This is a genomic window from Mesobacillus sp. LC4 (assembly GCF_053543455.1).
In genome coordinates, this window is record NZ_JBGCUB010000002.1 from 861589 (window position 1) to 918706 (window position 57118).

Here is a 57118-nt window from a genome sequence, read left to right on the forward strand (position 1 = left end):
TCTCAATGACCAGCTGAGTCAATGCCAGGTCAGGCGCCCTGAACAGGACGAAGAATAGTGCGACCGTATAGCCAACTGCGCCAAGCAGGATGATGGAAGTCAGCCTTGATTTGGCAAACAGGATGGTAATCGCTGAAATCGCCATGATCAGCACGAGCACCACTTCAAAGAAACGAATCGGCGCCACATCGATCATGTCCAATTTAAAGGCGTTCTTAAAAATCAATGTCGAAGCGAGTGCAAGAATAAAGAATGTAAAGATATAAACAAGATACGTCCGGATGAATCCGGTCATATAAGACCTTGTGATATTTTTTGACGTCAGCTCCATGAGTTCCAGGCCTCGGTCATAAAAACGATTGAATGACATGCGTGATGGAAGCTTGCTATAAATTCCTGCCCATTTTGGCATGAATTTGTAGAGTAATATTCCAATCGTGATCACACCAATTGTCATGAACAATTCAGCAGTCGGCCCGTGCCAATGTGAAATATGGACATCAAATCCTTCACCATTTTCAAGCAGTGATGGAAGGATGGACCCCATTGCTGGAGAAATGATGCTATGTGACAGTACATTCGGGAAAATACCGAATATGATTACAAGTGATGCAAGGATCACCGGCGAAATCAGCATGCCGATCGGCGCTTCATGTGGCTTCGTTTCCAATTTCTCAGGCTTGTACTTCCCCATGAAGGTCTTGAAAACATACATCATGCTGTACAGGAAAGTGAAAACACTAGCCGTCCAGGCAATGATTGGGAACAGAATGCCCCATGTGTCCATATTGAAAATATCCATTTCGGCAATGCGCAGCATGCCGGTGAAGAACATTTCCTTACTCAGGAATCCGTTGAACGGAGGAATGCCGGCCATGGAAAAAGTCCCGATGATCGCAAGCGTGAAGGTGATTGGCATGAAATTCATCAAACCGCCAAGCTTGCGGATATCCCTTGTCCCAGTTTCATGATCAATGATTCCTGTCACCATGAACAGGCTGCCCTTGAATGTAGCATGGTTGATCAAGTGGAAGACGGCGGCAGTGACCGCAACGATATAATAGCCATCTTCAATCGTGCCATAATGAAGCGCAGCAGCACCGGCACCTAGAAGGGACATGATCATGCCGAGCTGGCTGACGGTTGAAAAAGCAAGAATCGCTTTTAAATCCGTTTGTTTTACCGCAGAGAACGAGCCCCAGAATAAGGTGATGACCCCAACTCCGGCAACGAGCCAAACCCAAGTGCCTGAATGGGCGAACACAGGAGTCATGCGGGCGACAAGATAAATTCCCGCTTTGACCATTGTTGCAGAGTGCAAGTACGCACTGACAGGCGTTGGTGCTTCCATTGCATCAGGAAGCCAGATATGGAATGGGAATTGAGCTGATTTTGTAAAAGCTCCCAGCAAGAACAGAATCAGTGTCGCAGTAAATAATGGGTGGTTCACAACTTCATTGGACATTTGAATTGTTTCAGAAATGCTGAAGGTTCCGGTAATGATATAGAGCATCAAGATGCCCCCAAGCATCGATAATCCCCCGAAAACAGTGATCAGCATTGACTTTTGCGCGCCGTAACGGGAGCGCTCACGATGGTTCCAGTATCCAATCAGCAAGAAAGAAGAGAAGCTTGTCAATTCCCAGAATGTGTAGAGAACAATCAGATTGTCTGACAAAACGACTCCGAGCATCGCGCCCATGAACAATAGCAGGTAGACATAGAAAGTATTCAGCTTTTCTTTGTCCGGGTTTAAATAGTAAATCGAATACAGCACAACTAATGCACCGATTCCGGTGATCAGCAGGGCGAACAATAGCCCAAGGCCGTCCACTTTTAACGTGAAATCAATTCCAAGCGAGGAAATCCAGGGTACGGTCTCCATAACCGTGCCTCCATGGCTAGTTGTGCTGATGAATTGCAGGAAATAAGCAAACAGCACGGCCGGAAGCGGCAGCAGGAACCAGCCCGTATGAATACTCTTGAAATACTTATGTAAAAATGGAATTAAGATCGCGAGTAAAAGCGGTGATAAAACTGCAAGGTGAAGTAAAGACAAATGATAATACCTCCTTATTTAATTCCATATTCAATGGCTTAACATTATATTTTTTGCCAATTTAACCAAGTTCATGCCTCCAACCCACTGATGTGAAAATTATATCGTAAAAAAGGTGGGGATGCATGTCATCGACCTTGAAGCAACAGGGTTTTATCTCACCATTGAATAAAACCTTGTTTCTTTTTGCATACTAACAGTGAATAGGGGGGATAAGCCATGGCCCGAAAGCTGATTGTATGCGTTGGGATATTCCTGAGTTTGTTCACGGGGTTTATGTTTCTTGATCAAATGGATGACGAAGAATTGTCAAATAAAGGTCCTGGAGTGCTGAAAATCCAGCAATCAGATTTGGACGAGGTTGAAACAGCCACTTATGTACCATTCGGTTCAAGAGAATACGTCCGTATTGTTCCAAAGTAACACCAACCTTTTTATACGGACGAGAAGCAAAAAGGTTTCAAAAAATTGAAGTTCCTGCAAAGGGGCTTTTTTCTTTTAGGAATTTTTCTGGTTGAGGGGTTCTTGCAGATTTTTGAGTTATAGATTATGGTTGCCGGTCTTCCTCTTTTCTTTCATAATGATAAACAGGAAATGAAGGAATTGAGTGGATTTTTTTATGAGAAACCCTTACTTAACAAGTTACTTCCCATTGCTATCAATCATTATGTTCAGTCTGGCCCTGTCACTAAGGACGGAGATCGAGTTAGTCTCCATTCTGAAAAATGCCGGGATTTATGACGGGATGCTGGAATTCTTTTCAGATACAGGTATCAAGCTATCACTGCTGGCTTTACTCATGGTGGTGTATTTCATGGTGTTCGCAGCTCTGAAGCTGATTGCCGATACAATCAATGAGGTCAGCCTCCTATTATTTTCTGGTGACCATGAAGGGGAAAGCCTGAAGTTGATCCGCAAAGGAGCGGTTATTTACTTTGTTGGCGGGATTGCAGCACTGGCCAGTTTCTTCAGTTTCATCGGAATCGGTGCAATATTATTATTGGCAACGATGGTCTATTTCATTTATTTTGTCTATAAAATCAGCCCTAATCTAACACTTGCCGGTGTTATCGGAACGGTATTCTTCCAGGTCATCCTCTGGAGTACGCTCGTGCTGGGCGTAGTGTATCTCGCAGTAAAAGTATATAACAGCCTGATCGCAAGCCTGCCGCTTTAAAACTCCGATTTTGGTTCTTTATTTCGGGCTAGTCTGTCCAAAGGAAGCTTACGGACAGAAATAGTTGGGCGAAAGAAAAAAGTGTCCGTCATGGACGAGATGACGGACAGAAATAGGCGAGCGAAAGGAAAAAGTGTCCGTCATGGACGAGATGACGGACAGAAATAGGTAAGCGAAAGAAAAAAGTGTCCGTCATGAACGTGATGACGGACAGAAATGAATGAGAGTAAGAAAAAAAGTGTCCATTATAAACATGATGAGTGATGATTTAAGAGAGCCGGGCGGGTAATTTCCTGCCCGGTTTACTTTTGTTTCATGATCTCTCGCCATATCAATAGATGCGGTGATTGATGGTTGATATATTCCATGCTTTGCGGCTTGTCTTTGCCGACCCAAACTCCTGCTGTAAAAGACCCGTTGAAGCCGATGAACCAGAAATCCTTAAAATCATTAGTTGTGCCTGTCTTGCCGCCAGCGCCAGATCCAGCACCAGCTGCTTTTCTTGCGGTCCCTGAGGCTACCGTCTTTTGCATCAGGCTGCGGACTTTTTCAGCGGTGCTCGGATTCCACACCTGTTCAGGCTCGTCATTCCAGCTATATAGGACCTCTCCGTCCGCTCCTGTTACCTTCGAGATTGCCCTTGGCTTAAGGTATAGGCCTTTATTGCTGAACACTGTATAAGCTGAGGTCATTTCAAGGGGACTGACCCCGGTCGTGAATCCGCCAACTGCCGAGGCCAACACATGGTCCTGTGCTGTCACTTTTTCAAATTTGAAAGGTGCCAGGTCATTGAAGGCTTCATCTGCGCCAACTTGCTGGAAAATCCGTACTGCCGGTGTATTGTAGGAGTGGATGAATGCCTTTTCCAGCGTGACCATCCCGTAGTTCGATCCTCCGTAGTTCTTTGGACAATAACCCTTGATGCAAAGGGGACCGGCGTTTATTGAAGAATTCTTGTTTGCGTCGAATCTTTCTAAATAAGGGGCATAAACAAGCAATGGTTTGATTGAAGAACCTGGCTGGCGAAAGGCCTGATAAGCGCGATGGAAGTCACCGCTATGATAACCCTTTCCTCCTGAGATGGCGACAATCTGGCCCGTTTCATGGTTGATCACCGCCGCGGCACCCTGAACCGATGCATCCTTGAGATGAGCCTCAAAAGCTTGGACTGCCCGTTTTTGCAATACAATATCCAGGTTTGTATGGATCGTGACCCCTGAACGGAGCAATTCCTCCACCCTTGCAGTTAGTTCCTCGGTGTCAGCAAAATTCTCCTGTTCGGAAATCAGCTCCCTCAGCTCGTGTAGAGCATAGGAAGAATAATCTGGGTATGAATTTTTCCTGGAATCAACTTTCAGTGTGATAGCTTCTATCTTTAGCTTTTCAGCTGTTTCAGGTTTGATTTTACCGTGTTGTGCAAGCTGGTCAAGAAGCCGTTCCTGGCGTTTTTTCGTCCGGTCGAAATGTTCAATCGGATCATAGAAGGTCGGATTATTAGGAATCGCAGCAAGGAAAGCCTGTTCCGCCTGTGACAGTTCCAATGGGGCTTTTTTAAAATAAAACTGCGCCGCAGCCTTTATTCCATACGCATTATTGTGAAAATAGATTGCATTCATGTACTGTTCAAGGATTTCCTGCTTGGAAAAGGTTTTCTCAAGCTGGTATGCATATAAAACTTCACTCAGCTTGCGGTTATAGGATTGGTGATGGTTCAGGTATTGGTTCCGCGCTAGCTGCTGGGTAATGGTGCTCGCGCCTTGTTCGATGTCGTCTGAGTGAATGTTGATCGCCAGCGCACGGCCAATAGCCGGCAAGTCAAAACCGGGATGCTTTTCAAAATTCCGGTCCTCAGAGACAATGAACACCTCTTTTATAAAATCAGGGATTTCATGCCCGGCAGCATAACTCCTGTTCATTGGGCGATGAATTTCTGTAAAGACTTCACCATTATTGGCAAGAATCAAACTCGTCTGGGAAAGCTTCGTCTCCGTTAAATCGATTTTTTCATTAAGAGTTTTACTGAGGCTTACGGAATTTCCTGCTTCAGTATAGGTTAAAATCACAACTGCAATAAACGCAGGAATCAATAGTAGTATCAAAAGATAGCCTGTTATAATCCTCACGGTAATTCCTTTCTGCATTCAATTCGTTTTTTTTGTCACTCATCATAATATCGGAGCGAATGCGTTGAGATTTACATTCTTTTTCAAGTTGAAAAAATGCTGGCTTTAAATTGCAGAAAATTTAAAAATTTATTAAAAAACATGCTATAATAGATAAAATAATCGACCGAAAAGCATATACTGGTTACATACAACTACTGGCTTTTCAGAAAGTTGGGGAAGCATGAGCGAAAAAGAAAGGACAACATTATTTATTGATTTTGAGTTTACGATGCCTGATCGGAACAGCAGAAGAAGGGGCTTTTACCCGGAAATCATTGAAGCTGGTGCTGTCCTCGTCGAAAATGGCAAAATGGTTGAGCAATTTTCATCTTATGTTCGGCCGCTGCGTTTTCCGATTTTGACAGAACGCTGCCGCTCCTTCCTGAACATCACTCAGGAGCAGGTCAATTCAGGCATCACTTTCAAGGCTTTGGTTGATAAGCTTAGGTCAATGGGCGGGAACAAGAATTGCCAGATTGTCACTTGGGGCAATATGGATATGAAGGTATTGCAGCAAAATTGCCAGCAGGCGTCAGTCGGTTTTCCGCTGCCGGGAAAGCAAATCGATCTTTCGATGGAATACAAACGTTTCTTCGGCGACCAGAATCAAACAGGTCTATGGAAGGCCGTCCAGGAGTATGGAAGGGAAGGTACAGGCAAACATCACCGCGCTCTTGATGATGCGTTGACGACTTACCACATTTACAAGCTCGTCGAAAAAGACAAACAATATCTTCAGAGGCCGGAGCCAGCAACAATCGGGGATATGGTCGACTTTTCCAAACTGCTCAATAAATTCGCATAGAAAAGCCAGATTGGAAAAAACAATCTGGCTTTTTGCGTCTGGGCTTTTTTGGGTTGAATTAACCTTATTTAAAATAATCTTTTTCCAAAGACTCAAGGTTTCTCAGGCTTTGCTGTGCCCAGGCAGAATCATCACCTTCGAGTTCGGCACGCAGCTTGTTCGTCGCTTCTTTTAAGGATTCAAGATAATCAGGGATTTTGCCCTCGAATGGCTTGACCATTTTCTCCGGGATATTGGCCTGTTCGCGGAAGGAAAGTGCTTTTCTTTCATGGAAAAAGCCAACACCTGCGTCCTTTGGATTATGGAGGTCGCCCTGCATCGGGTGCTTTGCGACAGCCAATACGCGGACAAGATAGTGCTGTGGGCGGCGTTCCGTGATTTCGCCTATGTATTTGCCGGTTTTATAAATGGCGGTCACTTGATCGCCAATGTTCAATTCAGCCATGTTGAAGCTCCTTTCGCAATACTGATCATTTCTTTTATTATAACAAAAACAAAGATGCAAAACATTTTGTAATCGTTTAAAGTGTCTATAGGAGGGATACATACAATGACTAAAAAAATATTGGCCGTACTTTTTGCAATGATGGTTGTACTCGCTGGCTGCGGGACTGCTGACGAAAAGCAGGAAGCAGACAAGCAGAATGAAGACAGGCAGAACGAAGACAAGACGAATGCTGGACAAGCAGTTGAGGAAGATCTTGATTACCCTCAAGCCACAGCAGAGGTCCAGGAAAATGAAAGGCTTGTGGAAATGGTCACGTCCATGGGAACTGTTAAAATCAAGCTTTTCCCTGAGCAGGCTCCAAAAGCGGTAGAGAATTTTATTAAGCATAGCGAAGAGGGCTACTATGAAGGAGTCACCTTCCACCGTGTTATTGACGGGTTCATGATTCAGGGGGGAGATCCTGATGGAACTGGTATGGGTGGCGAAAGCATTTACGGCGGCCCGTTCGAAGATGAATTCTCAAAACAGCTCTTTAACATTCGCGGAGCTTTATCAATGGCCAACTCCGGCCCGAACACGAATGGCAGCCAATTTTTCATCGTCCAGAACATGCAACTGGATGCTAGTTTACCAGAGAAGATGAAGCAGGCTGGTTACCCAGAAGAAGTCCTGAAGATGTATGAAAATGGCGGCACTCCTCACCTTGATGGTAGGCACACAGTATTCGGCCAGGTAGTCGAGGGAATGGATGTTGTTGATAAGATTGCTGCTGCGCCTACAGGTGCTGGGGACAAGCCAGAGGAAGACATCGTCATCGAAAAAATCAATGTCCTGAAATAGGAAGTTGTTTGCGGTTGGACGTACATGCAAACCTTGATATAATGTTTGGAGAGCTGATGAAAGGAAGATGAGAATGAGTAAGTGGTTTGTCATCTCATTATTTTTATATTTTCCGGAAGACAAGACAGAATATATCCCCGCCGCGATCACGTCACTCGTTTTCCTGATCGGAGCGGTCCTGACAATGAGATACATCATCAAGGTTTCCAAAAGGGAAGCACAGAAAGCAAAGGAACACGAGCAGGCAATCATGAAGCAAATGAATGATACAAAGGAGAACAGCTGATTTAATTGGCTGTTCTTTTTTATAGCCGATTTTTGGTTTATCCAAGCTGAATCCAGGGTAAAAGTCATGTTTTCATTATTTTAGTAAAACGTTATAATACAATTTATATTCTAAATTCAAGAGTAGGGGTATAAATTGAAGAACTTACAGATAGAGAAGATTGTCGAGGAGATTCTTGTCCAATCTGGCAGCAGTGTGAAAGTAGAGCTTGAGGATTTTTTCCCGGGAGACCGCTTTGCGGGCGGGAAATATAATTTTGGAAGTCATACGATTACTTTATATATTGAAGAGATCAAGGCGCAATGCCTGCAGGTCTTTTCGTCTACGGAACAATTTGAAGATTATTTGGCCATTGTGTTTGCTCATGAGATTGGGCACGCCGAGGACTGCGAACTTGCGGAGCTGATCCAGAAGATGGAGGAAGCAGGCAACGATGGGCTGCAGAAGGGGATTGCGCTCCAGATCGAGAGGAATGCTTGGGACTACGCACGCCTGCTGATTCCACAAGAATTGCACCCTTTCATGGACAAGATCATAAGCCATTCCTTAGAGCCATATTACGAGGCTCTGGAAGTAAGCGCATAGAAAATGGAGCCTGCCCTAATCGGACGGCTCCATTTTTGCTTTCCATAAGCTTTTAGCTGAATGCCTTTTTAAGCCTTTCTAGTCCTTCATTCAAGGTTTCACGCGGGCAGGCAAGATTCATCCTGACGAAACCTTCGCCGCCTTCACCATACTTCATTCCTGGCTCCAGACCGAGTTTTCCTTTTTCCAGCAGCTGCTCCTTGATTTCCTCATCGCTCAAGCCAAGTTCACGGCAGTCGATCCAGAGGAGGTAGGTGGCATCTGCTTTCATCGGTTTTAATGATGGCAGGTGTTCGGCCATGAAATCGGTCGCGATCCTCATGTTCTCATCCAAGTAGTCAAGCAGCTGCTCCAGCCATTCTTCGCCTTCTCGGTATGCAGCTTCCATCCCGGCAATCGCAAAGGCATTCAATGTAAAGAATCCTTGCTGCTCCTGGACTTTCTTGAATTTTACCTTCAGCTCCTTGTTCGGAATCAGAGCGGCGGAAGCCTGGAGCCCGGCTAGGTTGAAGGTTTTGCTTGGCGCGACGAAAGTGGTCGTAATCTCCCTGTACTCTTCCTTGATTGAAGCGATTGGAATATGGACATTTGGCTTGAACACGAGGTCTGAATGGATTTCATCGGAAACAATCAGAACATCATGCTTTACGCACAGGTCACCAATCTTTTCCAGCTCATCCTGCGTCCAGACTCTGCCCCCAGGATTATGCGGGTTACAGAGAATGAACATTTTCACGCCATCCTGAAGCTTGGCTTCAAAGTCTGCAAAATCTATTTCGAATCGTTCGTTTTCAATCAATAAATTGGAAGTCACCAGGGTGCGGTCATTATTTTTGACCATGTTGAAAAATGGTGGATACACTGGAGAATGAACAAGTACCTTATCCCCTTTTTCCGTAAAGGCGCGGATAGCCGTGCTGATTGATGGAACGACGCCTTCGCTGAAAACGATGGATGATTTTTTGAATTCACAATCATGGCGCTTCTTCATCCAGTCCTTTATGGCTTCTGTCACAGACATTGGTACAAAGGTATAGCCAAATACACCGTGTTCAATCCGCTCCTTCAGCGCATCGGTAACTGCCTTTGGAGGATGGAAATCCATATCCGCGACCCACATTGGGAGGACGTCATCCTTGCCAAAAACCTTATCAATCGCATCCCACTTCACTGAATGCGAATTGTTCCTGTCCACTACCTTGTCAAAGTTTATTCTTTCCACTATGTACGCACCGCCTTCTCCTTGAAAAATTTATCTGACTCTTACTTTATGATAAAATATTTTTAAAAAATAATCAGGTGATTGAATTGGAATCGAAAGAACTTAGCTATAAACTAATAGATGTTTTGAATAAATGGGACCCCTTCAAGGTCGGCGAAGGCCAGTTCGACCCGGAAATCGCCGATATCCTTCAGGCTGTCCATGATTATGACGAAGCCGATAAAATTGCACGCAAGATCCAATCTGTTTTCGAGTTTTCATTCGAACAGGTCCTGCCATATGAGCAATGCCTTTCAGTCGCAAACACTCTGCTGGCGATCAAGAATGAGGATGCTTGCTCCTTATAAACTTATCAATTTCGAACAGAAACGGCAGCCATCAGCGGCTGCCGTTTGCTGTTGCTTCAGCTATTTCCTCTGCTGCCATGAACCCGTTAATCAGCTGGTGGACATCTTCCGGGCGTTCCTCTGGTACGAGATGACCGGTCTCTTTTAAAATGACGAGCTCTGAATTCTTCAAATCCTTATTCAGCTTCCTCCCGATCCGGACGGGAACGACTTTATCGTGTTCACCCCAAATCAGCAGGCAAGGTGCATTGATTTTACGTAAATCTTCTGCAGATAAGTCGCCCTCCCGGTGGCGGATCATCATCGTCAACGCTTTGAAAATATCATCCTCCAGGAAAGGAGAGAGGTAGCCATACAGCATTTCATCATTGATCATCGAATGGTCATACACGACGTTCTGCAAGTTTTGTTTTACACCCGAACGTGCCAGGTGGAACTTGACATACAGATGGAAGTACGGGATGTAGCTTGAAAGGACAAGCGGCAGCTTTGCCTTTTTCAAGTATCCCGAACTGCAAAGCAAGATTCCTTTTTTCGCATATTGAGGATAATGCAATAGAATATTCATGGCAATTTGGCCTCCCATTGAATGCCCTACGACATTGAATTCGCGGACGCCAAGGGATTTCATCAGCTCAACGACTGTTGTGGCCAGATTCTCATAGGAATATTTGAAGCTGGAGACCTTGCCGCTTTTTCCAAAAGGGGGGAGGTCCACCGAAATGACGTTATAATCCTCTTTTAAAAGGGGGATTAAATGCCTGAAGCTGAAAGTAGAGGAAAGAAAACCATGCAGCAGAACCAGAGTTTCCTTTGCGTCTGGGTTCTGGTAGTGCTCATAGTAAAGGTCGATTCCTCTTACAGTTTTATTCCTGGCGAATTCCATCGGCTTTCACTCCTGACATGATTAGCGAATTAGGTAAGGTATGCCATTTATTTTCCCCGCAAAATGCCACTTCACACAAAAAAATGTCATTAAACCCAAAAAAATATGGACACCAATTCTGGTGCCCATTAAAAAAGGGGGGAATACTAGAAAGCCTTATGGGATTAGGATAGCCAGATTGGCAGAATAGTATACATTTATTTTTAGGGTTTTTTTACTAACTTCTAAAAAAAATAGAGCAGGCAGAGATTTCTGCCTGCTAAGATGTCTTATGAAATTGCAGGTTACAAGCTGCTTGGTCTTTGGTCGAGTTCTGGCGGTGCAGCGTAATAAACCTCTCCCATTAACTCTGAGGCAGGGACATCAAGGGCTGTTGAGATCTTTAGAATCGTCTGCAATTTAGGTGTCTGCTCGCCGCTTTCATATCTTTGGATCGTTCGCGTACCTACCCTGATTTTTAAAGCGAGCTCCTCCTGGGAAATTCCGACTCGTTCACGGCACATCTTGATATTCTGGCCAATTGCAGTCATCGCTCATCACCTCCAAAAATAAAATATCTCTTACTATAAGTTTATCATTAAATTTTTGAAAATATCGACAATAATGTGAACGTTTTCTTAACTTTAGATTATACCAATCGATTGTAAAAACACAATGCCAATACCTATTGGTACGATGTAGCGGATGGAAAAGTACCAGATGTTGAATAGCAACGAATGACTTCCAGTGCCTTCCTCCAATTCGCGTCTGACCATTTTTCGAGGCAGCACATACCCGACGAATATGGCAATAAAGAAGGCTCCCAGCGGCAAGGCGATATTGCTCGTAAGGAAGTCGGCGAGATCAAAAAAGGTTTTCCCGAAAAATTTCACATCAGATAAAACACCGAATGATAGGGCATTCGGAATTCCTGCAGCAAAAACAAGCAAACCAGCGATCCAGGAGAACTTTTTACGCTTATGGTTGTCTCCTTTGGATAGTACGGCAACGATGATCTCGAGAATCGAAAATGCGGATGTCAAGGTCGCGAAAAGCAGCAAAACCAAGAAAATCGTCAGGAATAACCCGCCAAATGCCAGTTCATTAAAAACGGCCGGCAGGACAACGAAGACGAGACCTGGACCAGCTTCCGGTTCAAACCCGAATGCGAATACAGCCGGGAAAATGACAAGTCCTGCGAGCAGCGATATAAGAATATTCAACCCGACTACTGAAAAAGCGGATTTAGCCAGGCTCTCACCCTTGGACAAATAGGAAGCGTATGTCACCATGACAGAAAGTCCGACACTTAATGCGAAAAAAGACTGGCCCAGTGCCATCAAAATGGTTTGGCCCGTTACCGCTGACCAATCAGGCTTCAGGAAAAATTCTACCCCAGCCATTGCTCCATCCAATGTCAGCGACCTGATTACCAGGATGATAAAAAGAATGAACAGAGCGGGCATCATGTATGTGCTCGCTTTTTCAATGCCCTGCTGGACGCCCCCCTGGACGACCCATATGGTCAGGACCAGGAAGAGGAGCTGAACAGCAACAGCTTCAACAGGATTGGATATGATGCTTTCGAATGTTGCTCCGTATTGAGCCTGTGTCAATCCTGAAAGTGAGCCAGTGAGGCTCCTTCCTAAATAGGAAAGAATCCAACCGCCCACTGCACTGTAGAATGAAAGGATCAGAAAGGAGGCAATGACTCCGCCATACCCTAGCAAAGGCCATGCGCTTTTCGGAGCCAGGTGTTTATAAGACATAACGGCGTCCTTTTGGGTGTTCCGGCCAATGATGAATTCAGCCAGCAAAATAGGTGCGCCTATAAATATAGTCATCAGCAAGAAGAAAACCAGAAAGATCCCGCCGCCATTTGTACCTGCCATGTAGGGGAATTTCCAAATCGCCCCAAGACCAATGGCCGATCCCGCGGCAGCCAGAATGAATCCCAGCTTTGAAGTCCATTGTTCGTGCTTGTTCATAGAGAAAACTCCTTTTAAAAAAATCTGAATATTTATATTATCTGACAAAATAAAAAAATACCTTTTCATGTTACTATTTTTTCAGGAAAAAGCATAGCATTTTCAGGCTTTAAACAATTATTGAGCTATTTGTTATTTTTTTGAAACAAAAAACAAAACACGCCGTTTTATAGATAAAGTGAGTTTCACTTGATGGGACGGAACCGCAAGCGGCCGCAGCCGTCTCCGTAAAAACAAAATAAAGATAGTTATCAGTTTGGGGGATCCAAAATGAATGATGATGAATTAGTATTCCGGGCCCGGAATGGCAATATGCAGGCTTTCGCGGAGTTAATTGATATCCATACTCCAACCGTCAAACGCTTTGCCTTCCAGCTTGGGAACAAATATGACGACATAGATGATATCACCCAGGAAGTGTTCGTCAGGGTTTACCGCTTCATCGACCAATTCTCACATGCGAAATTCACGACCTGGCTCTATAAAATCACCTTGAATGTGACAAGGGATTTTGCGCGCAGTAAACAAAGGCAGCTCAAGAAAGTACTGAAAATCGGCAAGGAACGCTCCTATGACGGGAAGACAGCAGAGGAAAGCATCCTTCGGTATGAGGAAGACAGGACCCTGCATGAGTGCATTCAAAAAATGGATGAGAAATATCGCATCCCGATTGTCCTCTTTTATTTTCACGATAAAAGCTATGAAGAAATCGCGGAGATTACCGGTGCATCCTTGGCAAATGTAAAGACAAGGATGTCAAGAGGGAAAGACCACTTGAAGAAGCTGCTCACTCTAGCCGAAAAGAAGGAGGGTGCAAACCATGGATGATCAGTTATTGGAGAAACGAATGGAGAACTTGAAAAAAGCCTACGATGAGATGCCGGATGATGAAAATCGTTCAGCGATCCTTGCGGCGATCAAAAAAGACCAAAAGAAGCAGCAACAAAATAAGTGGTTTCATTTGCCATATGCCGCAAGTTTTATCGGTGCCGGGATGATTGCCGGTGTACTGATGATGCAATATATAGGAGACCGTGCACCTTCTGAAGAGAAAACAGAACAGCACCAAGCAGCTCCGGGTGAAAAAAGTTCCGGTGAGTTGAAAAAATCAGATGTAAAAGCGGTATTTGATGATTTGGAAAAGTATTATCAGGATCGGGAATTACAGACTAAAGAAAAGCTGGGCTTTTTATCCGGATTTGAAAATTATCTATATCGAAATATCCCAATGGAACTTAATGATGAGGAGGCCGCCTTCCTTTCAAACCTTGAAGCTTATGAACAAACTGATTTGGAGGATACGAGGAAAAAGCTTACTAGTGACATTAATCAAGCTTTCACCATGCCATCGGAGATCATTGATAAGCTCATGCAGCGAAAAAATGACGAGGTTACCTTAGACGGCCCTGAGTTCACTCTCCTTAACCAACTGGAGTCCTTTTTGGGGGCCTATTATCTATCGATGACCTATTACGAAGATGACATAAATAAAGCCATTGAAAATGAAAATGCCGTTGAGGTTGTCAAAAAGATGAATGCTGGCGGAGCAGGGCTTTCTTCCACAGCTCTAAAAGAGATGTCAACAAAGGCTGTTGTAAATGGGTATGCTTTTAGGGAAGAGGAAGGCAGCATTGTTCCGTATGTGAATTTCAGCGGCCTTGCAGACCGCCTTCGCGGATCGGTGAATGAAGATTTTATTAAGTATTTGGAACTTAGAAGCAACCGAGTCCAGGATCGTAACGGAGAGGTCATTTCTTTTGAGGGCCTGGCAGATTTGCTGGTAAAGCTCGAAACATCGATTGCAACGGTGAAGGATGAGACCATCAAAGAAACTATGAATAATGACGTAAAGTCGCTATTTGCTCTCTTCCTTGTGAGTGAGCATATTTATAACAAGAATAACGAGTTAAAAGATGAAGTGAAGAAAGCATACTTGTATTTGATGGAAACCTATCCTGATACCCAGACAGCTGCAACGGTGCAAAACATGTATAAAAAAATGGAAAGCAATAACTTTTTAAAACCGGATGATGTGGAAAGGCTTGATCCGAGTTATTTGGAGTTTCCAACCCATTTGAAACGAGAAGATATCATTGGCAGGAAAGTGCTTCCGCTACCGGATTCACTGCTTTCGAGCTATAAAGAATTCGCCGCCAAGAAGAACTTCAATATCCTAAGAGATTACGGGCCGTTTGAAATAATGCAGATGTACTTCCATGCAGATCAAACGGGGGATTACGAAACCAAATATGCCCTGTACAGCAAGAATGGCGGCCAGCCTCCAAAAGATCAGTATATTGAGGAGATGAAGGCTGCAGAGATGGACATTAGCATCATTTTAGAAGGATATAAGTATGCTACGCTTTACTACACAAACGAAGATCCGGAAAAAGTCATCGGGGTTCAGCTCCATTTCAATGACCGTAGTGATGCACCAGTTTTCCAGATGGTTCAGGAGGACGGATTCTGGAAAGTCCAGTTTTTGCCATTACAATAATGGAAACACTCATATAGAATTATCTTATTCCTTTTGATAAATGCTACAGAATATGATATAATTTTTAATTGCGTATTAATGGGATAAAATAAAACAATATTTAGGAGTGTTTCCATGTCAGAAAATATTCAAGTAGGCAGCGTTTTAACAGGTAAAGTAACAGGAATCCAGCCATACGGCGCTTTCGTAGCATTAGATGAAAATACACAAGGTCTTGTGCATATTTCAGAAATCACACACGGTTATGTTAAGGACGTGAACGAGCACCTTACAGTTGGCGATGAAGTGAAAGTGAAAGTTTTGTCAATTGATGAAGCTGCTGGAAAAATCGGCTTATCAATCCGTGCAACTGAAGAAGCACCAGAACAACCACAACGCGCTAAAAAGCCACGCAGCAAGCGTCCAGCAGCTGTAGTTCAGCACCAGGACGACTCAGCTCAAGGTTTCAACACTTTGAAGGATAAGCTTCAAGAGTGGATTAACCAGTCAGATATGGCTAAAAAATAAGCTTTACAGGCGAAACCGGACAATTTTGTCCGGTTTTTTTATTTTAGTCTGACAGACACCAATGGTTGAGACGGACAGAAATCATTGATGAAACGAAGAAAGTGGGAGCCGATTGGAGCACCAAAACACCAGTAACTGGGAAAACAGAGCACCAATAAAGCCGATTGGAGCACCGGAAAACCAGTAACTGGGAAAACAGTGCACCAATAAAGTCGATTGGAGCACCGAAACACCAGTAACTGGGAAAACAGAGCACCAATAAAGCCGATTGGAGCACCAAAACACCAGTAACTGGGAAAACAGAGCACCAATAAAGTGGATTGGAGCACCGAAACACCAGTAACTGGGAAAACAGAGCACCAATAAAGCCGATTGGAGCACCGGAACACCAGTAACTGGGAAAACAGTGCACCAATAAAGCCGATTGGAGCACCAAAACACCAGTAACTGGGAAAACAGAGCACCAATAAAGTCGATTGGAGCACCGAAACACCAGTAACTGGGAAAACAGAGCACCAATAAAGCCGATTGGGGCATCAAAACACCAGTAATTGGGAAAACAGTGCACCAATAAAGCCGATTGGAGCACCGGAACACCAGTAACTGGGAAAACAGAGCACCAATAAAGCCGATTGGAGCTCCGAAACACCAGCGACTGAGAAAACAAAGCATCAAAAAAGCTTATTGATGCCATGACGGATAGAAATCGTTTATGAAAGGGAAAAAGTGTCCATCATTGGATTTACATACTGGGAAAATCAAGGAAACTTTCTAGCATTCTTTTTTAGGGGGTTAAAATGAAAGAGCTTACAGGTTACAATATGATTGTCTAACCAATTTTTTCATTGGAACGGAGGAAGGTTCATGACAACAACAAAAACTAGCTCGCTGATCGAGCAGACTCAAAAGTATGGTGCGAATAACTATCATCCGCTGCCAATCGTCATTTCAAAGGCAGAAGGAGTTTGGGTAGAGGATCCTGAAGGCAACAAATATATGGACATGCTGAGTGCGTATTCAGCTGTCAATCAGGGGCACCGCCATCCGAAGGTCATCCAGGCGCTTAAAGACCAGGCTGACCGTGTTACGCTAACTTCAAGAGCATTCCACAATGACCAGCTTGGACCATGGTATGAAAAGATTTGCAAGTTAACGAATAAAGAAATGGCCTTGCCGATGAACACGGGTGCTGAAGCGGTTGAAACGGCTATTAAAACAGCTCGCCGCTGGGCTTATGATGTCAAAGGCGTTGCGGACAATCAGGCTGAAATCATCGCATGTATCGGGAACTTCCATGGCCGCACAATGACGGCGGTCTCCTTATCATCTGAAGAAGAATACAAACGAGGCTTCGGCCCGATGCTTCCAGGGATCAAACTGATTCCTTATGGTGACCTTGTGGCACTGAAAGAAGCGATCACTCCTAACACTGCAGCGTTTCTGATTGAACCGATTCAAGGTGAAGCAGGAATCGTCATTCCGCCAGAGGGTTTCATGAAAGCTGCGTTCGAGGCATGTAAAGAAAACAATGTCCTGTTCATTGCAGATGAAATCCAGGCTGGTCTTGCGAGGTCCGGAAAAATGTTCGCATGTGAATGGGAGGGTATCGAGCCTGATATGTACATCCTTGGAAAGGCACTTGGCGGTGGGGTGTTCCCGATCTCATGTGTCGTTGCCGACAATGATGTACTGGGAGTATTCAACCCAGGCTCCCACGGATCCACTTTCGGCGGCAATCCAATGGCCTGCGCAGTTTCCATCGCGTCCCTTGATGTTTTGATCGATGAGAAGCTTGCTGATCGTTCCCTTGAACTGGGTGACTATTTCATTAGCAAGCTCCGTGAAATCGACAATCCTATCATCAAGGATATCCGCGGCCGCGGCTTGTTCATTGGTGTCGAGTTAACAGAACCTGCACGCAAGTATTGTGAAGAGCTGAAAGAGGAAGGGCTGCTCTGCAAAGAAACGCATGATACGGTCATCCGTTTCGCTCCGCCGCTTGTCATCAGCCAGGAAGAACTGGATTGGGCCATACAAAGAATCAAGAAAGTATTATCATAAGCATGAGAAAAACCCGCCTTCCTTGGCGGGTTTTCTTGTGAAGTTCAATTATCGAGTAGCTCTTGGTTCTGCTGCTCTTTCTTCTCTTTCGCTTGGTGCGAATAGAAGTCCGATGTTTATAAGACCGGCAAGACCGACTAATCCATAGATGATTCGAGCCAATGCTGAATCCTGTCCGCCGAAAATAGCTGCAACAAGGTCAAATTGGAAGAATCCTACTAAGCCCCAGTTGATGGCCCCGATAATGGTAAGTACTAGTGCTGCACGTTGAATACCGCTCATGGATGTTTCCTCCCTTAAAATTAAATTTGTTCTTTTATAGATTGTTTCAGCACGAAATGAATTATTCATTCGTCATCTATTTATTACCTACCCTCGAGAAAAAGTTTGTAACATTTCGCAGCATATTGGAGCACATTAAGAAGTGTATTTTTTGCAATGCTTTTAGAAAAAGAACATAATTATCCCTAGAGGAAGGTGATTTAAATGGATAACTTTACTTTTTACAATCCAACGAAACTGATATTTGGCAAAGGCCAGCTCGAGGAATTGAAAAACGAAGTTCCTCAATACAGTAAAAAAGTCCTGCTGGTTTATGGCGGTGGCAGCATCAAACGCAATGGTCTTTATGATTCTGTCATGGACACCCTAAAAGAGGTTGGGGCAGAAGTACACGAACTTTCAGGTGTGGAACCAAACCCTCGTCTGTCGACTGTGCATAAAGGCGTGAAAATTTGCAAAGATGAAGGAATCGAATTTTTGCTTGCAGTAGGCGGCGGCAGTGTCATTGACTGCACAAAAGCAATCGCTGCAGGTGCAAAATATGATGGAGATGCGTGGGATCTTGTCACAAAGAAGGCTTTTGCAGCAGAAGCTCTTCCTTTTGGCACAGTACTAACTTTGGCAGCCACTGGCTCTGAAATGAATGCAGGTTCTGTTATCACCAACTGGGAAACGAATGAAAAGTATGGCTGGGGAAGCCCGGTCACATTCCCGAAATTCTCGATCCTTGATCCCGTGAACACTTACACCGTTCCGAAAGATCAGACGATTTATGGAATTGTGGACATGATGTCACATGTATTCGAACACTATTTCCACTTGACCGAAAACACTGAGTTCCAGGACCGCATGTGTGAATCCTTGCTTTTAACAGTGATGGAAACAGCTCCAAAGCTGCTTGCAGATTTGGAAAACTATGAATACCGCGCAACGATCCTTTACTCAGGAACGATGGCATTGAATGGAATCCTAAATATGGGATACCGAGGAGATTGGGCGACGCATAATATCGAACACGCTGTATCAGCCGTTTATGATATCCCTCACGGAGGCGGTCTGGCGATTCTGTTCCCGAACTGGATGAAGCATAACCTTAAGATAAAACCGGAACGTTTCAAGAAAATGGCTGTCAGGGTCTTCGGCGTGAATCCAGAAGGCAAGACCGACGAAGAAGCAGGATTAGAAGGAATCGAAAAGCTGCGTGAATTCTGGAACAGCATTGGCGCACCGTCACGCCTTGCTGACTATGACATTGATGACAGCAAGCTTGAAGTAATGGCTGACAAAGCTATGGTCAATGGGGAATTCGGCAACTTTGCAAAATTGAATAAAGACGATGTAATGGAAATCTATCGTATGTCGTTATAAATTACTGAAGGACTCAGGGGCATAACTCTGGGTCCTTTGTCTTTTTATTAGGTCAAAAATCTTAGTGAAAGCTCTTTGGAATAAGTGTGAAATACTAAATATATCCCTCTTCAAGGTGAATTAATGAAAATGGAGAAAAATTTACCAATTAAATTAATAGGACTATATGTTTAAGTCGCTGGGTAACTGTGGTAAGTCTTAGAATGTAAGACAAGGAAGCCGAGGAATATTTTACATAAGTAAAAAGCACCAATCATGCTAATAGCAAACCTGCTGAAAAGCTGGGACGCAAAGCCAGGAGTCTAAGGTTGCAAAAGTGCAGCTATGATCGTCCAGCCGCCATGGAAAAGTAAATTCCCGGCGGCTTTTTTTGTCTAATTATAATGGTGAATTTTATCGGGAAGGAGGCTAAATGTCGCAAATAATATCTGAATATTCAGCCTTTTATTACGCAAATTTTTAATAACACTAGAAAAGGGGACGAGAACATGAAAAAGACTCTTATGAAAAAATTATCAGCAGTCTCGATTGCATTCCTAATGTTATTTTCACTGACAATACCGGCACTAGCAAATGAGAATGGAGATGCGGCGTCGGATACTGAAAGAAACACAAAAGTTGAAATCGAAGCCAAAGAATCAACTCAACAACAAAACGATCAGTCAAATGAAGAAGAAACCGATGAGTCAACTCAAGAAGAAAATGATGAATCAACTCAAGAAGAAAATGATGAATCAACTCAAGAAGAAAATGATGAATCAACTCAAGAAGAAACCGATGAATCAGCTCAAGAAGAAAACGATGAGTCAACTCAAGAAGAAAACGGTCAAACAACAAAAGAAGAAAAAGATGAATCAACTCAAGAAGAAAAAAATGATCCATCTCAAGAAGAAGACGATGAGTCAACTCAAGACGAAAATGATGAATCTACACAAGACGAAAACGATGAATCTACACAAGAAGAAAATGGTGATTCAAACAAGGAAGAAAAGGATTCTGAAAAAGGTACTAAATCAAATGCCAATAAAAGTACAGAGATACATCTGCATTTGAAAAACTGCACAGAAGATGTGGTAAAAGTAGAGGTCATGTTAAAGGGAAGTTGGGAAGATATGTCGAACCCGGGTAACTCGCCACTGTATAAACTGAAAGATGGTGGTGAGTTTGTAAAGAATGATATTACTGCTTTCAGGCTAACTTTTGAGTCAGGAACTAAACAAGAATATTCCATGGATGAGGTTAGGGAAGGAAAAGAAGCGGAAGGAACCATTAACTATTGGCTTGAAGGCTGCTCTATAGAAGATGACAATTCTGAAGAACCTGGCGATGGTACGGAGGAACCGGGTGATGGTGAAGAGGACCCAGGAGATGGGACAGAAAACCCTGGCGATGGAACGGAGGAACCAGGTGATGGCAACGGCGATGATAATGGTGAAGAGAATGGCAATAAAAGCACGGAAATCCATCTTCATCTAAAAAACTGCGTTGCTCCAGTTGAGAATGTCTTTGTTAAATTAAATGGTGAATGGGAAGTCATGTCGAATCCGGGTAACTCACCACTATATAAACTCAAAGATGATGGGGAATTTGCAAAGGATGATATCACGGAATTTAAGGTTGTATTTGAATCAGGTGCTGAAAGATTCTATGACGTCGAAGACATTAGAGTAGGAGTAGAAGCGGAGGGATCCATTAATTATTGGATAGAGGACTGCGCATTACCTGAGGATGATAACACAGAAGAACCAGGGGATGGAACGGGAGATGACGACGAAGATTCCGATCAAGATGGAGAATCACCGGATGTTATTGAAATAGTCAAAGAACTGTATATCACTTTTAATCTGGATATTGAAACAGTTGTCAACTTGACTTTGTTAATTGATGGCGGCGAGAAGCTTGAGCTTATCAAGATTAACAACCTCTGGAAACTAATTTTGGCCAACAGTCTAGATGTTACAGATATTAAGGGAATAGAGTTTGAGTTTGAAGATGGAACGACTAAATTCATTGCGCTAAGCATGCTCTCTTTTGAATTAGAAGACCAGGTTATTCATTTGGAAATTGATGAAGCGGTCCTCGGTACTGATAATGAAGCAGATGTTGACGACGAAACCGAAGTTGACAATGAGACTGATGTTGATGAGGATGATGGAGCTGGGAAAACGGAAAATAATGATAACAATTCTTCAGGGGATGTTAAGCAAGACTGGTACGGAAACGTACTTCCAAAAACAGGTGAAAGCAGCAAAATGATGTTCTATATTGTAGGTTTCCTTCTAATGGCAGCTGGTACAGGAATAAGAATGAGAAAGCCAATCAGGAACTAAGGATAGGGGGGAAGAGATTCCCCTCTTTATTTTGACTAAAAATAAAAAATGGAGTGTGCAAAATGAAAAAGGTACTTTCATTAATTCTTATACTATCTGGGGGGGGGCTGTTTTTATATCCCTCCCTATCAAATTTATATACTGACTATCAACAGGAGAAATTGATTAGCGAGTGGGAAGCAAGTACATTTGAAACAGAAGCAGCTACCGTCGCTATGAACGAAGAGGCGGCTAAAGAAAGCCTGGATGAACTAAATGAAGTTTTTGAAGTAAAAGAGGAGAATCGCGCAGGTCAAGCCGAAGAAAAAGGGGATCACCAGGCGGTTAATGATTTATCCAACACAAATGACTCATCAAAGGAAAACTCAAAGCCCAACAATACCGGTATGCTTGGTGTAATCGAAATAGATAAAATCGATTTGCGTTTACCGATTCTTTACGGTGGATCGGAACGGAACCTTGATGTAGCTTCAGGTTTGCTAAATGGTACTTCACTGCCAGGGACCCCTGGAAACAGTGCAATTGCTGCCCATCGCAGCCGTTCATATGGCAGGATGTTCAACCGCCTGGACGAGATCAGTTCTGGTGATGTCGTGACTGTTAAGTCCCAAAATCGAACTTATCAATACAAAGTTTATGAAACTCAAGTAGTTAAACCTCAGGATGTTTCTGTGCTAAACGGCAGTAAAGATGAAAACACCTTGACTCTCATTACCTGCACTCCAATCGATACCGCGACGCACAGGCTGATTGTTAAGGCGAAGCAACTTCCGTAATCGTCGTTAGGCGTTTAATTTTTCTATCTCTGGATAAAAAGTCAAAAGTAGGCTGCCCGGTTATGTCGAAAAATACATTTTTTAAAGTTTACTTAAAATTTCACAATTGGGCACGCTTACATCTGAGAGTGTTTCTTGATTATTGGGATTCATTTCGATAAAGTGATAGAGAATATAAAATAATGGAGGATCAGACATGACACATGTTCGTTTTGATTACTCAAAGGCGCTTAGCTTTTTTGGAGAACACGAAGTTACATACTTAAGGGATTTTGTAAAAGTAGCCCATCATTCATTGCATGAACAGACTGGTGCAGGCAGCGACTTTTTAGGCTGGATCGATCTGCCTGTAGACTATGATAAAGAAGAATTTGCACGCATCCAGAAATCAGCGGCAAAGATTAAGGGTGATTCTGATGTCCTGCTCGTAGTAGGAATTGGCGGCTCTTATCTCGGAGCACGTGCTGCGCTAGAGTTTTTACAGCACAGCTTCTATAACGCTCTTCCAAAAGAAAAGCGCAAGACACCTCAGGTCATTTTTATCGGTAACAACATCAGCTCAACTTATATGACAGATGTGATGGACCTGTTGGAAGGCAAAGATTTCTCCATCAATGTCATCTCGAAATCTGGAACAACGACTGAACCTGCGATCGCATTCCGTATTTTCCGCAAGATGCTCGAAGAAAAATATGGAGTCGAAGAGGCACGCAAGCGCATTTATGCGACAACGGATAAAGCACGCGGAGCATTGAAAACTCTTGCTGATGAGGAAGGCTACGAATCATTTGTGATTCCTGATGATGTCGGCGGACGCTATTCTGTTTTGACGGCAGTAGGCTTGCTGCCGATCGCTGTCAGTGGATCAGATATTGAAGCGATGATGAAAGGCGCGGCTCAGGCGAGGGAAGACTTCGGCAAATCAGAGCTTGAAGAGAATCCTGCCTACCAATACGCTGCAGTCCGCAACGCGCTATACAATAAAGGCAAGACGATCGAAATGCTGATCAACTATGAGCCATCGCTTCAGTACTTCTCTGAATGGTGGAAGCAGCTGTTCGGCGAAAGTGAAGGGAAAGACCAGAAGGGGATCTATCCATCTTCAGCGAACTTCTCTACAGACCTTCACTCACTGGGACAATATGTCCAGGAAGGCCGACGTGACTTGTTCGAGACCATCATCAAGGTGGAAAAGCCTCGCCATGAATTGACAATTGAAGAAGCGGCAAGCGATCTTGATGGCTTGAACTACCTTGCTGGCAAGAGCGTTGATTTCGTCAACAACAAAGCATTCGAGGGAACAATGCTTGCCCATACTGACGGTGGCGTACCTAACTTGGTACTGACGATTCCGCAGCTTGACGAGTACACATTCGGCTACCTTGTGTATTTCTTCGAAAAGGCTTGTGCAATGAGCGGCTACCTGCTTGGCGTAAATCCATTCGACCAGCCAGGCGTTGAAGCATACAAAGTGAACATGTTCGCTTTGCTTGGAAAACCAGGCTTCGAAGAAAAGAAAGCAGAATTGGAAAAGCGACTTAAATAAAGTGGAAAAAGGAGTACCCTGTGGGTGCTCCTTTTTTATGACGTGGAATATCGAAAAAAATTGGAAAAAATCGAGTGGAATTTCCAGTTCGCCAATAAATTTGGATTTTCTCCAAAAAAGCTGTGAACTTCGCCAATAAAAATAAAATATCGCCAATAAAGCTGTAGAAATCGCCAATAAAAATTATTTTTTCGCCAATAACCTTGAAAAGACCCTCGATCATCAGCTAAAATCCGGCCAATCGAAGCGGTCAACGCTCATTAAATAATCGCTTTTGGTTAAAACTAAGCAAAAACACGTGGAAAGGCGGAAACGACCAATGATTGAGATACAATCTGAGCTTGAGGGCAAACATTTTGATCTTTTTAAACTGGAGCAGATGCTGAAACCGTTGGGATATTCAATCGGAGGAAACTGGGATTACGACCATGGGGCGTTTGATTATAAAATAGATGACGAAGTTGGGTACCAATTTTTGAGGCTTCCATTCAAGGCCATCGATGGGCAGCTTGATTCGAAGGGCTGTACTGTTCAATTTGAGCGGCCTTTCCTGCTTTCCCACAAATATCAGCGTGGAATCGATGACCATGCGGAGATTGGGAATGCCAGCGCATCCTTCAACCAGTTCCAGGAACCGGTCGATAAGGATGCGAGCTTTCCGGAAAAGTACATTGAAGTAGGCCGTTCGCTTGTCCGCGAAGTAGAATCTGCTTTGTTGCATTAATCGTCATTTAAAATGGCGAGCAGCTGATCATCGTATTTAATTTTGATATTGTTCTTGGGGTTGACGATTACGTCATCCCCTCTTTTACGTCCAATCAATATAACATTTCGCTCTTTCAGCAAAAAACGGCTAGCATCCTGAAAATTCTTGTCAATCAGAGAAGCTTCAGCCTCAATATAAGCCAAGCGTTTTCCGTTCAATTCCCCAAGCATATCCAATAAAGGATTCACAACCTCCTCAGAAGCGATGCTGTTTAACAAGACGGCACTGGTCAAGGCATTGGCAGGAATCAGTTCATCAGCTCCGGCTCTTCTCGCATTATTGACTTGTTCGCCTGTTTGAATTTCAGCGATACAGCGGATATCCGGGTTTAATCCTTTAATCGCAAGCAGCGTGAGGATCGTATTCATATCTGCCTGCAGCTCATCCAGGTTCTGGTCTGAAGTTATAATCACTTTGCTGGCCGTAGTAATGCCTGCATCAAGTAAGGTTTGATCCTTGTTTGCACGGCCCCTGATAAAATGTACATTGTCATCCTTAATGGGATTTGTCCCGAGTGTATCATCAACTAATATGATGATTTCATCCGCCTGTATGAGAGATCGAATGACAGAGCGAGACCTTTCATTCCAACCGATGATGATAATATGGCGACTTCCCCTATAGCCTACCTTTCCCTCTGCATATGCATTTTGTTTGGTAACCGTCGCAGCTGATAGATGGATGAAATAGGATGATAAAAATCCTGTGCCAATCAGCAGGAGCAGGATTGCCGTGATCCGTCCCCACGTCGTAACGGGATAAAAATCTCCGAATCCTACTGTTGATGCAGTGATGATCGCCCACCAAACACCATCAAAGATAGTCGGAAAGCTTCTTGGTTCAACAAAATGAATGACTACCCCAAACAGAGTAATCATTAAAGAGGCAATCATAAGGATCCTTGCTATTATTGGCAGCTTTATAAAACGCATATATAAGTGATTAGTCATCTTAGTCCCCCTCTTACTTCTCGTTGTATGTATGAAAGCAATATTTACTTTTCCCTTGTTTTTCCCTTCGAAAACAGAATTAACCAAATTTATGTAATTCTATTTTCGTCGAGCAGATTCTTTTTTACACAAAAAATTCAAGAATAGTTCACTAGCCCGTACCAATTACCCGTACATACATATTCTGGATAGTAAAGGAGGGATTATGATATGTCATTCAACTGGGGATCCAATGTGTTGCTGTTTCTCGCCTGCATGCTTGCTGGTTGGGCACTGATTGAATTCGGGCCTTTGCTGTTGACTCTTGCGGGACTTGGCATATTCGGGATTATTGGTGTAATTGTTATCGTACTTTTCGCTTTTGTCATTATTTTTATCGGTCTTAGAGTCTTATTCAGAGGCGGTTGGCGCAACTGAAGTTCCTTTTAAGAGAACCTGTCAAATCTGGCAGGTTCTTTTTCTTGCCTAAAGAGAGATAAACTTGGACATTCATAAATATATTTTTAAAGAGTGAAAGGAATTGGAGTGGTGCACATGCAAGAATTTATTCTGGCTGTTTTGGACTGGCTGTCGAGCCTTGGCTACATGGGGATTGCTATTGGATTGATGCTTGAGGTCATCCCAAGTGAAATCGTCCTTGGCTATGGCGGATATATGATTTCAGAGGGAACCATCGGTTTTACTGGTGCGGTTGTGGCTGGGACGATCGGCGGGACAATAGCGCAGCTGTTCCTCTATTGGCTTGGCTATTTTGGCGGCCGACCGATGCTGGAGAAATACGGGAAGTACTTATTAATCAACAAGCACCATCTGGAAGTATCGGAAAAATGGTTCAACCAATATGGTTCAGGGGTCATTTTCTCGGCTAGGTTCATTCCGGTAGTCAGGCATGCCATTTCGATACCGGCGGGGATTGCGGGCATGTCAGCCATCAAGTTCACGTTCTATACCATCGCCGCAATGATTCCATGGACAGTATTCTTCCTTTATCTAGGCATCGTCCTCGGTGAAAATTGGTCTGAAATCAAGGACATCGCCAAACCGTTCATCATTCCTATAAGCGTCATTGCGTTAGGGGGAGGTGCAGTCTACATACTGGCAGCACGAAAACAAAAGATCTTATAACAAGCTCAGGATTTTTCCTGGGTTTTTTATATGGTAAAAACTCATAAATCATAGCAGTTTAGTAAAAGTTAAGAAAAGGAAATAAGCAATCCGACTGGCAGGGAGTAGATGGAATTTGTTAAAGGAAATGCTCAGGCTGATCAACAAACAGCAAAAACAACCTGCTCCCTCGGCGGAAAAGCTGATAGGAGAGCAGGAAGACCTTAAGAGTAAGAAGTTTTCACGCAACCTTGAAGACAATCTGTCTGTGATCAAAAAGCTCTACAGAATCCCTGACAACAAGGATGTAAAATTGCGGGAAATGCAACTTGAGGGTTTCGGTAAAAATGCAGCTCTTCTATTCATCAGCACAATATCAGATGTTAAGAGTATAGAAGAAAACATACTCAAGCCTTTGACGGAAAATACCTCGGCAAATAAAAAGGTCAAGGATGTTGTTTCCATCCAGATGGTCCATGAAATTGAGAATTTCAAGGATGCTGTCAAGGATGTGAATAAAGGGAATGCCCTGCTAATCTTGGATGGTGAAGCAAAGGGATATATCCTAGATTGTCCGGATTTCCAGAGCAGGGCCATTGAAAAACCCGAGAGCGAAATTTTAATTAAAGGACCGAAAGAGGCATTCAATGAAAAAGTAGTGGCAAACATTTCCCTGCTAAGGAAGAAAATCAAGAATGAGAATTTGATTGTCGAAGGGATCGAAGTCTCTCAGCGCTCGCATAATGATGTGTATATTCTTTATATTCGCGGCCTTGCCAATGAAAAGCTAGTGGACAATATCAAGGAACGATTGGGCAGTCTTGAGGTTAATGCCATTCAAAACCTTTCGTTACTGGAGGAATACATTGAGGAGCGCAATTACTCGCTGTTCCCAAGTGTGTTGACAACAGAACGTCCGGATCGGGCCGCTTCTTTCCTTGAAGATGGTTATATTGCTTTACTTATGGATAACTCACCTGACAGCCTGGTTTTGCCGGCGACGTTCTGGTCTTTTTTCCATAGTCCGGAAGATCACTACTTAAGAATTCATTATGGCAATTTTACTAGAGCCTTAAGAATGGTTGCCCTATTCATTACGCTTTTCACTTCAGCCATCTATATTGCGATTACCACCTTTCATGCGGAAATGATTCCGCCGGATTTACTGCTGGCGATTGCCTCTTCCCGAGAGAAAGTGCCATTCCCTGCAGTGATTGAAATCTTGATTATGGAAGCTGCTTTTGAGCTGATCCGGGAAGCGGGACTGCGTGTGCCCAGTCCAATCGGTCCGACGATCGGCATTGTGGGTGCGCTCATTCTTGGACAGGCTGCCGTTGAGGCGAATATCATCTCCCCGATTGTCATTATTGTGGTGGCACTAGGCGGCCTGAGTTCCTTTGCGGTTGCAGATTTAAGCCTGAACTTCGCTGTACGGCTCATCCGTTTTGCTTTTATCCTAAGTGCAGCATTCTTGGGGATATATGGGATGACAGCATTTTTTGCTGCAGGCATTTTTTATTTGGTTTCACTCAAATCCTTCGGTGTTCCATATTTAGCACCGTTGTCTCCAAGTTACAAATCGTCCAAGGATACTATTTTTCGGCGGCTTGTGAAAAATGAGAAACTCCGCCCAGGATTTTTGAAAACCTCTGATTCACAAAAAAAAGCGATGGGGCATAAGCAATGAAACGAAACGAGGGGAAAATTGGGATAAAAGAATATGTGGCGATCATTGCGTTAACAATTGGTACCAAGCTTAGTGACGATACTCCTACAATTATTTACGAAAATGCAAGGAACGCCGGATGGATCGTCGTTTTGCTGATGGGCGTAATGGCTTTTATTCCGGTTATCCTGTTGATTAAAGTTTTGTCAGTTCATAAAGGAAAGAATCTGCATGAGGTCATCATCCACATATTTGGAAAGTTTTTCGGGACAATCATTTCCATTCTTCTCCTGGTGGCAGGAGTTGCTTCCATTACCGTTGATACAGGTATATACGTTGATATAATTGGGACCATGTACTTTACCAAGACTCCTCCCAGTATCATTTATTTCATTTTGATGCTGGTCTGCGCCTATGGAGCTAAGAGGGGAATTGAGCAGATTGGAACTGTGGCTTGGGTATTGCTGCCTTATTTGAAAATCACATTATTCATTGCGATACTAGTCAGTCTGAATACTGGCCACTTTGATTATATTTTTCCGATTTTGGGCGAAGGCAGTATGGAGATTCTTAAGGCCTCAGCCAAAAATGTATCCATCTTTTCGGATTTATTTTTTATCGGGTTGATTGCTCCGCTGGTCACGTCTTTAAAGGATTTTAAAAAAGGGACGATTTTGGGATTGATTATGGTCACACTGGAAATTAGCCTGGCGATGTTCACATTTGTGCTGCTTTTTGATTACACAACGGCCGAGATGCTAAGTTACCCTTTCCATGAAACAATCAGGTATATCGAGATTGGCTTCCTGCAAAATATTGAAACCTTATTCTTCCCATTTTGGCTCGTAGCTACTTTTATAAGGTTTTCGTTTTATTTATATATCAGTGCGGTACTTCTGGCAGGAATCCTGAAAATAAAGGAATCTGAATATTTGATACCGTTAATAACGACACTGATCATTTTATTTGGTTTAGCACCAGACAGCCCATCAATCGTACTTTATAACATGAGGCAAAACCTATTGATGCTGCTCGGTCCGGCATTTTTGTTCCTGCCGCCGCTAATGTGGCTAATCGCGAAGATACGGGGAGATTTTAAAAATGGGACAGTTCAAGAATCTAATTAAAATCTCTATGATGATCATCATCACCTTTTCTTTGACAGGCTGTTGGGATAAGACCGAACTTGACCAAAAAGCCTATGTGATTGGCATTGGTCTTGATCCACATGAAAAGGAAGGGAAAATCAAGGTGACCTATTTGGTCGCCAATCCTGAGGTAGGCTCGCAGCAATCGGGAGGTGGCTCAACTGAATCACCGGAGGAAGTCATTTCGTTGGTTGCCGATGATTTCATCAGTTCTCGGAATACGGCGAATACAGTCATCTCCAAGGAAATATCTTATGACTTGATGAGTGTCATCATTGTATCGGAAGAGTTAGCGAGGAAACCTGATTTTATCAGGGTGATATACTCTGCAGCGAAAGACAGGGAAATCAAAAGGACCACAGAATTGGTCATAACAAAAGAAAGTGCCGAAAAATTCATTTTAAACAATAAACCATTACTTGAGACCAGGCCACATAAGTATTTTGAGTTCATGATCAGGAGGGGAAAAGAGACAGGAATGATTCCGAACACTGATTTGAATAGCTTTTTCCAGGTAGCAGAAACTGACGCAGATTTATTCCTGGGGATTTATGCTTCAACTGAGAAGGAAAGAGATAAAGAGATCCTTTCTGATGATGATTTCATGGCAGGTGAAGTCCAAATTGGCGGAAAAACAAATGACACACAGTTCATGGGATCTGCTGTTTTTAAAGAAGGAATGATGATTGGAAAAATAACAGGAGAAGAAACACGGATATCCTCCCTGCTGGACAATACATGGGAATTAGAAGATTTTAAAACGACTTTCAAGGACCCATTTGATGAAAGGTATCGAATCTCTGCAAGAATTGCCAAACAAAGAAAGAACAGATATGATTTCAAACTGCGAGACGGTAAAACAGTCATAGATATAAAGGTTCCGGTATTTGTAGAAATACTCAGTGATCCAAGCATGATTAATTTTGCTAAAAATAAAGAAAAGGTAAATGAATTGAAGAAGTCTATGACAAAAACAATGGAAGAACATCTTACAAAATACATTAAATATACTCAAGAAGAATTCAAAGGCGACACTTTCCATTTATCGGTTCCGATAAGAAAAGAATTTTGGACACTAAAGGAATTCAGGGATTTTGACTGGATGAAATCATATCCTGAAGCTGAGATCAATGTGAGTGTCGATATCCGATTTGGTGAGTTTGGCCGGCAGACAAAGCTGCCAGAGCTGCGAGAGGTGAGGGATTAAAATGATTTTTTGGATTTGGGGAGGGGTGCTGTTGGTATCGTTGTACTCCCTCGCCTTTGCAGTGACGATCTGGAAGCAAAAAAACAGGGCAGGAGCTGTTGTAGTTGGCCTTCTTTCCATGGCTGTGCTGATACTGCCCTATTTTACTTATCTAAAATAACACCTGGATTGGGAAATACAGAATTTGCATCCGGGTACTCTCTTCCGATTTTTAAAAGTTATTAACATTGTGATAATATAAATATAATTACTATTAAATGGGGTGTAGGGGATGAGCCTGGTTGGATATAACTTCGGAAAAATTCTTAGGTCTTCTAGGGTTTTTAAAGCTTTGACTGAGGCACAGTTGGCTGAAGGGATCTGTTCTGAAGAGGATATCGTTCAATTTGAAAAAGAAGAGAAATATCCAACAATCGATCAATTATTAAAAATGGCAACAAAGCTTGAAGTTGAGCTTAACCATTTTTTCGATATCGCTTCCACTGATACATACAATTACGCAATCGCGGTTACGGAGTTAATAAAAAAGTATAAAAGAGAGCGGGATTATGCCGCAATCAATGAAATTATCCAGAAGGAACAGGATAATCCTCTGTTCAAACATACATCGTTCAATCAGTTCCTGGTATGGCACCAGGGAATATGCATTTATTACCTTGAGGGGGACAGACAAAAATCCCTTGGCTTACTTGGACAGGCTTTGGACATGACCCATCAGAAACCGGCTCCAATGACAGAACGGGAGATTGAGATTTTGACCAGCATGGCGATCATTGAGAAGGATAGCGGGAACCTGGACAAAGCTGTCGAGCTTTTTCAAGAAGCTTTGAACCAATTGACAGAGCTCCCTCAAGTTCAGGATTCAAGAATCTGGCTAAGGATTCTCTATGGGCTTGCCCAGGCACTATCAAAGCTTGAGAGATATGAAGAATCCCTCATCTATTCAAGCAAAGGAATCGATAATTGTATATATGAAGAAAACATGTATTTATTTGGAGAACTTTGTTACCAAACAGGCATGAATTACATTAAATTGGGTAAAGAAAACAAAGGTAAGGAATATCTTGAAAAAGCAGTCACGATATTCAAGCTGCAGAAAAATGAGAAGTTTGCTAGTTTAGTAAGAGATGAGATGGAAAAATTATTGAAGTATTGTTGATGTTTTAACGGCGTAGGAGGTATAAAATGAAGAGAACATTGATTTTGCCCCTTATAGCAGCTTTTGTTGCAGGAGCGTTGTGTTTGGGTTCCGCCGATAAGAACCTGACCGACCTGCCATCACAGCATTCGCAAGACGGCACGATGATAGCTGATTTGCCGTCGCAGCATTCGCAAGATAGTAAGATGATAGCTGATTTGCCATCACAGCATTCGCAAGATGGCACGATCACAGCTGACTTGCCATCCCAGCATGAACATACTAAAGTATTAGTTTAAGGAAACTTTTGAGACAGCCTGGACCGATTTGGTTAGGTTGTTTTTTTACGCAATTCTTTTTCTTTATGTTTTCTGCAAAATCTTAAGCTAAAATAGATTCAGTACATAGAAAAAGGGTCTGGATATTATCCAGAACCCTTCTTGCTAGTCAAATGAAATGCTGGAGTTGTAATTACAGGCTATTCATATGGCCGCTATCCATCATATTAAAGTTTTTGCTAGGCATGGCGCCATTAGTTCCGTGGCAGTTATTGTACATTTGCTTGATCTCATCAACGGACAGGCCCGGGTGCATTTGTTCGATTAACGGCTTCATTTGGCCAAAATTAAAAGTACCTTTGCCGTCTGTCCCTTCTTCTGCGAAGGCAGCAGTACTAGCTCCAAGTATCAATGCTGCACCTAAAAAACTTAACGTTAGTCTTTTCATGTCTTGGTCAACTCCTTTCAGGTATACATAAATCTTACCGGGATAGTTTGCAAAAACTTAGCAGAAGCAGTGACAAAGTTTTGAAAAATACTGGAGGCTGTATATGTCATTATTGGAAACTCTATCTGGCCAGCCGGTTTGGATAGCCGCTATCATTAGCCTTGCAGTCAGCATAGTCATCGCGATAGCAGGTATCATCCCAAGCGCTTTTGTGACAGCTGCGAACATCGTTTTCTTTGGATTTTTCTGGGGGCTTGTTCTTTCCACTTTAGGGGAAGCATTGGGAGCTGTCTTAAGTTTTATACTATATCGTAAGGGGCTTAAAAGCCTGAGTGGCAAAATCGGTTCTATAAAAGGATTTAAATTATTGGAAAAGCTAAAGGGAACAAAGGGCATGGAGGCGTTTGTGCTGGTCCTTGTCTTAAGGCTTTTTCCGTTCGCGCCATCCGGACTCGTCACCCTTGCCGCTTCATACAGCAAGATAGGGACATGGGCTTTTGCAGCTTCGAGTACAATTGGCAAAATTCCTGCCCTCTTAATCGAGGCATACTCCGTTCATACTGTTATTGGCTGGGAAACACAATATCAGCTTGCTGCAGCAATTTTTGCGGCAGCAGCCGGGATTTGCTACTATTATTGGACAACAAAGAGAAAAAAACGGAGGTAGTAAAAATGTATAAATTAAGATCAGTTTTGATTCCTATCCTTGCCGCAATCCTGTTCACCGGATGTTCAGGTCAAGAAAATCATGAACAGGCTCAGCCTGCTACTGATGAAAGTAAGGATAAAACCGAGGAGAAAAATACACCACAAAAGGAACCGCAGACCGACTTTATTTTAAAGGCAGATCCACAAACGATCGAACATATCCATGGGATTGGTTACCCGGGAAATGATGACGGGTTATATGTTGCCTCCCACCAGGGCTTGAAGATTTTTAAAAATGGTGAATGGCTCGAAATGACTGACGAAAACCATGATTATATGGGATTTCAGGCTGTTGAAGATGGATTTGTAGCAAGCGGTCATCCAGCACAAGGATCGGACCTTAAAAACCCGCTTGGCCTTGTGAAAAGTACGGACAACGGCAAGACACTTGAAAAAATAGCTTTTTATGGAGAGAGCGATTTTCACTTCCTGTCTGCAAGCTTTCGCGATAACGTCTTTTACTTGATAAACGAGGAACCCAACTCCGAGCTGGAACGAGGTGTTTATGTATCCAAAGATAAAGGAGGGGCATGGGAACCTGTGGAGCTTAATGGCCTCGATGCAAACAGCCTGGGTATTATTGCGGTTCACCCTGAAAACGGAGGCACCTTAGCGATGGCAACGAGGGAAGGAGTTTTTGTTTCGAACGATTTTGGCACAACGATGGAAAGAAAAGGAGATTATCAATTGGTAACGGCAGCTGCTTATTCCAAGGAGAACTTGTATATCGCACCTGTAGAACATGAAAAAATTAAGCTAGTCAGACTTCCAGTAGAGCAGCAAGGTACAGGGGAGGAGCTTCCTATCCCCAACCTGAAGGATGACAATCCGATTACCTATATAGCGGCTGATCCTGAGCAGGACGGCACGATTGCTTTTATCACTATCTTGAACGATCTTTACGAATCCAAGGATGGCGGTAAAACATGGAAACAGCTTTTGATTAACGGAAGAATTGAATAGGAGGAGCCACAGCAACGTTTGCTGTGGTTTTTTTTACCTCTTTTCGATTGCAATGACGATCCAGATTTTAATCAGCCTGTACCAGGTAAGTATACCCCGTGGTTCTTCAGAGTGGGTAAGGTGTAATCAAGGCAATTTTATTTTATCCCAAATACCTATTTTGGCAAGGAATAAGCAGGAAACGCATCGAAGCAAAATGGTTGCTGTTTCTTTTTATTTTTTTTACAATATACGCATAGTTTTTACCTTGAGGGGTATACAAACTAGGGATATACTTTGCAGTATGGATTCCGCGAATTCATGGATACTAAACTTTAGGAAGGGGGATTACTATGTCAATTTCTGCGGATAAAGTACTGGACGCAAAAGGACTGGCTTGCCCGATGCCGATTGTCAAAACGAAGAAAACAATGAATGAGCTTGAGCCTGGCCAGGTTATTGAAGTACAGGCTACAGATAAAGGTTCAACTACCGACTTGAAAGCATGGGCTGAAAGTACTGGCAATCAATACCTTGGTACAATCACAGATGGAGATGTGCTCAAACATTATCTTCGCAAAGCCAGTGATGATGAACTGAACGATGAATCGCCACACCCGCATACAGCTACACTTGAAGAAATACTGGCCAAGATGGAAGGCGAAGAGAAATTAAGCATTCTCGATGTAAGGGAATCTGCTGAATATGCTTTTGGACACATTCCTAATGCAAAATCAATTCCTCTTGGAGAACTGGAGCAGCGTTTCAATGAATTGGACCCTGAAGAGGATGTCTACATCATTTGCCGTTCCGGATCAAGAAGTGATATGGCTGCGAAACAGCTTGCCGAAAAAGGATTTAAGAAACCAATAAATGTTGTTTCAGGGATGAAGGACTGGACAGGCCCTACCGAAACATCAGTTGAAAAATAAGGAGGAACCAAAATAATGAAAGTAGCTATCATCGCCTCTAATGGCGGCATGTTCGATGCATATAAAGTATTCAATATCGCGACTGCGGCAGCAGCGACAGACGCAGAAGTAGGGATTTTCTTCACATTTGAAGGCTTGAACTTGATCCATAAGGAAGCCCACAAACAACTTCCTATGCCAGCAGGTACAGAGCACTTCCAAGAAGGATTCGCAAGAGAAAACGTTCCTCCGGTAGAACAACTAGTTGAAATGGCAGCTGAAATGGGCGTCAAGATGATTGCCTGCCAGATGACAATGGACGTAATGTCACTTCAAAAAGACCAGTTCGTTGATGGCATTGACGTTGGCGGAGCCGCTTCATTCCTTCACTTCGCTAGCGATGCAAACATTACATTGACATTCTAAACTCAAAGCAAAACAGGAGGAATCAGATGGTAAAGACAATCACAGCAAAAGAAATAGCACAAAAAGTCATTAACCATGAGGACCTGTTTATCATTGATGCAAGAAATACAGATGACTTCGATGATTGGAAAATCGAAGGCCGCAATGTAAAAGTCCATAATACGCCGTACTTTGACCTTCTTGAAGGTATTGATCCAATAAAGGATATATTGCCTAAAGACCAGGACATTTATGTCGTATGTGCAAAAGGTGGTTCGTCTGAGTTTGTTGCCGAGCAAATTGAAGAGGCTGGTTACACGAATGTATACTCTATTAAAGGCGGTATGAAAGCCTGGAGTGAGCATTTGGAGCCTATCAAGATCGGTGACCTTAAAAATGGCGGATCGCTCTATCAATTCGTCCGTATCGGGAAGGGGTGTCTTTCCTATCTTGTTGAATCGAATGGCGAGGCTGCCATCATTGATACAAACCGGATGATTGAACAGTATGAGGAATTCATGTCAGGGAAGGACTCCAAGCTGGTTGCTTTGCTTGATACACATCTCCATGCTGACCATATTTCCGGCGGAAAGAAGCTTGCTGATAAAGTGGGAGCCAAGTACTACCTTCCGCCTAAAGATGCAGAAGAAGTGACATTCCAATATGAACCTCTTCAAGATGGCGATGAAATCAAGGTTGGGGACACTGTGATCCAGGCTTTGTATTCTCCGGGCCATACAATTGGAAGTACTTCGTTCATCATTGATGATCAATATTTATTGACAGGTGACATTTTGTTCATCGACTCAATCGGACGCCCTGACCTGGCCGGCCTGGCTCAGGACTGGGTAGGCGACCTGAGGAATACTTTGTATCAGCGTTACAAAGAACTTGCCGATGAACTGCTTGTCCTGCCGGCCCACTATATGGGGATCAATGAGATGAATGATGATGGCAGCATTTCCGAAAAACTTGGCGTGCTGTACGCTGAGAACCACGGATTGCAAATCGACAGCGAAGAGACGTTCAGGAAGACAGTAACCGAAAATCTCCCTCCTCAGCCTAACTCCTACCAGGAAATCAGGCAGATGAATATGGGTAAAATCAATCCGGATATCGAAGAACAGCGGGAAATGGAAATTGGTCCGAACCGATGCGCAGTAAGATAAACATGAGGGCAAGGAACAAAAAGGGGTACCTAATAAGGGTACTCCTTTTGACTAGAAAGGATTTTTCCATAAGCTTCATGCCAATCATGAGATTTATGGAAAAATCCTAAAAAGTAGAGGAGAGGTATTATGACTAAGTTGACGATTATACAACAAAACGATACCCATGGAAGCCTGGAACTCCATCATGAACTTTTCTGGAAAGAGAACCAGCCGGAACTTCGCAAAACAGGTGGTTTTTCTAGAATTGCAAAATATATTAAAGATCTTAAATCCCAAAATGAGAATGTCTTATTCCTGGATGGCGGCGATCTTTTTCATGGAACACTACCTTTAGTTGCCTCTAAAGGCGAAGCGATTTTACCAGCATTGGAAAAAATGGGGCTGGATGGATGGGTCCCTGGGAACTGGGATTTTGCCTACGGAAAAGAGCAATTGTCCTCTCTGGTAAAAGCATTGCCTTTTCCCTCTGTCGCCTGCAACGTAAAGAATCAAGAAACAAAGGAATCGTTTATGAAGCCATTTATCATCAAGGAGCTAGAGGGCGTCAAGGTCGGTATCATTGGACTGACTTATCCGTATGTCGATGAGACCATGCCTGAAAGCTTCTCGAAAGGTCTTGCGTTCTCTAGAGGGGTGGAGGAAACGCGTGATTGTGTGGAAGCCTTGAAGGAGCAGGTAGACCTAGTTGTGTTGTTAAGCCATATGGGCCTTCCTCTTGATGTTGAACTGGCAACTCTTGTTGATCGCATTGATATCATCTTGTCAGGACACAGCCATGACAGGGTAGAAGAGGCAATTACCGTCAACGATACTCTTGTCGTTCAGTCTGGTTCAAGTGCATCATTCCTTGGAAAACTGGATATCACTCTTGAAGACGGAAAAATGGAAGACTATCGATACGAACTAGTGCCAATCGATGAGAGCTTTCCTGAAGAAAAGGAAATGGTGGGAATCATTGCAGAGATATTAGAACCGTACAGTAAGGAGCGGGGTAATATCGTCGGAAAGACAGAGTCTATTTTACACAGAATGACCTTGAATGAAGCCCCGATGGATCAACTGATCACAGATGCATATCGTCACGCCTACGATAGCGATTTGGCATTTTCGCATGGGTGGAGATATGGCACTCCTCTACCGGTAGGCGAAATGACCGAGTATGACCTGCACACAATCATCCCAACGAACCCGGAAATGTTCACTCTTGAGATGACAGGAGAGCGCCTGATGAATGCCCTCGAGAAGAATCTGGAAATGGTGTTTTCAAGGGATCCGTTCAAGCAAAAAGGCGGATATATATTGAGGTCCTCTGGAATATTCATGTCCTTCAAGCCATACAATCCGGAAGGGAACAGAATTCAGAAGCTGCTCATAGGTGGGCAGGAAATCAATTTGACGAGGAAATACAAGATTGCCGGAGCAGGAAAGCAGCTGTTTAAAGGCGCTGAAACAGTTAAAACCTACCATGATGTTCATGCAGTTGATGTTATTAAGCAATTTTTAAAAGAAAAGGGAACCTTCAAAGCCGCTGAACAACAAAAAATCCTGAGCACATAAAATTCATTGGTTTAATGGACATTTCGAAAGCGGAGCAGCGCCAAAATGTCCAAGAAAGAAGGTTTAATGGACATTTCGAAAGCGGAGCAGTGTCAAAATGTCCAAGAAAGAAGGTTTAATGGACATTTAGAAGGCGAAGCAGCGCCAAAATGTCCAAGAAAGAAGGTTTAATGGACATTTCGAAGGCGAAGCGGCATCAAAATGTCTAAGAAAGAAGGTTTAATGGACATTTCGAAGGCAGAGCAGAGCCAAAATGTCTAAGAAAGAGGTTTTTATAGACATTTCGAAGGCAAAGCGGCATCAAAATGTCCAAGAAGGAAGGTTTAATGGACATTTCGAAGGCAGAGCAGAGCCAAAATGTCTAAGAAAGAGGTTTTTATAGACATTTCGAAGGCAAAGCGGCATCAAAATGTCCAAGAAGGAAGGTTTAATGGACATTTCAGAGGCAACCCAACGCCAAAATGTCCATAAAAACCAAAAACCAATCAAAAAAGTCACGGCACCGGCCGTGACTTTTTCTATTTGACTCCAGTGAGATCCTTCATCATATTCTCGTCCATCGGGCCGACGATTTTTTTCGTAATTACTCCGTCTTCGTCGAGGATGTAGCTTGTTGGGATCGTAAATGCCTGATAGGTGGTTCCGGCGAATCCTTCTTCATCCATAGGAATTGGGAAGGTCAATCCATATTCATCGACGAATTTTTGGACTTCTTCCTCGCCCTTGTCCATGTTCGTCAGATTGACGGCTAGAATTTCAACGCCCTGGTCATTATAGTCTTCATAGAAATTTTGCATATGCGGCATTTCGGCTTTACATGGAGGGCACCATGTAGCCCAGAAGTTCAGGATCACTTTTTTGCCGCGGTAATCAGACAGCTTGATGGTCTCACCCTTAAGCGTATTGAGTTCGAAGTCAGGTGCCTCTGCGCCTTCTCGCAATGAAGACAGCTTAGCGCCTGGAATATCCTCGGTCGTTTCAACGGAATCTCCTGTTGGTGCTGTTGTATCCTTTTCGCCCTCGGTCGCCCCTGGTTTCCAGATATTCACGATCAAAATGACGACAGCCAGTGCTAAAATCGCGAATGATAAAAGATTTTTATTCAATGCTGAGCATCCTCCTTTTTAAAACGCTGAAACATGATTAAGTAAATTCCTAGTGCGAAAATCAGCAGATTCTCTACTGCAAGTAAATCGGAAAAAAGGCTGAGAATCAGAGCCTCCACCATCAGGAATAGTATCGCATATTCCGTGATTAGTTCCACTCTTTTAAAATAAAACCCGGCAAAGACAATGAATAGGATGGCCTGTACTCCAGCGGCAATGAAATCCTCTGAAAACGCGAATAATCCAGTCCAATAGAGAAGGAAGAAAAGGAAGTAGCCTGGCAGATATTCTGGTACAAGAACCAGGTTCTCCTTTTTCCTTGAAATCAAATATAAGTAGATTGAAATGCCTGCAAAAGCAAGAATCTGGCCTTCCGTACCTCCGTTGAAATAAAGGAGGGAGAAGGGAGTATCCAGGAACATCTTAAAATTTAAAACGGCATAGCTGAGCTTGTAAATCGCTATATAAATGAAGAAGCTATTCCAATACCAGTCTCCTATGCTCTTTTTCTCCCTTGCCCGATAAATCAGGGCTCCAATGAAAATGGCAGCAAACGCGGCAAGCAAATCTGCCGGCAGCGTGAACCTGCCAATCGTTATATAATTCAAGCAACATCACCTTTTTTTGGCTGGTCTGGCGTGAACTCAATCTGATAGTGAATGTCGATGCTTCCGATGACAGATTGGATCATGCCGCAGTTTTTCATGACAAGGCCGGCAATCTTCTCAGCTTGCTTTTGCTTATCCTCTGTATCCGTCTGGACGGCCACATTGAAGGTCAGCTGTTCAATCCGGTTTGCCTCTTCGGTGTTTCGGATTGCTGACACTATGACGTCCATTCTTTTATAGTCTATTCTCTTCTTCTCAAGAATATTTGCCAGTACCGAGGTACTGCACCCAGTCAATGAAGATACGAAAAGTTCCATAGGCCTGTAGCCCATCTCAGTATTCGGGGAAATTGGAAGGAACCCGTATTCTAATTGTCCGATCAGTTTTTCATTATAATAAGTAAATTCCATGAAAATCTCTCCTTCAATACAAAACTACATTTACTGATCAGTATGCAATCGTATTGTTAAGGATTGATTAAGAATTGGAACGAGTTGGCAGGCTGATCCAGAATGAGTGATGATGCCCATCTGTATCAAGGCCAATTTTCCCATCATGTGCGCTGATGATGCTTTTGGCGATGGCTAGTCCGAGTCCGGCACCCTCCGCTTTTGTGCTCCGCGATTCTTCAAGCCTGTAAAACCGCTCGAAAATAAGCTCTTTTTTATCTGGATCAATATAGGTTCCTTCATGGGTAAAAGAAATCCTATATCCTTCAGCATCAAGCTGTCCCTTAATATCAAGGTGACCTCCGCTATCATAATCGATGATATTCTGGAGCAGATTTGCCAGAACTTGCTTCAAGCCATCCTTATGGCCAACAACCGTAGCATGTTCGATTTGCCGGCTGAATGACTCGAACCTGCCCGACAATTTGAGGTGGAAGGCCGCAATGGATTCAGCCAAAACCTGTTTCATGTCCAATTCTTCAAACTGCTTCTCCGGGAATTGCGACTCCTGGCTCCAGGCATCTAGCTCAGCGATCAGGTCAACAATCCTTGTAATCCTCTTGGATTCATCCAAAAGAGAGCCAAAAAGCTCCCTGTCCCCCGTCAATACACCATTATGGAGTGCTTCAAGGTAGCCATTGATATTCGTCAACGGGGTCCTTAATTCATGGGCGATATCCCTTAACATTTCTTCTCGCCTTAATTGGACTACAGAAAGTGTCTCTGTCATGGCATTAAAGCTTGTTACGAGTTCACCTAGTTCCCCACTTGCAGGAACATCGATTTTCGGCGGGATTTTACCTGCTTTAACTTGATTTGCAGCAGCTGCCATTGCTTTCACAGGGTTCACAATCTTCCTTACTGAAAAATAATGCAATAGCCCTGCTGCGATAAAAGCGATGATGCTTACTTTTATAAGAAATGAATTCAACGTATCAACAAGCTGCGCGCCGGTCACTTGTTCATGATTAACAAGAAAGCAGGCATAATCTTTTACTGATATTCCTGCAAGCATGATGACCAGGAGGATGACGATGCTATTGACGGCAACCAGCTTCGATAATAACAAGTTCGTGATTCTCTTAATTCGCCGCAAATTTATACCCCATCCCTCTTACTGTCTGAATATAATCTTTCGGCGTTTTTTCTTTGATTTTTTCCCGGAGGTTCTTGATATGCACATCGATCGTCCGCTCCGTGACGGCCTTTTCGCTGTTTTCATAGATAGTGTCAAGTATTTGTGCCCTCGACAGGATTTGGCCGGGATGCTGCATGAACATGTGGAGAAGCCTGAACTCAAAATTGGTCAAATCGAGTGCTTCGCCATTGACCATTGCCTGCCCTTTAGCGGGTTTGATGGTTAGGCCGGTAAAAGTCAGCTTTCCACAACGGCTTGCCGTCCTTCTTAGCACCGCTTCTATCCTGACCATCAGCTCGGCAGGACTGAAAGGTTTTACGACATAATCATCGGCACCGAGCTTGAAGCCTTCAATCATGCTTTTTTCAGAAGCTTTTGCTGTCAGCATGATGACAGGCATCATACTTTCCAGGTCATTACGCAGCCAGAGGCAAATCTCCTCACCGCTCTTGCCTGGGAGCATAAGGTCAAGGATCAGGATGCAAGGATCATATTTTTCAATCATTTCCTGTGCGACAATCCCATTGGCCGCTTCCAGGACCTCGTAGCCTTCATTCGTTAAATAAATTTTTACTAGCGTACGGATTTTAGGATCATCTTCGACAACCAGTACACTTTTGCCAATCAGTTCTTGCCTCATAGCACAGGTCACTCCTTGACATTGCCTTGAATCAGCATTTTGAAGAGCTACAGCAGGATTCTAAAATCCGAATAAGCTGTAAGCAGACAGCCAGGCGCTTATTTTTTGCATTTGGCCGGAAAGGACGAGGAAGCCCATTCCAACCATGATCATACCATTCACGAGTGCGAGCTTAGATAGATATTTGTTGATCTTCTTGATTGCTTTCAAAGAATAAGAAATAACAAAAGATATGATCAGGAAAGGAACGGCCATTCCAAGAGAATATGAAGTCAGCAGATACATTCCCTGGTATAAAGTATCGGAAGAACTCGCTAAAAGCAGGATGGATGAGAGTGCAAGTCCTACACAAGGTGACCATCCGCTCGCGAACGCCATTCCAAGGAATACAGAACTGAAAGCGCCTTTCGATTTCGTATCGGAATGGACTTTTTTCTCCATCATCAGAAATTTAATGTTCAGCAGGCCGGCCATCTGCAGTCCGAAAATGATGATCAGCAATCCAGCGATTTGCATGACGATTGTCCGGTAATTGGCAAATACCTGTCCAAGGAAAGAGGCCGAGGCGCCCATGACGATAAAAATCAGGCTAAATCCGACAATAAAACCAAAAGAACGAGTGAAAAGTGTTGCGCGATCGACTGCAACTTTTGAGCCCTCAATCTTTCCGCCAGTCAAATGAGTTATGTAAGCAGGAAGGAGAGGGAAAACACATGGTGAGAAAAATGATAAAATTCCAGCAGTAAAAGCAAAAAATAATCCGATATCTGTCATTATAAGTAGTCACTCCTTTTCTAGTATCTATTATATGATGTATTTGTTAAGTTTTAATGAAGAACAATGAAGTAATACCCACGTTGGTATTATGTATTTTATTGTATAATGACTGTTGTTAAGTTTCAATTTTATTCTCTCGCTTTTACAGGCTGTGATAATTACTTCTTTTTGATTGCTAGTATACTGCTTCATGGAACATAAGAAAAGCGCAAGCGCCTTGATCAGCCCCGACAAACATCTCGATCTGCTCAATGATTACGCTTCTCGCAAGATCCTAGAGGAAGCAATCTCGGGGATGAAAACTGGCTAGGCGGTGGGTTGGGCAATTCTCTAAGTTTAAATGATATGAATTCTGATATGAAAAAAACCTAGGAGTGCTCCTAGGCTTTACTCAACTATATTTTTCTATCACAAACTTAAACCCCGTATGGTATAATACCAATTAATGATTTAAATTTCTTCTGATACCGAAATAGGTGAACAGGGACACAGTGGATAAAATGGCCAGTGAGGCGATTTCAAACTTAACATCGCGATAAGTGACGGAATCATCTTTGGTAAAGTACATCAAGCCGAAGATAAAGACAGATAATACAAGAACGGTAATGACGATATCTACTTTTTTCATTTTATTCCCTCCATTTCTAAAGTATAAAGGAGTGCGATCATATTGAATTTGGAACATTTAAAGACTTTCATTGCTGCCGCAAAATATGAGAGCTTCTCCCAGGCAGGTAAGATGCTGAACCTTTCACAACCCGCCGTTAGCCATCAAATCAGCCAGTTAGAGGTTTATTATAATAAACAGTTATTCATTAGGGCCAATCGTAAAATCAAATTATCAGAAGCCGGTAAAAGATTGTATGAACATGGCCAGCAGTTGATCGCATTGAATGAGAAACTGGAAAATATCCTTGCAGAAGGAGATTCCAGTCAAACAATCAAGATTGGCTGCAGCAATACGATCGGTGAATGCATGATCTCGAAAATGATACAGGATTTCATAAAGCTCAATCCTGATATAACAAGCGACCAAATCCAAATCACTATCGGTACATCTGTTCATATCACAGACTTACTGTATGCATCGGAAATTGATCTTGCTCTTGTCGAGGGACAAGCTGGCCGATATGACTTTATTTCTCATGAGTTTTATGATGACTTGCTTGTTCTTGGTGTTTCTCCACAGCTCAGGGTAGACCCAGAAAACCAGGATCCTGCAAAGCTCGAAGAAATGACCTGGCTGATCAGGGAACCAGGCTGTGCGATGAGGCAGGCAACACTGGACTTATGGAAAGGGTTGAATATCCAGCCGAAATCTGTCCTTGTGTATAATAGCAATACGCTCATCAAAGAAGGTGTCAAAAACGGGCTTGGTGTCGCTGTCTTCTCCAAACTGGCTATTTGTCCTGAAATTCATTCAACACAGATTAGGGTCAGTCCGTTCAAAGACAGGGATCGTTTTCGTCCATTCTTCCTGTTAAGGAAAGATAAACAGTTCAAATCTAATCTTCATGAGAGATTATGGGACTATATAAGGAAATTAGATGAAAATCCTAATGCTTCCTGTTGAGAAGCATTAGGATTTTTCTTTATGGCAGCATTGGTATATTTCGCTGCAGCTTTCTTGTTATTCTTTATCCTTATTTTGTTCAGCCAGTTCCATTTCCAATTCTGTTTGGATGGAAAGCGACTTATGCTCATCGGAAGCAAGGTAATCGATGATTTGCTGTCTTTGTTCATCGGTCATTTTTGCTCCATTCCCTTTCATGCGGTCAACAACTGAAGTCCATGCCTCTGGGCCTTTACTGTTGTTTCTCATGATACGGCCGATATCATGGCACTGTAAGCAAGTTCCGAGGAATGCTTCTTCATTGATATTTCTCGCATCCGGAAAAACAAGAGTTGAAGCTTTCTTGATCCTGTTCGCTTCTTCTGCATTAATTTCTTCCTGATATTTTACAAGCTGGTCTTTAGGAACATTTGTCTTGATTGCAATTCCGTTTGGATTCAAACCAACAGGAATTGTCTGTCTGAAATCCTTCTTCTTTGTCAAATCAATTTTTGTGAGGGTTTTATCTCCCCAGTTAGAACCAAACATCATGCTGCCATCTGGACTCCAAGCGAGCCAGTGGATATTCTGGACACCCCAGATTTTCCTGACGATTTTATAGTTATCTTCCGGATCCATAACAGTCAAATAACCGGCACCATTCTGCGATGTATACCAATATCCGTCTGGACCGAGGTAAGGAATATTAGTCCCTGGACCTGTCTTGATGGTTTTGACAAACTTTAATTTGTCGGCATCGATGATGGAAATTGAACCATCATTACGGTTTCCTGTAACTAAATCGTAAGTATCACCCATGAAGCTAACATTAACTGGTTTAGGGATATCGCCAAATTTCTTAAGAAGCTTCTCAGTCTTTGCGTCATAAATTGCCACTTCATTGTCAGCTGTATTGGAAACAGCAACTAGTTTGCCGTCATTTGACATGTCGAGACCCGAACCTGTGCCTTTGCCGTAGTCAGTCTCTGTTCTTTCAAGGTACCTCATATCACCTGTTTCGATGTCTATGACCGTGATGAACGATTCTGCCTGCAAGCTGACAAACAGTTTTTTGCCGTCAGGAGTGACGTTCAAATCCCTTGGCTTTTTACCAACGTCTTTGAACACTTTTACAAGCTCTGCCGTGTTAGCGTCAATCATTCCGACAGCTCCAACGCCATTCAAAGAAGTGAAGGCATACTTGCCGTCCCTGGACATTGTCATGTGCTGCGGAGCAGGAGCGTCTTCAAAGCCTGGAAAATCGATATTATGGGACTCGAGTGTCTCCATATTGATGGCTAAAACGCTTGTTCCATAACGCTGTGTCGCAAAAGCCCATGTCTGCTCTTTGTTCAAATGAACATGGTGGGGAGTACCTGAGCTTTGGAAGTATTTGACCACATTACCAGTTTTGATGTCTGCGATGGCAACACCGTTACTAACTTCGTTGGATGAGAGGATCCAGCCCTCTCCGTCCCAATCTGTATTGGTATCTGCGTTTCCGTTCGGCTGGTCTTTCCACCAGTTTGAAGAATAGTCCTCATGGATTGGCGGAAGGTCTTTTTCGTTCTTATCATCAAGTGATGCATCTTTTACTGCGGCTTCAGAACAGGCAGTAAGAGAAATTGACAGTAGTGCGAATGCTGACATTTTCAAGATTTTATTCATGTATGATCTCACCTCGCTTCGGTTTTCTTTAGAACCATCCAACAAGCAGGACTAGTACAAGGGCAGTCGTTGTACCCCATGTAATCCATACACCTGGATGGGTAAGCCATTGGGTTTTGTCGTCCACACGGGAAATGCCCTGAGCAAGTCCGTATGGGCAAACTTTACAAAAAGAGTTTCTTGCCTTGTAAGATAAAGCTGTAAATAGAACAGCGGTTGAAGTGACAAGGAAGAAGTATTTGTTCATTTTAAAATTAACGAGCGATTCCCAGATTGTCATTGGGTCGTAGAAATAGCTCACTGTCGCGTAAGCCATGAAGATACTTACAACGAAAGCCAGCAGGAATGTTACGGCTTTGCCCTTGTCACCTAATTTTGCTTCAATTTTGTTTAAAAGCATGCTGAAGGTATTGTGAGGGCATGCATACTGGCAAAACGCCCTGTACACGATCATCGATAGTGCCAGGAAAGCCATCAGGAACAAGAATAAGAAAACGAAAAATAAGTAGCCAGCTTCATAGGATAATTGGAAGCCGAACAAGAATAGCTTTTCGTTGTCGATGTCCATCCTGAAACCGTTCCAGAACGGCAGAGTGAAAATAATGATAAAAAATGCCCATCTTGTTATAGTTTTACCCACGGAAATCCTCCTTCCTTATCTGTAATCCTCTAAGTATTCATAAACTTTATCGATTTCTTTCTCTGTATAAAGGTGACCAATCGCAGGCATCGTGTTACGGCCTTTTTTAATGACGTTTTTGATGTCCTCTTCCGGCATCCTGTCGGTTACACCTCTCAAGTCAGGTGCTGCACCAGTAGCGTGGCAGCTCAGGCAAGTACCCTCGAAAATGAGCTCACCTTTATTATCCTGGGGAGCCGCCGCAGGTTCGACTGCAAGTTTTCCAGGCATGAAGATCGCATACCCGATCGCCCAGATGGCGACAACATAAAATACAGCGACCAGGAGCTTCGGCACTTTATTGTGTTCAATCTTGATACCAGAGACAATGTCTCCCTCTTTGCTGTCATGTTGCTGATATTCTTTTTTCATGTTTTACACCTGCCTTATGAATACTGATATGGGTGCTCATTACCCTGAACTATCTGGGTTCAAGGCAATGAGCGGTAATGGATCTTAATTATGGTCCATTGATTTTGCTTCTTCCCGTTCTTTCTTGTATTCTTCCAGTCTTTCTTCTGTTGGCTTGAGGCTCATCAGGTAAGCGACAAGATCATCCAGTTCCTGATTGGTAAGGTAATCGAAGGATGGCATGATTGTCCCAGGGCTTGTTGATTGTGGATCAATCAAGTGCTGGCGCTGCCAGTCCTCGTTATACTTCAATCCAACCCACATTAAATCAGGGCCGGTACGGTTAGATCCCAATAGATGAGGCAAATCATATTTATAGTCGCCGCCTTTTGATACAGGTCCTAAATTCTGGTTTGTATCGGCAGGCAACGCTCTTACAAATTGGGTGTGGCAAGTCTGGCAGCCGTTCTGGACATAGACGTCTCTTCCTCTTGCTTCAGCAGAATCCTCTGGATAATTGCGGAGCTCGCCGCTCGCAGTCGCAGAGTTGATTTCCTGATCGAAGAGGGGAAGGATGACGGTTCCGGCTACACCGAAAGTCCATAGAATTAAAGCAACGATTAATACAGCTGATGGTTTACGTTCCAACGTGTTCCCTCCTCATTAAGCAGTAGCAGCTTGCTGCTGTCCTTGCTGTTTTTTCTCAAGTTTTGCAAGTTTAATAGTTTTATACATATTCCATGCCAGGAAGAACTGAGCTACATACATCATTGTTCCACCGATTGCGCGCCCTTGTACGTAAGGCTCCATCATCAATACAGTTTGCAGGAATGGTATGCCGTCGATCCATGCGAATCCCTGTACTACACCAGCGATCCACAATGAGAATGCGAATACTAGGAAACCGACAGTAGAGAACCAGAAGTGTGCTTCCATTGCTCTCTTGCTGAACATTTCACGTCCAACGATTTTAGGCAGGATGTAATAAATTGCCGCGAAAGATGTGAAAGAAAACGCGCCAAATGGTCCCATATGTGCATGCCCAACAGTCCAGTGAGTGAACTTAATGACTGAACTTACTGATGGAAGGGCTTGCAGTGGTCCCTGAAGACAGGCAAAAAGATAAAATATTGTTCCCGCAACGGTGAAACGAAGCGGTACGCTAGTTCTTGTCTGTGACCAGGATCCTTTCATTGTTCCCCAGAAGTTGGCTAAAACGGCCCAAACCGGTATCAATAGAACGATTGAAGGAATAACTCCGGCTTTTGAAATCCAGCCTGGGATTGGTCCATTCATCAAGTGGTGAGGACCATTCCAAACATAAAATGTAGCAATTGCCCAGAAACCAATCATCGATAACTGGTGACTGTATAGAGGGCGGCCAGTCAATTTAGGAAGCAGGTAGTAAATCTGTCCAACACCCACCGTTGTCATCCACAAGCCGATTGCGTTATGTCCAAGGAACCAGCCCATCAATCCTTGCTGTACCCCACTTGGAATCCATTGTGCCGGGAAGTTGCCGACAATCCAGGTCAGTGGCAGCCATAGCAATGATCCGAGGAAATACCAAAGGCTGACATAAAGCATTTTTTCCTGGCGGCGTCCAACTGTCTTGAAAAGGTTATAAGCTACAAGTCCGATTGCGACAAGAAGCTGAACGTCAACCCAAAGTGGAAATTCACCATATTCGATGACCTCGGTCTGGCCAAACAGCAATGCGAAAAATCCTTCTAAAATGACAATGTTATAAAATACTAAACCAAAATTTCCTAGTTTCTCGCTATAAACCTTCGTTTTAGCAAGCTTGGGAATCATGTAGAACATGGATCCTACATAAGCCATTGATAACCAGGCGTAGATAACGAGCATGACGTGCGCCGAGCGAACATGCCCATAAGTTGTCCAGCGATTGTTCAACAATTCTGGCCAGATTTGTTTTGTTGCAGTAAGAAGTCCCATGCTCATGCCGATGATGATCCAAAAGACAGCAGCGATGAACCAATTCTTGGATGAACTCCATTTTTCGTCTGTAAACATTTTGACACTCCCTTGTTCATAAAATAAACACATAAATTTCACAATTTCTTCACAATCTGCTATGTTACATGATACATCCCAAGGAGAACTTAAGTTATTCAAGTTTTTTATAGTGTTATCCAATTGTTTTATACTTGCTGTCTAACTGGAAATAAACAGGCTTTATTTACATTTTTGACAAAAAAAAACAGAGTGAAATGGTTTCACTCTGTCAGGGGATTTTTAATTCTGTTCTTCATTTTTATTATACTTTTTGCGAAGTGAATCAAGGACGAAGATAATCAGGATAGGCACTCCGATGTAATAAAGGAAATCGAAGTAAAAGCCCAGGGATTGATGGTCCATTTTTATACCTCCCAATTGAATTTGAACACATTGTAATCTCAAAGGTTTCTTTTTACAACCCCTGAAAAATACTCTGGACGGTTTCCGGAAATTCTGTTAGAGTAATTCGATAGTATAGGATATTTAACAATAGGAGGTGGAAAAATGGCACCTGGAGCTTGGATTTTACTATTGGTTATGATTGCATTCACTGCGTCTGCAGGAATCATCTGGGCTTGGAGCAAGAAAAACGGGCTTTACGATGAAAGTATTAAATATAGAATGCTTGATGAAGAATAATCAAGCCTGACTCACAATCTTTACAATCTGCTAATTATAAAGATCTGTTTTCAGGACTTGGATTTATTTTTTTTATTATTCCACTATTTCTTCTGTTTATTGACCTCACATTTTCGAACCAATATTAATTCATTATTTCTTCAGGGAAATTATTTTCTTCTATATTATATTGTCTTCGGCTATCTATTTATTGTCCTATAACATATTGTCTTCAGCTAGATCTATTTATTGTCCTATAATAATTTCCACCCAACTTAAATACTAATCAACAATACATCAAAGGCAACATATGATAATAATATCCGCGTGTTCAGAATGCGAATTTCCAAGGGGAAAATTCGTATTGAATAATAAAGTCATAAAAAATTCATAATTACGGTTGACAAAGTGGTTAATCTTTTATAATATATACCCTGTGAGGTATTTAACAACGTAATCACGTTAGAAAAGATATTATATTTTTTTGCAGTCATAAATACCCATTACCGTAATTAAAGAGGGGGAAAAAAGATAATGGGAGAACAGAAAAAAACAACCATCATTTTATTCAGTGGGGATTATGATAAAGTCATGGCTGCATATATCATTGCTAATGGTGCTGCTGCCTATGATCATGAAGTGACAATTTTCCATACGTTCTGGGGTTTGAATGCTCTAAGAAAAGATGAGCCGATCCAGGCAGATAAAGGCTTCATCGAAAAGATGTTTGCCAAGATGATGCCAAGAGGCGCGAATAAATTAGGGTTGTCAAAAATGAACTATGCAGGATTTGGCCCTAAAATGATCAAGGATGTCATGAAGAGGCACAATGCAATGCCGCTTCCAGACTTGATTGAAATGGCTAAAGAACAGGATGTAAAACTTGTTGCCTGCCAGATGACAGTAGACTTATTTGGTCTTACTCAAGAAGAAATCATGGATGGCGTTGAGTTTGCCGGTGTAGCAGCTTACCTTGCTGATGCAGAAGACGGAAACGTCAACCTGTTCATCTAATAGATACTATTAATTGGAGGTCGACAAATGGAAACTGTTAAGACAAATGCTACAGTCGACGCAAAAGGGCTTGCATGCCCAATGCCGATTGTCAGAACGAAGAAAGCAATCAACAATTTAAATCCTGGCGAGGTTTTAGAGGTGCTTGCAACGGATAAAGGTTCTAGAGCAGATATCCAGGCGTGGTCAAAAAGCTCTGGCAACCAGTACCTTGGAACCATTGAAGAAGGAGATGTTCTAAAACACTATATCCGCAAAGGCGGAGCTGGTGAAGAACAGGAAGAAACAAAATATCCGAATGTTGTTTCAAACGACGATGTTGTCAAAAAGCTTGAAGCAAACGAGGATGTTGTTGTCCTTGATGTAAGGGAACCGGCTGAATATGCCTTTGGCCATATTCCAAATGCCGTTTCTATCCCATTTGGGGACCTTGATAACAGACTCGAAGAACTTGATAAGTCCAAAACAATCCTGGTTGTTTGCCGCACAGGCAACAGAAGCGATATGGCTTCCCAGACACTTTCAGGCAAAGGCTTTGACAAGGTTTGGAACGTCGTACCAGGCATGTCTGAATGGAATGGCCCAACTGAAACAAAAGTTCAGTAATTATTTTTTTGCAAAAAATTATACCCAGGGAGGTACAATAAATTATGAAAGCAATGACGTCTAAAGAAGTAACAAAAAAAGTATTCAATAAAGCACCACTATTCATCCTTGATGTCCGTAACGAGAGCGACTTTAATGACTGGAAAATCGAAGGCGAAAATTTCGAGTACTTTAACATCCCTTACTTCGACCTTCTTGATGGAGTAGAAGAAATCCTTGATAAAGTACCTACTGATAAAGAAGTTCTTGTTGTATGTGCAAAAGAAGGTTCTTCAGTAATGGTTGCAGAAATGCTGGAAGAAGCAGGCCGCGAAGTGTCATACCTTCAAGGCGGAATGAAGGCGTGGAGCGAACACCTTGAGCCTGTCAAAGTTGGCGATCTTAAGGATGGCGGATCAATGTACCAGTTCGTCCGTATCGGAAAAGGCTGCCTTTCTTACGCAGTCGTTTCAAATGGTGAAGCTGCTTTGATCGACGCGACAAGAATGACTGACGTTTATCTTGATTTCGCTAAAGAGCTTGGCGTTGAAATCAAACATGTATTTGATACACACTTGCACGCAGACCACATTTCTGGCGGCAGAAAAATTGCTGAAGCAACAGGTGCAACTTACTGGCTGCCTCCGAAAGATGCTGATGAAGTTACATTCAACTACCAGCCTCTTGAAGATGGCAACCTTGTAAAAATCGGTGAGACAAACATCGACATCAATGCACTATACACGCCAGGACACACAATCGGTTCCACTTCATTTGTAGTAGATGAAAAGTACCTTCTTTCTGGGGATATACTATTCATTGACTCAATTGGACGCCCTGATCTGGCTGGAAAAGCTGAAGACTGGGTAACGGACCTAAGAAACTCTCTATACACTCGCTATAAGCAGCTTTCTGATGAGCTTGTCGTTCTTCCTGCTCACTTCATGATCATTGAAGAGTTGAACGAAGACGGCAGCGTTTCTGAAAAATTAGGTACTCTTTTTGCGAAGAACCACGGTTTGAATATCGAAGATGAGGCTGAATTCCGCAGACTTGTAACGGAGAACCTGCCTCCACAGCCGAATGCATATCAGGAAATCCGTGAAACAAACATGGGGAAAATCAACCCAGACGATGAGAAGCAAAGAGAAATGGAAATTGGACCAAACCGCTGTGCGGTAAGATAAATCACTTATGGGGGGCTTTGCTCCCCGGAGAATACTACTTTAAAAACAACCCTAAAAACTTTTTAAACAACCAAGGAGGATTTTTACATGAACGTAGCAAAAGTATTAGACGCAAAAGGACTAGCTTGTCCAATGCCAATCGTAAAAACAAAGAAGGCAATCACTGACCTTCAATCTGGAGAAGTACTAGAAATCCACACAACTGATAAAGGCGCTGTAAAAGATCTAGCAGCTTGGGCACAATCCACAGGAAACGAACTTATGAAGCACGAAGAAGAAAACGGTGTGTTCAAGTTCTGGATGAAGAAGGCGTAATTGAACGAAAGGGGAGCTCGTCTCCTTTTTCTTTTGTTTTTTTGAAAAAGGAGTGGCTTCACAGCTTTTTTAAGAAAGTAGCTTTGTAAAAAAAAGGAGGAAGCCCGATGGATTTCACGTTTCTTATTGTCATCTTTCTAATTGGATTTATCGGTTCTTATATTTCCGGAATGGTTGGAATTGGCGGTTCAATCATTAAATACCCTATGCTATTATACATTCCGCCATTGTTCGGCATTGCTGCATTCAGTGCCCACGAAGTTTCCGGAATCAGTGCGGTCCAGGTTTTCTTCGCGACAATTGGTGGCGTCTGGGCCTACCGTAAGGGTGGATACTTAAATAAGACATTGATCATTTATATGGGTTCCGCTATTCTGGTCGGTTCACTGATCGGAAGCTATGGCTCTGGGTTCTTGTCCGAAGGCGGTATTAATCTCGTTTATGGTATCCTGGCATTAATTGCGGCAATCATGATGTTTGTACCGAAAAAGGGAGTAGATGATATCCCGCTTGACCAGGTTAGCTTCAATAAATGGCTGGCAGCATTCTTCGCATTTATCGTAGGGATTGGAGCAGGTATCGTAGGCGCAGCCGGAGCATTCTTGCTTGTGCCAATCATGCTGGTTGTTTTGAAGATTCCAACCAGAATGACAATTGCCACTTCATTGGCAATCACATTCATCTCTTCCATTGGATCTACAGTAGGTAAAATTGCCACGGGCCAGGTAGAATTTTGGCCAGCATTGATCATGGTAGTTGCCAGTCTAATTGCATCGCCAATGGGTGCAAATGCTGGTAAGAAAGTGAATACTAAGATTCTTCAGTACATCCTTGCATTCTTGATCTTAGGTACTGCAATTAAGATTTGGATGGATATCCTGTAACAGTCAGTTTGGAAAAAAGCTTCGCTTCGTGCGAGGCTTTTTCTGTTTTGACAGGATTCAGGTGGAGAGACTTAAAGCTGTCAAGAAAACGTAGTTATTATGACAGGATCCAGGTGGAGAGGCACGAAGCTGTCAAGAAAGCGTAGTTATTAAGACAGGTTTTAGGTGGGGAGGCATGAAGCTGTCAAGAAAGCGCAGTTATTATGACAGGTTTCAGGTGGAGAGGCACGAAGCTGTCAAGAAAGCGTAGTTATTATGACAGGTTTCAGGTGGAGAGGCACGAAGCTGTCAAGAAAACGTCGGTATTGTGACAGGTTTCAGGTGGAGAGACTCAAAGCTGTCAAGAAAACATCGGTATTGTGACAGGTTTGAGGAAAAAGCGTGAAAAGCTGTCAGAAGATTATCCAACTTAAGACAGGTTTGAAGGAGAAACGAGGAAAGTTGTCCGAACTAGCTCCAACTTAAGACAGGTTTGAAGGAAAGGCGTGAAAAGTTGTCAAAAGATGATCTAACTTAAGACAGGTTTGAAGGAAAAGCGTGAAAAGCTGTCAAAAGATGATCTAACTTAAGACAGGTTTTGGGAAAAAGCGTGAAAAGCTGTCAGAAGATAATCCAACTTAAGACAGGTTTGAAGGAAAAGCGTGAAGAGTTGTCCGAACCTTACTAACAAGTCTCATAAATAAAATATTATTTGGTTTATTATGGCAAAATAGTAAATATTTATAGCTGGCTGTTTAAAGTTAAGTCTTTCGACTCACGAGAAATACTATCAAACGATACTTTTTCCCTATTTAGAATATACTGAATATTTTATATTATTTAGGAAATGGAAATATTCTAATAGGGAGTGGATAATTTGTTAAAAGTTCTTTCTACATCAGCGCTTTCTCTAGCTTTGGCAGGAAGTGCGGTATTCGCTGGAGTCAGCTCAACTGATTCTGCTGTCAAACCGCAAAGTAAATATGAACTAAGCCTTGCTCACCATGTAGGTGCAGCTCCGGAGCTAGTTGATAGAGCAAAGGAATTAGGAATTGATATTTCGAAGGCCGATCCTGCTGAGAAAATTGCTAAAACAGGTGCGAAGTTTCAGCAACCGGGAGATAATCATGTGGCTTACAATGAAGCAACAGGTGATGTTCCTGTGCTTGTATTGTTAGCTAAATATCCTGATGGTGATGAGCCTGTTGGCGACATGCCAGGACAAGTACCTGCCAAGTATTATGAGGACCTGATTTTTGGCACTGAGTACAATCCGTATGAGCTAGAGCAATTCGAGCAATATGATGGTGCAGACGTTCCAAAGAACCGTACGATGCAAAATGCTTACACGGAGTCAAGTTATGGAAAGGTAAACCTTGTTCGTAAAGAAAATACCGATTTCGCTTGGGTAGAGATGCCTAAAGGTGCTTCATATTACCTTGACCAGGAAGGTACTTATGCAGAAGGTGGAGTATATAAGCTTGGGAACGTAAATGGTGATGCACATACAGGTGAGTTCATTCGTGATCTGTTAAAAGCAGCCGATGCACAAGTTGATTTTTCTCAATACGCTGAGAACGGTGAAGTTCCAAATATCTTCGTCATCCATGAAGGGACAGGCGCAGAATTCAGCCGCGACCCTGCTCAATTCTGGTCACATAAGTGGAGCTTGCTAAGCGCACTTTATTATGGGAAATACTATGAAACTGGCCAGCCTGCCGATGTTGATGCTGGTATGTCCCAGGGTGAATGGATTAACAAAACTGTGGCAGAAGACATGACTTACGATGGAGTAGTCGTAAACAACTACAACATCCAGCCTGGTATCGGCGGTAACGTATCTGGTTTTGATACAGCAACTAACTCATATAAAGAAGAGTTAAAAACGGGTCCTTTCCCTGCTCAAACTGGCGTTTACGCGCACGAGTTTGGACATGCTCTAGGACTTCCTGATTTCTATGATACTGTTTACTCATCTGAAGGTGTTGGTAACTACTCGATGATGGCCGGCGGTTCTTGGATGCGCTATCCTAATAAATCGGCTTATTCCGGAAACTCTCCAACTCACTTCGACCCATTCTCAAAGATTTTCTTAGGTTGGGCAGAGCCAATCGAAGTAACACCTGAGAGCGGCGTTCAGGAAATCACTTTACCGGCAGCTAATGCGGCCAAAGCTGATAACGGCATTGTTAAAATGGAAGTTCCAGGTTCAAACGGAACTGAATACTTCCTGTTTGAAAATATGCAGCAAGAGGGCTTCAATAAAGGAATGGTACGCCAGGGTGAAGATGCTCATGGATTAGTGGCATGGCATGTTGATGAAAATGTCATCAACCTTTACCAGACTGCTGGATTCCGTCCGAATAACGTGGAAAACTGGATGAACAAGCGCTTCCAGTTCAATCAGTCACAGACTGCAAGCAGTGGTGAAGTGGTCACACACTATGGTCTTTCTGTCCTTCAGGCGGATGGCAAGTATGATCTAGAGAGGAACCTTAACCGCGGTGACGCAGCTGACTTCTTCAAGACTGGCAGCAAGCTGACTCCAGTTAGCGGAAAGGTCCACACAGGTTCTTACTACTTCTGGAAGGGCTATGGTGCTACACCGGCTGACTCCGGAATTCACGTAACGGATATCAAGGAAAATGAAGATGGCTCGATCTCAGCTAAGTTCTTCTATAACTTTGATTCTAGTGTGAAGTAAAAACAAAAACTGAGCGGGACTCGTTCCCGCTCAGTTTTTGTTATTTAAAAAAGGAACAAATATATCCAAGTGTCCTGGAAGTACTTTTGCCTTAAAAGGCAATGGCTCGCCTTCTTCACCGTCGATGTTCACAACATGCGCCTTGTCAGATGTAATATTGAGATAAGAAGTCCGTATATATTCGACATCTTCACTTTCCTCTAACTCTCCTTTAATAAGCGAAGGGACAAGGGAAGCGATTTTCGGAACGGAAACTTTTTTGATGATGAAAGTATGCAATTTTCCATC

General features: G+C 42.9%; 62 protein-coding genes and 1 riboswitch (2 of these 63 running past the window's edge). Of the genes, 38 read left to right on the forward strand and 24 right to left on the reverse strand.

The genetic code is table 11. The annotated features are described in order from the left end of the window. A protein-coding gene (locus tag AB5I83_RS10580) for a Na+/H+ antiporter subunit A (protein ID WP_448975143.1) crosses the window boundary here: on the reverse strand, nucleotides 1–2059 show its 5' portion. It extends 359 nt beyond the left edge of the window; the window shows 2059 of its 2418 coding nt (coding positions 1–2059); the start codon lies at nucleotides 2057–2059; the stop codon falls past the left edge of the window. A gap of 219 nt (nucleotides 2060–2278) precedes the next feature. Here AB5I83_RS10580 and AB5I83_RS10585 point away from each other — a divergent pair, with 219 nt between their 5' ends. Beyond that, complete coding sequence (locus tag AB5I83_RS10585) at nucleotides 2279–2482, forward strand: hypothetical protein (protein WP_167834675.1); 204 nt, start codon at nucleotides 2279–2281, stop codon at nucleotides 2480–2482. A 196-nt stretch (nucleotides 2483–2678) separates the two neighbouring features. Beyond that, the gene (locus tag AB5I83_RS10590; RefSeq protein ID WP_448975145.1) at nucleotides 2679–3236 is read left to right on the forward strand and encodes a DUF5366 family protein; all 558 of its coding nucleotides are present in this window, start codon (nucleotides 2679–2681) and stop codon (nucleotides 3234–3236) included. Between the two features lie 302 nt (nucleotides 3237–3538). Here the strand turns inward: AB5I83_RS10590 and AB5I83_RS10595 are convergent, their stop codons facing one another. Continuing rightward, complete coding sequence (locus AB5I83_RS10595) at nucleotides 3539–5359, reverse strand: transglycosylase domain-containing protein (RefSeq protein WP_448975147.1); 1821 nt, start codon at nucleotides 5357–5359, stop codon at nucleotides 3539–3541. A gap of 223 nt (nucleotides 5360–5582) precedes the next feature. Here AB5I83_RS10595 and kapD point away from each other — a divergent pair, with 223 nt between their 5' ends. After that, nucleotides 5583–6206 (forward strand): 3'-5' exonuclease KapD, encoded by a 624-nt coding sequence (gene kapD, locus AB5I83_RS10600; RefSeq protein WP_167834661.1) that lies wholly within the window; start codon nucleotides 5583–5585, stop codon nucleotides 6204–6206. 64 nt (nucleotides 6207–6270) lie between these two features. Here the strand turns inward: kapD and AB5I83_RS10605 are convergent, their stop codons facing one another. Further along, on the reverse strand, nucleotides 6271–6651 hold the full coding sequence (locus AB5I83_RS10605) for a kinase-associated lipoprotein B (RefSeq protein WP_448975149.1): 381 nt from the start codon (nucleotides 6649–6651) through the stop codon (nucleotides 6271–6273). Between the two features lie 105 nt (nucleotides 6652–6756). Between AB5I83_RS10605 and AB5I83_RS10610 the strand changes: the two genes are divergently transcribed. From AB5I83_RS10610 to AB5I83_RS10620, 3 genes are all read left to right on the forward strand, one after another. After that, entirely contained in the window at nucleotides 6757–7494 is a 738-nt protein-coding gene (locus AB5I83_RS10610; RefSeq protein WP_448975151.1) for a peptidylprolyl isomerase, read from the forward strand. 73 nt (nucleotides 7495–7567) lie between these two features. Further along, a complete protein-coding gene (locus AB5I83_RS10615) occupies nucleotides 7568–7780 on the forward strand; it encodes a hypothetical protein (RefSeq protein ID WP_448975153.1) in 213 nt (70 codons plus the stop codon). 135 nt (nucleotides 7781–7915) lie between these two features. Further along, complete coding sequence (locus AB5I83_RS10620; protein ID WP_448975155.1) at nucleotides 7916–8365, forward strand: hypothetical protein; 450 nt, start codon at nucleotides 7916–7918, stop codon at nucleotides 8363–8365. Between the two features lie 52 nt (nucleotides 8366–8417). On the opposite strand, the gene AB5I83_RS10625 is transcribed toward AB5I83_RS10620, so the two are convergent. After that, the gene (locus AB5I83_RS10625) at nucleotides 8418–9587 is read right to left on the reverse strand and encodes a MalY/PatB family protein (protein WP_448975157.1); all 1170 of its coding nucleotides are present in this window, start codon (nucleotides 9585–9587) and stop codon (nucleotides 8418–8420) included. An 86-nt stretch (nucleotides 9588–9673) separates the two neighbouring features. Here AB5I83_RS10625 and AB5I83_RS10630 point away from each other — a divergent pair, with 86 nt between their 5' ends. Then, entirely contained in the window at nucleotides 9674–9934 is a 261-nt protein-coding gene (locus AB5I83_RS10630; protein WP_448975158.1) for a DUF1871 family protein, read from the forward strand. A gap of 31 nt (nucleotides 9935–9965) precedes the next feature. Here AB5I83_RS10630 and AB5I83_RS10635 read toward each other — a convergent pair whose 3' ends face one another. From AB5I83_RS10635 to AB5I83_RS10645, 3 genes are all read right to left on the reverse strand, one after another. Next, nucleotides 9966–10820, reverse strand: a complete 855-nt coding sequence (locus tag AB5I83_RS10635) for an alpha/beta fold hydrolase (protein ID WP_226643581.1) — start codon at nucleotides 10818–10820, stop codon at nucleotides 9966–9968. Nucleotides 10821–11104: 284 nt separating this feature from the next. Next, the gene (locus tag AB5I83_RS10640) at nucleotides 11105–11350 is read right to left on the reverse strand and encodes a helix-turn-helix domain-containing protein (RefSeq protein ID WP_192472612.1); all 246 of its coding nucleotides are present in this window, start codon (nucleotides 11348–11350) and stop codon (nucleotides 11105–11107) included. Between the two features lie 93 nt (nucleotides 11351–11443). Then, a complete protein-coding gene (locus AB5I83_RS10645) occupies nucleotides 11444–12787 on the reverse strand; it encodes a sodium-dependent transporter (protein ID WP_226085738.1) in 1344 nt (447 codons plus the stop codon). A gap of 270 nt (nucleotides 12788–13057) precedes the next feature. Between AB5I83_RS10645 and AB5I83_RS10650 the strand changes: the two genes are divergently transcribed. The 4 genes from AB5I83_RS10650 to AB5I83_RS10665 all read left to right on the forward strand — a co-directional run bounded on the left by AB5I83_RS10650 (nucleotide 13058) and on the right by AB5I83_RS10665 (nucleotide 17852). Beyond that, nucleotides 13058–13615 (forward strand): RNA polymerase sigma factor, encoded by a 558-nt coding sequence (locus tag AB5I83_RS10650; RefSeq protein ID WP_448975161.1) that lies wholly within the window; start codon nucleotides 13058–13060, stop codon nucleotides 13613–13615. After that, the gene (locus tag AB5I83_RS10655; protein WP_448975163.1) at nucleotides 13608–15284 is read left to right on the forward strand and encodes a hypothetical protein; all 1677 of its coding nucleotides are present in this window, start codon (nucleotides 13608–13610) and stop codon (nucleotides 15282–15284) included. The genes AB5I83_RS10650 and AB5I83_RS10655 overlap by 8 nt, the downstream gene beginning before the upstream one ends. A 114-nt stretch (nucleotides 15285–15398) precedes the next feature. Further along, a complete protein-coding gene (gene yugI, locus AB5I83_RS10660) occupies nucleotides 15399–15791 on the forward strand; it encodes a S1 domain-containing post-transcriptional regulator GSP13 (RefSeq protein WP_167834649.1) in 393 nt (130 codons plus the stop codon). 864 nt (nucleotides 15792–16655) lie between these two features. After that, nucleotides 16656–17852, forward strand: a complete 1197-nt coding sequence (locus tag AB5I83_RS10665; protein WP_448975165.1) for an ornithine--oxo-acid transaminase — start codon at nucleotides 16656–16658, stop codon at nucleotides 17850–17852. 48 nt (nucleotides 17853–17900) lie between these two features. Here AB5I83_RS10665 and AB5I83_RS10670 read toward each other — a convergent pair whose 3' ends face one another. Further along, entirely contained in the window at nucleotides 17901–18134 is a 234-nt protein-coding gene (locus AB5I83_RS10670; protein WP_023626663.1) for a DUF378 domain-containing protein, read from the reverse strand. Nucleotides 18135–18338: 204 nt separating this feature from the next. Between AB5I83_RS10670 and AB5I83_RS10675 the strand changes: the two genes are divergently transcribed. From AB5I83_RS10675 to AB5I83_RS10695, 5 genes are all read left to right on the forward strand, one after another. Continuing rightward, a complete protein-coding gene (locus AB5I83_RS10675; RefSeq protein ID WP_448975167.1) occupies nucleotides 18339–19502 on the forward strand; it encodes an iron-containing alcohol dehydrogenase in 1164 nt (387 codons plus the stop codon). A 253-nt stretch (nucleotides 19503–19755) separates the two neighbouring features. After that, a riboswitch (cyclic di-GMP riboswitch) is annotated at nucleotides 19756–19846 on the forward strand. A gap of 144 nt (nucleotides 19847–19990) precedes the next feature. Then, complete coding sequence (locus tag AB5I83_RS10680) at nucleotides 19991–21832, forward strand: LPXTG cell wall anchor domain-containing protein (RefSeq protein WP_448975169.1); 1842 nt, start codon at nucleotides 19991–19993, stop codon at nucleotides 21830–21832. Between the two features lie 161 nt (nucleotides 21833–21993). Continuing rightward, the gene (locus AB5I83_RS10685) at nucleotides 21994–22608 is read left to right on the forward strand and encodes a class D sortase (RefSeq protein WP_448975171.1); all 615 of its coding nucleotides are present in this window, start codon (nucleotides 21994–21996) and stop codon (nucleotides 22606–22608) included. Nucleotides 22609–22804: 196 nt separating this feature from the next. Then, nucleotides 22805–24154 carry a glucose-6-phosphate isomerase gene (locus tag AB5I83_RS10690; RefSeq protein ID WP_448975173.1) on the forward strand — a complete coding sequence of 450 codons (1350 nt, stop codon included), beginning with the start codon at nucleotides 22805–22807 and terminating at the stop codon, nucleotides 24152–24154. Nucleotides 24155–24473: 319 nt separating this feature from the next. Then, nucleotides 24474–24878: a YugN-like family protein gene (locus AB5I83_RS10695; RefSeq protein ID WP_102264151.1), complete on the forward strand. Its 405-nt coding sequence runs from the start codon at nucleotides 24474–24476 to the stop codon at nucleotides 24876–24878. Here the strand turns inward: AB5I83_RS10695 and AB5I83_RS10700 are convergent. Then, entirely contained in the window at nucleotides 24875–25870 is a 996-nt protein-coding gene (locus tag AB5I83_RS10700) for a potassium channel family protein (protein ID WP_448975175.1), read from the reverse strand. The genes AB5I83_RS10695 and AB5I83_RS10700 overlap by 4 nt on opposite strands. Nucleotides 25871–26080: 210 nt before the next feature. Here AB5I83_RS10700 and AB5I83_RS10705 point away from each other — a divergent pair, with 210 nt between their 5' ends. The 8 genes from AB5I83_RS10705 to AB5I83_RS10740 all read left to right on the forward strand — a co-directional run bounded on the left by AB5I83_RS10705 (nucleotide 26081) and on the right by AB5I83_RS10740 (nucleotide 32432). Further along, nucleotides 26081–26287 (forward strand): hypothetical protein, encoded by a 207-nt coding sequence (locus tag AB5I83_RS10705; protein WP_448975177.1) that lies wholly within the window; start codon nucleotides 26081–26083, stop codon nucleotides 26285–26287. Nucleotides 26288–26404: 117 nt separating this feature from the next. Further along, entirely contained in the window at nucleotides 26405–26995 is a 591-nt protein-coding gene (locus AB5I83_RS10710; RefSeq protein WP_448975179.1) for a DedA family protein, read from the forward strand. Nucleotides 26996–27110: 115 nt separating this feature from the next. Further along, nucleotides 27111–28661 (forward strand): spore germination protein, encoded by a 1551-nt coding sequence (locus AB5I83_RS10715; protein ID WP_448975180.1) that lies wholly within the window; start codon nucleotides 27111–27113, stop codon nucleotides 28659–28661. Further along, entirely contained in the window at nucleotides 28658–29767 is a 1110-nt protein-coding gene (locus AB5I83_RS10720) for a GerAB/ArcD/ProY family transporter (protein ID WP_448975182.1), read from the forward strand. The genes AB5I83_RS10715 and AB5I83_RS10720 overlap by 4 nt, the downstream gene beginning before the upstream one ends. Next, nucleotides 29742–30995 (forward strand): Ger(x)C family spore germination protein, encoded by a 1254-nt coding sequence (locus tag AB5I83_RS10725; protein WP_448975184.1) that lies wholly within the window; start codon nucleotides 29742–29744, stop codon nucleotides 30993–30995. The genes AB5I83_RS10720 and AB5I83_RS10725 overlap by 26 nt, the downstream gene beginning before the upstream one ends. 31 nt (nucleotides 30996–31026) lie before the next feature. Further along, the gene (locus tag AB5I83_RS10730; RefSeq protein WP_264192624.1) at nucleotides 31027–31155 is read left to right on the forward strand and encodes a hypothetical protein; all 129 of its coding nucleotides are present in this window, start codon (nucleotides 31027–31029) and stop codon (nucleotides 31153–31155) included. Between the two features lie 111 nt (nucleotides 31156–31266). Continuing rightward, complete coding sequence (locus tag AB5I83_RS10735) at nucleotides 31267–32154, forward strand: helix-turn-helix domain-containing protein (RefSeq protein WP_448975187.1); 888 nt, start codon at nucleotides 31267–31269, stop codon at nucleotides 32152–32154. Nucleotides 32155–32180: 26 nt separating this feature from the next. Next, on the forward strand, nucleotides 32181–32432 hold the full coding sequence (locus tag AB5I83_RS10740) for a hypothetical protein (RefSeq protein WP_448975189.1): 252 nt from the start codon (nucleotides 32181–32183) through the stop codon (nucleotides 32430–32432). A 172-nt stretch (nucleotides 32433–32604) separates the two neighbouring features. Here the strand turns inward: AB5I83_RS10740 and AB5I83_RS10745 are convergent, their stop codons facing one another. Next, entirely contained in the window at nucleotides 32605–32859 is a 255-nt protein-coding gene (locus tag AB5I83_RS10745; protein ID WP_448975191.1) for a hypothetical protein, read from the reverse strand. 103 nt (nucleotides 32860–32962) lie between these two features. Between AB5I83_RS10745 and AB5I83_RS10750 the strand changes: the two genes are divergently transcribed. The 6 genes from AB5I83_RS10750 to AB5I83_RS10775 all read left to right on the forward strand — a co-directional run bounded on the left by AB5I83_RS10750 (nucleotide 32963) and on the right by AB5I83_RS10775 (nucleotide 38554). Next, a complete protein-coding gene (locus AB5I83_RS10750) occupies nucleotides 32963–33526 on the forward strand; it encodes a TVP38/TMEM64 family protein (protein ID WP_448975193.1) in 564 nt (187 codons plus the stop codon). Nucleotides 33527–33531: 5 nt separating this feature from the next. Continuing rightward, nucleotides 33532–34530 carry a F510_1955 family glycosylhydrolase gene (locus AB5I83_RS10755; protein WP_448975195.1) on the forward strand — a complete coding sequence of 333 codons (999 nt, stop codon included), beginning with the start codon at nucleotides 33532–33534 and terminating at the stop codon, nucleotides 34528–34530. A gap of 332 nt (nucleotides 34531–34862) precedes the next feature. Further along, nucleotides 34863–35441, forward strand: a complete 579-nt coding sequence (locus AB5I83_RS10760; RefSeq protein ID WP_448975197.1) for a sulfurtransferase TusA family protein — start codon at nucleotides 34863–34865, stop codon at nucleotides 35439–35441. Nucleotides 35442–35456: 15 nt separating this feature from the next. After that, nucleotides 35457–35846: a DsrE/DsrF/DrsH-like family protein gene (locus AB5I83_RS10765; protein ID WP_192472589.1), complete on the forward strand. Its 390-nt coding sequence runs from the start codon at nucleotides 35457–35459 to the stop codon at nucleotides 35844–35846. Between the two features lie 26 nt (nucleotides 35847–35872). Further along, nucleotides 35873–36994 (forward strand): MBL fold metallo-hydrolase, encoded by a 1122-nt coding sequence (locus tag AB5I83_RS10770; RefSeq protein WP_448975199.1) that lies wholly within the window; start codon nucleotides 35873–35875, stop codon nucleotides 36992–36994. Nucleotides 36995–37123: 129 nt separating this feature from the next. After that, nucleotides 37124–38554 carry a bifunctional metallophosphatase/5'-nucleotidase gene (locus AB5I83_RS10775; RefSeq protein WP_448975201.1) on the forward strand — a complete coding sequence of 477 codons (1431 nt, stop codon included), beginning with the start codon at nucleotides 37124–37126 and terminating at the stop codon, nucleotides 38552–38554. Between the two features lie 518 nt (nucleotides 38555–39072). Here the strand turns inward: AB5I83_RS10775 and AB5I83_RS10780 are convergent. The 7 genes from AB5I83_RS10780 to AB5I83_RS10810 form a co-directional block, all read right to left on the reverse strand. After that, nucleotides 39073–39660, reverse strand: a complete 588-nt coding sequence (locus AB5I83_RS10780; protein WP_448975203.1) for a redoxin domain-containing protein — start codon at nucleotides 39658–39660, stop codon at nucleotides 39073–39075. After that, nucleotides 39657–40268: a hypothetical protein gene (locus AB5I83_RS10785; RefSeq protein ID WP_448975205.1), complete on the reverse strand. Its 612-nt coding sequence runs from the start codon at nucleotides 40266–40268 to the stop codon at nucleotides 39657–39659. Before AB5I83_RS10785 ends, AB5I83_RS10780 begins: the two co-directional genes overlap by 4 nt. Further along, on the reverse strand, nucleotides 40265–40678 hold the full coding sequence (locus AB5I83_RS10790; RefSeq protein ID WP_448975207.1) for an OsmC family protein: 414 nt from the start codon (nucleotides 40676–40678) through the stop codon (nucleotides 40265–40267). The genes AB5I83_RS10785 and AB5I83_RS10790 overlap by 4 nt, the downstream gene beginning before the upstream one ends. 67 nt (nucleotides 40679–40745) lie before the next feature. After that, complete coding sequence (locus AB5I83_RS10795; protein WP_448975209.1) at nucleotides 40746–41813, reverse strand: ATP-binding protein; 1068 nt, start codon at nucleotides 41811–41813, stop codon at nucleotides 40746–40748. Further along, nucleotides 41800–42495, reverse strand: a complete 696-nt coding sequence (locus AB5I83_RS10800) for a response regulator transcription factor (RefSeq protein WP_448975211.1) — start codon at nucleotides 42493–42495, stop codon at nucleotides 41800–41802. The genes AB5I83_RS10795 and AB5I83_RS10800 overlap by 14 nt, the downstream gene beginning before the upstream one ends. A 60-nt stretch (nucleotides 42496–42555) precedes the next feature. Further along, entirely contained in the window at nucleotides 42556–43269 is a 714-nt protein-coding gene (locus AB5I83_RS10805; protein WP_167833962.1) for a cytochrome c biogenesis CcdA family protein, read from the reverse strand. 445 nt (nucleotides 43270–43714) lie between these two features. Then, nucleotides 43715–43900 (reverse strand): hypothetical protein, encoded by a 186-nt coding sequence (locus AB5I83_RS10810; RefSeq protein WP_167833961.1) that lies wholly within the window; start codon nucleotides 43898–43900, stop codon nucleotides 43715–43717. A 42-nt stretch (nucleotides 43901–43942) separates the two neighbouring features. On the opposite strand from AB5I83_RS10810, the gene AB5I83_RS10815 reads away from it, so the two are divergent. Next, the gene (locus AB5I83_RS10815) at nucleotides 43943–44845 is read left to right on the forward strand and encodes a LysR family transcriptional regulator (protein ID WP_448975213.1); all 903 of its coding nucleotides are present in this window, start codon (nucleotides 43943–43945) and stop codon (nucleotides 44843–44845) included. Nucleotides 44846–44902: 57 nt separating this feature from the next. Here the strand turns inward: AB5I83_RS10815 and AB5I83_RS10820 are convergent, their stop codons facing one another. The 6 genes from AB5I83_RS10820 to AB5I83_RS10845 form a co-directional block, all read right to left on the reverse strand. Beyond that, nucleotides 44903–46492: a beta-propeller fold lactonase family protein gene (locus AB5I83_RS10820; RefSeq protein WP_448975215.1), complete on the reverse strand. Its 1590-nt coding sequence runs from the start codon at nucleotides 46490–46492 to the stop codon at nucleotides 44903–44905. A gap of 28 nt (nucleotides 46493–46520) precedes the next feature. Continuing rightward, nucleotides 46521–47132, reverse strand: coding sequence for a 4Fe-4S binding protein (locus AB5I83_RS10825; RefSeq protein WP_167833958.1), 612 nt, complete (start codon nucleotides 47130–47132; stop codon nucleotides 46521–46523). Between the two features lie 15 nt (nucleotides 47133–47147). Next, complete coding sequence (locus AB5I83_RS10830) at nucleotides 47148–47543, reverse strand: c-type cytochrome (protein ID WP_167833957.1); 396 nt, start codon at nucleotides 47541–47543, stop codon at nucleotides 47148–47150. A gap of 84 nt (nucleotides 47544–47627) precedes the next feature. Then, nucleotides 47628–48170, reverse strand: coding sequence for a cbb3-type cytochrome c oxidase subunit II (locus tag AB5I83_RS10835; RefSeq protein ID WP_167833956.1), 543 nt, complete (start codon nucleotides 48168–48170; stop codon nucleotides 47628–47630). A gap of 15 nt (nucleotides 48171–48185) precedes the next feature. After that, a complete protein-coding gene (locus tag AB5I83_RS10840) occupies nucleotides 48186–49559 on the reverse strand; it encodes a cbb3-type cytochrome c oxidase subunit I (protein ID WP_448975218.1) in 1374 nt (457 codons plus the stop codon). Nucleotides 49560–49781: 222 nt separating this feature from the next. Beyond that, the gene (locus AB5I83_RS10845; protein ID WP_264163791.1) at nucleotides 49782–49904 is read right to left on the reverse strand and encodes a hypothetical protein; all 123 of its coding nucleotides are present in this window, start codon (nucleotides 49902–49904) and stop codon (nucleotides 49782–49784) included. 144 nt (nucleotides 49905–50048) lie between these two features. On the opposite strand from AB5I83_RS10845, the gene AB5I83_RS10850 reads away from it, so the two are divergent. From AB5I83_RS10850 to AB5I83_RS10880, 7 genes are all read left to right on the forward strand, one after another. Further along, nucleotides 50049–50183: a hypothetical protein gene (locus AB5I83_RS10850; RefSeq protein WP_264163790.1), complete on the forward strand. Its 135-nt coding sequence runs from the start codon at nucleotides 50049–50051 to the stop codon at nucleotides 50181–50183. Between the two features lie 513 nt (nucleotides 50184–50696). Next, the gene (locus AB5I83_RS10855; RefSeq protein WP_448975221.1) at nucleotides 50697–51176 is read left to right on the forward strand and encodes a DsrE/DsrF/DrsH-like family protein; all 480 of its coding nucleotides are present in this window, start codon (nucleotides 50697–50699) and stop codon (nucleotides 51174–51176) included. Nucleotides 51177–51203: 27 nt separating this feature from the next. Next, a complete protein-coding gene (locus tag AB5I83_RS10860; protein WP_448975223.1) occupies nucleotides 51204–51782 on the forward strand; it encodes a sulfurtransferase TusA family protein in 579 nt (192 codons plus the stop codon). A 44-nt stretch (nucleotides 51783–51826) separates the two neighbouring features. Continuing rightward, nucleotides 51827–52948 carry an MBL fold metallo-hydrolase gene (locus tag AB5I83_RS10865; protein WP_448975225.1) on the forward strand — a complete coding sequence of 374 codons (1122 nt, stop codon included), beginning with the start codon at nucleotides 51827–51829 and terminating at the stop codon, nucleotides 52946–52948. Nucleotides 52949–53035: 87 nt separating this feature from the next. Further along, entirely contained in the window at nucleotides 53036–53263 is a 228-nt protein-coding gene (locus AB5I83_RS10870) for a sulfurtransferase TusA family protein (RefSeq protein WP_448975227.1), read from the forward strand. A 107-nt stretch (nucleotides 53264–53370) separates the two neighbouring features. Next, a complete protein-coding gene (locus AB5I83_RS10875) occupies nucleotides 53371–54147 on the forward strand; it encodes a sulfite exporter TauE/SafE family protein (protein WP_448975228.1) in 777 nt (258 codons plus the stop codon). Between the two features lie 847 nt (nucleotides 54148–54994). After that, a complete protein-coding gene (locus AB5I83_RS10880) occupies nucleotides 54995–56830 on the forward strand; it encodes a M6 family metalloprotease domain-containing protein (RefSeq protein ID WP_448975230.1) in 1836 nt (611 codons plus the stop codon). 30 nt (nucleotides 56831–56860) lie between these two features. Here the strand turns inward: AB5I83_RS10880 and AB5I83_RS10885 are convergent, their stop codons facing one another. After that, on the reverse strand, nucleotides 56861–57118 hold the final stretch of the coding sequence (locus AB5I83_RS10885; protein ID WP_448975232.1) for a diacylglycerol/lipid kinase family protein. Its footprint extends 639 nt past the window's final position; the window shows 258 of its 897 coding nt (coding positions 640–897); its start codon lies off the right edge, out of view; its stop codon occupies nucleotides 56861–56863.

Excerpts from the sequence above, each read along its gene's own strand:
- kapD (WP_167834661.1), top strand. The coding sequence starts at position 5,583 with ATGAGCGAAAAAGAAAGGACAACATTATTTATTGATTTTGAGTTTACG.
- AB5I83_RS10705 (WP_448975177.1), top strand. The coding sequence starts at position 26,081 with ATGTCATTCAACTGGGGATCCAATGTGTTGCTGTTTCTCGCCTGCATG.
- AB5I83_RS10670 (WP_023626663.1), bottom strand. The coding sequence starts at position 18,134 with ATGAGCGGTATTCAACGTGCAGCACTAGTACTTACCATTATCGGGGCC.
- AB5I83_RS10605 (WP_448975149.1), bottom strand. The coding sequence starts at position 6,651 with ATGGCTGAATTGAACATTGGCGATCAAGTGACCGCCATTTATAAAACC.
- AB5I83_RS10740 (WP_448975189.1), top strand. The coding sequence starts at position 32,181 with ATGAAGAGAACATTGATTTTGCCCCTTATAGCAGCTTTTGTTGCAGGA.
- AB5I83_RS10700 (WP_448975175.1), bottom strand. The coding sequence starts at position 25,870 with ATGACTAATCACTTATATATGCGTTTTATAAAGCTGCCAATAATAGCA.
- AB5I83_RS10860 (WP_448975223.1), top strand. The coding sequence starts at position 51,204 with ATGGAAACTGTTAAGACAAATGCTACAGTCGACGCAAAAGGGCTTGCA.
- AB5I83_RS10870 (WP_448975227.1), top strand. The coding sequence starts at position 53,036 with ATGAACGTAGCAAAAGTATTAGACGCAAAAGGACTAGCTTGTCCAATG.
- AB5I83_RS10855 (WP_448975221.1), top strand. The coding sequence starts at position 50,697 with ATGGGAGAACAGAAAAAAACAACCATCATTTTATTCAGTGGGGATTAT.
- AB5I83_RS10840 (WP_448975218.1), bottom strand. The coding sequence starts at position 49,559 with ATGTTTACAGACGAAAAATGGAGTTCATCCAAGAATTGGTTCATCGCT.
- AB5I83_RS10645 (WP_226085738.1), bottom strand. The coding sequence starts at position 12,787 with ATGAACAAGCACGAACAATGGACTTCAAAGCTGGGATTCATTCTGGCT.
- AB5I83_RS10745 (WP_448975191.1), bottom strand. The coding sequence starts at position 32,859 with ATGAAAAGACTAACGTTAAGTTTTTTAGGTGCAGCATTGATACTTGGA.
- AB5I83_RS10680 (WP_448975169.1), top strand. The coding sequence starts at position 19,991 with ATGAAAAAGACTCTTATGAAAAAATTATCAGCAGTCTCGATTGCATTC.
- AB5I83_RS10845 (WP_264163791.1), bottom strand. The coding sequence starts at position 49,904 with ATGGACCATCAATCCCTGGGCTTTTACTTCGATTTCCTTTATTACATC.
- AB5I83_RS10610 (WP_448975151.1), top strand. The coding sequence starts at position 6,757 with ATGACTAAAAAAATATTGGCCGTACTTTTTGCAATGATGGTTGTACTC.
- AB5I83_RS10720 (WP_448975182.1), top strand. The coding sequence starts at position 28,658 with ATGAAACGAAACGAGGGGAAAATTGGGATAAAAGAATATGTGGCGATC.
- AB5I83_RS10635 (WP_226643581.1), bottom strand. The coding sequence starts at position 10,820 with ATGGAATTCGCCAGGAATAAAACTGTAAGAGGAATCGACCTTTACTAT.
- AB5I83_RS10820 (WP_448975215.1), bottom strand. The coding sequence starts at position 46,492 with ATGAATAAAATCTTGAAAATGTCAGCATTCGCACTACTGTCAATTTCT.
- AB5I83_RS10650 (WP_448975161.1), top strand. The coding sequence starts at position 13,058 with ATGAATGATGATGAATTAGTATTCCGGGCCCGGAATGGCAATATGCAG.
- AB5I83_RS10665 (WP_448975165.1), top strand. The coding sequence starts at position 16,656 with ATGACAACAACAAAAACTAGCTCGCTGATCGAGCAGACTCAAAAGTAT.
- AB5I83_RS10590 (WP_448975145.1), top strand. The coding sequence starts at position 2,679 with ATGAGAAACCCTTACTTAACAAGTTACTTCCCATTGCTATCAATCATT.
- AB5I83_RS10775 (WP_448975201.1), top strand. The coding sequence starts at position 37,124 with ATGACTAAGTTGACGATTATACAACAAAACGATACCCATGGAAGCCTG.
- AB5I83_RS10765 (WP_192472589.1), top strand. The coding sequence starts at position 35,457 with ATGAAAGTAGCTATCATCGCCTCTAATGGCGGCATGTTCGATGCATAT.
- AB5I83_RS10755 (WP_448975195.1), top strand. The coding sequence starts at position 33,532 with ATGTATAAATTAAGATCAGTTTTGATTCCTATCCTTGCCGCAATCCTG.
- AB5I83_RS10800 (WP_448975211.1), bottom strand. The coding sequence starts at position 42,495 with ATGAGGCAAGAACTGATTGGCAAAAGTGTACTGGTTGTCGAAGATGAT.
- AB5I83_RS10675 (WP_448975167.1), top strand. The coding sequence starts at position 18,339 with ATGGATAACTTTACTTTTTACAATCCAACGAAACTGATATTTGGCAAA.
- AB5I83_RS10805 (WP_167833962.1), bottom strand. The coding sequence starts at position 43,269 with ATGACAGATATCGGATTATTTTTTGCTTTTACTGCTGGAATTTTATCA.
- yugI (WP_167834649.1), top strand. The coding sequence starts at position 15,399 with ATGTCAGAAAATATTCAAGTAGGCAGCGTTTTAACAGGTAAAGTAACA.
- AB5I83_RS10695 (WP_102264151.1), top strand. The coding sequence starts at position 24,474 with ATGATTGAGATACAATCTGAGCTTGAGGGCAAACATTTTGATCTTTTT.
- AB5I83_RS10865 (WP_448975225.1), top strand. The coding sequence starts at position 51,827 with ATGAAAGCAATGACGTCTAAAGAAGTAACAAAAAAAGTATTCAATAAA.
- AB5I83_RS10750 (WP_448975193.1), top strand. The coding sequence starts at position 32,963 with ATGTCATTATTGGAAACTCTATCTGGCCAGCCGGTTTGGATAGCCGCT.
- AB5I83_RS10875 (WP_448975228.1), top strand. The coding sequence starts at position 53,371 with ATGGATTTCACGTTTCTTATTGTCATCTTTCTAATTGGATTTATCGGT.
- AB5I83_RS10690 (WP_448975173.1), top strand. The coding sequence starts at position 22,805 with ATGACACATGTTCGTTTTGATTACTCAAAGGCGCTTAGCTTTTTTGGA.
- AB5I83_RS10850 (WP_264163790.1), top strand. The coding sequence starts at position 50,049 with ATGGCACCTGGAGCTTGGATTTTACTATTGGTTATGATTGCATTCACT.
- AB5I83_RS10725 (WP_448975184.1), top strand. The coding sequence starts at position 29,742 with ATGGGACAGTTCAAGAATCTAATTAAAATCTCTATGATGATCATCATC.
- AB5I83_RS10655 (WP_448975163.1), top strand. The coding sequence starts at position 13,608 with ATGGATGATCAGTTATTGGAGAAACGAATGGAGAACTTGAAAAAAGCC.
- AB5I83_RS10830 (WP_167833957.1), bottom strand. The coding sequence starts at position 47,543 with ATGAAAAAAGAATATCAGCAACATGACAGCAAAGAGGGAGACATTGTC.
- AB5I83_RS10810 (WP_167833961.1), bottom strand. The coding sequence starts at position 43,900 with ATGAAAAAAGTAGATATCGTCATTACCGTTCTTGTATTATCTGTCTTT.
- AB5I83_RS10710 (WP_448975179.1), top strand. The coding sequence starts at position 26,405 with ATGCAAGAATTTATTCTGGCTGTTTTGGACTGGCTGTCGAGCCTTGGC.
- AB5I83_RS10615 (WP_448975153.1), top strand. The coding sequence starts at position 7,568 with ATGAGTAAGTGGTTTGTCATCTCATTATTTTTATATTTTCCGGAAGAC.
- AB5I83_RS10790 (WP_448975207.1), bottom strand. The coding sequence starts at position 40,678 with ATGGAATTTACTTATTATAATGAAAAACTGATCGGACAATTAGAATAC.
- AB5I83_RS10735 (WP_448975187.1), top strand. The coding sequence starts at position 31,267 with ATGAGCCTGGTTGGATATAACTTCGGAAAAATTCTTAGGTCTTCTAGG.
- AB5I83_RS10585 (WP_167834675.1), top strand. The coding sequence starts at position 2,279 with ATGGCCCGAAAGCTGATTGTATGCGTTGGGATATTCCTGAGTTTGTTC.
- AB5I83_RS10640 (WP_192472612.1), bottom strand. The coding sequence starts at position 11,350 with ATGACTGCAATTGGCCAGAATATCAAGATGTGCCGTGAACGAGTCGGA.
- AB5I83_RS10760 (WP_448975197.1), top strand. The coding sequence starts at position 34,863 with ATGTCAATTTCTGCGGATAAAGTACTGGACGCAAAAGGACTGGCTTGC.
- AB5I83_RS10770 (WP_448975199.1), top strand. The coding sequence starts at position 35,873 with ATGGTAAAGACAATCACAGCAAAAGAAATAGCACAAAAAGTCATTAAC.